We start from the raw sequence: 57671 nt of genomic DNA, 5'->3' as shown, positions 1-57671 counted from the left end.
AAGCCGCCAGCTCCTGCACGTTCAGTCGAAGGTCGACCCGCTTATGGCAGATCGATGGGACCGACATGGCAGCGCGGCATTTAGCTGCGCAGGATGTTCCCTAAGCTCCCCTGCCCTCCCTTTGACCGATCACGCAGCGCCACGCCGCAAGACGTTCGGTCGGATGCTGATTCATCCACGCAGCGAGCTGCGGCGCGCCCATTAGACAGGACTGCATGGAGACATCAGCGAAGTCAGAAGTGGTGACGGTCTGCTCGTGGCAACTTGCCGGAGCAGCAAGACTGCAGAGCACGGCGATGATCTTGATCACGAGAAAATCCCTTCGGATATTCGGAGACAGCCTTCGATTAGTTCGGTCGAGTCAGCATGCCAGGGCGCTACCTTCCACGGCGCGATCGGAGCGATCGGCGTGGATGTAGAGCGGACGCGCCGTGCCTTCCACGACCTCGCGGGAGATCACGACCTCTTCCACACCTTCCAGGCCCGGCAGATCGAACATGGTCTCGAGCAGGATCGCCTCGAGGATCGAGCGCAGTCCGCGCGCGCCGGTCTTGCGCTCGATCGCCTTGCGGGCAACCGCGCCAAGCGCCTCATCGGCGAAGGTCAGCTCGATGTTCTCCATCTCGAACAGGCGCTGATACTGCTTGACCAGCGCGTTCTTCGGGTCGGTCAGAATCTTCTTCAGCGAGGTCTCGTCAAGGTCCTCGAGCGTCGCAACGACCGGCAGACGGCCGACGAACTCAGGGATGAGGCCGTACTTGACGAGATCGTCAGGCTCGACGTGGCGGAAGATCTCGCCGGTGCGGCGATCTTCCGGTGCGATCACCGAGGCACCGAAGCCGATCGAGGTCGACCGGCCGCGCGCCGAGATGATCTTCTCGAGGCCGGCGAACGCACCGCCGCAGATGAACAGGATGTTGGTGGTGTCCACTTGCAGGAACTCCTGCTGCGGATGCTTGCGGCCGCCCTGCGGCGGGACCGAAGCCACCGTGCCTTCCATGATCTTCAGCAGCGCCTGCTGCACGCCCTCACCCGACACGTCTCGGGTGATCGACGGGTTGTCGGACTTGCGGCTGATCTTGTCGATCTCGTCGATGTAGACGATGCCGCGCTGCGCGCGCTCGACATCGTAGTCGGCGGCCTGGAGCAGCTTCAGGATGATGTTCTCGACGTCCTCACCGACGTAGCCGGCTTCGGTCAGCGTCGTCGCGTCGGCCATCGTGAAGGGCACGTCCAGGATGCGGGCGAGCGTCTGCGCGAGCAGCGTCTTGCCCGCGCCGGTCGGACCGATCAGCAGGATGTTCGACTTCGCGAGCTCGACGTCGTTGTGCTTGGTCTGGTGGTTGAGGCGCTTGTAGTGGTTGTGCACCGCGACCGAGAGAACCTTCTTCGCATGGCTCTGGCCGATCACGTAGTCGTCCAGCACCTTGCAGATTTCCTTCGGCGTCGGAATACCGTCGCGCGACTTCACCAGCGAGGACTTGTTCTCCTCACGGATGATATCCATGCAGAGCTCGACGCACTCGTCACAAATGAAGACCGTGGGACCCGCGATCAGCTTGCTGACTTCGTGCTGGCTCTTGCCGCAGAACGAGCAATACAGCGCGCTATTGGAGAGTGACTGAACTGTCATGAGGACCTCAGTGCGGCTTGCCGAGCACGAACGTGAAGGGGACAACAAAGAGCTCGTCACCCTGGTCGTCACTGACGTGCAAGATCCAGTCTCGCCAGTCTTCGAGACTGCTCTCATTGGTAAAGCATTGCACGACGCGGGTCGCATGATCGCGCGCCTCGGCAAGATCATCCACCATGGCGCCTCGGCGATCGACGAATACCTTCTTCGTGTTGGAGCAGTGGAAATAGACCTGGGTCATGTTCAGTCTCCATTGAATGGTATGGGGATCAGCGAGAGGCTCGCGTCGCTCGAGTCCTCAAGGAGAGGGCACGAAGATGAAGGGGGTGACGCTGCCGCGATCTGGAACCACATCCAGGTAGCCAAGAAAGGAAACAGGATCATTTGAGCACCTCGCCGATCACGACTTTCCGAGGAATAGTGAGGCTCAACCGCCGCACTTCGTCGCCAACAGGTCGTTGAACGCGTTGATCACTGAATCGATTGCAGCCAACACTTGCGCGCCGTCGACGCGATTGGCAGCGGCATGTCTCAACATCACCGACTCATAAAATGAGGCGGCGTAAGCGCGACAGCGCTTCTCTTTGTCGGTGGCGTTGTCGAGTTGGCTTTGTACCGTCGCCAAGCGAGCGCAAGAGTCGTCGTTGTTTGAAGCGCAGCCCGCCGCGACCGCAGGAATCGTAGATGCGTTAATCGCGGCTGAAACTATGAGAACAGCGATTCTCCTCATCGGCGCACTCCATAAAGCGAGTTGTTGCGAGGAGACTCACATTCTTCAGGTCTACGTTCTATTGCACGCGGGTCGTTTCAAGTACGGCTGTGGTTGTCCCACATAAACCTTGGCTTAAAGAAAACGAGAGTGACGATTTCAGAATCGGCAGAGGTGCCACCTCTCTTAGCGAGAGAGGCAGCACCACACTCGGCGGAGAGCTGACACGGTCACGTGCGCTGCAATAGCCGCTTTCTGGACTACGGAGATGAAGGGCTCGGAATGCAGCCCGGCCGCACCGAAGCTTCGCCGATCAATCCGAAGAAGCTGGTCTCGAGTTCCGCGCGGATTCTTTGCAAACGCGTCCCGCTCCCGCCGTCCTGGCCGTCCCGGATCGTGACCGTTGCGGTCAAACCCGACACCAAAGGCACACCGGCAGGCACGTAATCGATCGCGATCCGGACCGGCACTCGCTGGGCCAGCCGTACCCAGGTGTAGACCGGATCGACGTTGGGCAGCCCCTGTGTCGCAGCCGCTGCATTGGAAACGCTGACGCCACGCGTCACCGTTGCGACGTGACCTATGACGGGCTCAGAGTAGCCCATCAGCTTGGCCTCAGCACGGTCACCCACGCACAGCCGGGCCAGCTTTGTTTCCTCGAAATAGCCGTCGACCCAATAGCTGTCCCTATCGATGATCGAAATATTGGCGGCGCCTTGATGCGCGTAGTCTCCCTCTCGAAGCAGGAGGTTCGTGACAATCCCATTCACCGGGCTGCGCACTTCGGTACGCTGCAGATTGATCTCCGCCTGCCGGACTTGCTCCTGAGCCGACTCGACGGCCGCCTTCGCCTGTAGCGCATTTCCCTCGTAGACCTGCTTCTCTTCGGTGCTGCTCGCCAGATCCGACAAACGTCGCCGACGTTCGGACTGCAAATCCTTCACGTTGCGGTCCGCCATCCTTTGCTGCAAGACCGCCTTGTTGGTGCGGAGCGCAACGTCGAAATCGAAGGGGTCGATGACGTATAAAAGGTCGCCTTTGTGAACGAACTGATTGTCCACGATTCCCAGCTCCTTGATTCTTCCGGAAATCTCCGGCGCGACGCTCGCGACCTGCACCCGCACGCGCCCGTCGCGCGTCCATGGTCCGGCATTGTACTGGTCCCAAGTCACGAGAGCGGCGATCGCTGCAACGGCGGCGATCCCGACCGTCGCCAGCTTGCGCAACAGATGCCGCACGGTTCGCGAGCCATGACTTCGCCGCGGTGGCTTTGATTTACGTGGAGGCAGGACGATCTGTTCGTCATCCGGGTACCCTTCCGATACCCTTAGGGCGATCCCGTCGAACTGGTTCGTTTGATGAACCGGTTCCTCGGCCTCAACCGACGACGAGCGCGCCAGGCTTTCCTGCATCGGGACTTCCCGAACAGCCTCATCATAAACGACAGAATCCATGGCGCCCTCCTCTAGAATAACAGAATCAATAGGCCGAGAACCGTCACATATAGGCTCAGCTCAGCGATTGCGGCGTGACTGAACACCTTCGCAAAGCCGACGACATGCAGAAGCGGTCGGAGTGCGAGGATGACGACAAGAGCTACCACCAGGTAGGTTACAAACGGCGCTAACAAGACGCCTCCGACCACCAGCTCTGCAAAGGTGTGCGCCATCAGGTTGCCTCCGACAAATCGCGATTTTGGCTCCGATCGAAGATGTTGCTTGTCAGGGAAAGGCACGCCGCAATTTCTGCCTGGATCGAGTCGTTGTGCGTAGCCCGTTCACGAAGCCTGTGCGCGATAGCGCGCAGGGTGGCCGCATCTCGCTTGGCGATCGCCCCGCGTACTTCGTCTGCAAGTGGCCCATCGGCGAATTGCATCAGCTTCGCATCGCAAAGCCGGAATATTGCTGATTGATCGAAACAAGAGAGCATTTCTGCGAGGGCGCGACTGTCCTGTTCTCCCCCAGCGGCGAGAAATTGCCCTATCCGCGAAGCGTCCCGGAACGTTGCTTCTTCCAACGCCTCTCCATTCCGCAAGAACGGCTCCTGCAGCTCGCGGCGGACCTCCGCCAGAAGCTGCTTCCTGCGTTTGTCATCGGGTACGGGAGGAATCAGTGTTTGCGTTGCGAACAGGAACACGGCTGCCGCGACAATGAACACAGAGGTGAAGAGGAACGCCTGCGGATTGTAGGTCTGTGGATTACTCGGCGCCAGGATGAGCATGGTGAAAGGTAGAATGGCGCGACCAAGTGATGACCACAGAAGATTTTTAGAGGTGATGAGGAGTGCTGCGCCGACCACGAGGGGAGCAAGACCGATAGCCAGCAGGGGGAAGGCGTCGGCGCCATCGAGGATGATGAACTCGAGTATACCGGTCAGAACAATTGCGATCGGCGCAGCAACAAGCGCAACCGCGGTGAAGCCGCGCGGGTTCGGAGTTGTGGCCCCCAATCCGACCATCAGCGCCACGAAGGACAGAGAAACGCTCGCCGCAGGCCACCCGACCCAAACGTAGAAGGCCGAGGCGATTGCAAACCATAGAGAGGCACGGAGACCGCTTTCGGCGGCAATTCGATAGGAGCGATACAAGGGTGCACGCCACAATCGCAGCGGCCACTTGACTGATCTCAGAGCGATCAGTTCTTGTCGAACATCTTCGTCCCGTCGAACAAACTCGTTCCGTGCCGAAACTTCCGTTCGAGCGTTCTCGCGAGCAGAACCGCTGCTCAAGGTCCGCGCAGCCTGTAATTCGGCGATTAGCGAGACCGCGGCGCTGCGGGCGGCAGCGCTCCTGACCGAGCCGCTGCTCGACTCCGGCGCCAGGCTTGCGATCTCCGGCCGCAGCGCCACAATTTCTCGCAGTAGCGTCAGGAATGTCATCGAGTTGTCTGGTTCGCCGCGGAAGGCAGCGCTTGCATAGACGCGGATGCGGCGATGGATCGCCGCCAACTGCGCGACCATGCGCGGTTGACGGTCTGGAGCAAACATGAACGTGTTCATCACGGCGATCGAAAAAATGCCGACCACGATTGCGGCGCCACGCGCCATACCGGATTCAAACACGTGCTGCGGATTGTCGATCTGCTGTGTCGCAATAAATGCGACAGTATATCCGGACAGCACCGCTGCATAAGCCCGATAGCCGTCCAAGAGCTTTGCCACAAAGACGCAAATGCCAAGCCACGCCGCGAACGCCAGGAGTATCAGATCTCGCGCCTGCGAGAAGAGGCCTGTGATTGCGATTGACACCGTTACGCCCACCACAGTGGCGAGCAATCGAAAACCTGCCTTGTCCAACGCCTGGCCGCGGGTTGGTTCGGCGAGAACAGCAATCGTAAGCGCGGCAGTCGTCGGCGATTCGAGCTGCAGCCAAAAGCTCACGAACAAGGCGATGATCGTAGCCAGCCAAACGCGAATGGCGAAGCTCCAGGAGCTGACCGGAATTTTCGCTACTGTGTGCGGCTGCTCTGACATTGTCGCGATCACGGTCGTGCCTCTGCAGATGCTTCACCACTCGCGCTCAGTTCTCGTGTCCCGACACATCGACAGAGGCGACGAAACAGTAGCCGCGGCCGGGGATGTTGACGATGAACCGATGCCCGTCCCGACCGTCACGCAGCGCGCGACGCAGCGCGGACATATGGACCGTGAGGTTCGCAGGCTCGACAAAGACGTTGGGCCAGACCCGGGCCATCAAGTCCTGCTTGCTGACCAGCTCACCGCGGCGTTCAAGCAGAGCAATCAGGATCTCCAGAGCACGACTTCCGAGGCACACGGGTTTGTCTTCTTCGAGCAGAAGAAACTGCGTCGGAAGCAGGCGGAATGGTCCGAAGGAAACGTCGGCTAGGGCGGCGCCGACCGATCCACTTCGTTTCTGGGAGAGTGGTGCAACCACCTCAAAAGGCTGAGCGGTGCGTCCGGCGTCAAATTCCGGTTCGGGATGAAATTGCTCCAGGCGTCCGAAAGCTGCAGTCGAAGCTGATGCGCGCATTATGACCTCGCGTGCTTTGGCAGGCTAATCCCGCAAAGATGCCACTGACCGTAATCTGACGATTTGGAGCGCCGCGAGCTATTCCACGCGGGTGGTGAGCACTGACAGATTTGGTTGCGTTGCCTAAACCTAGATTTACAAGCCGAGTGGAGGAGTTGGGGCCGCGCATTGTGATGCTCGGGCCGGATCAACAAAATACGCGAGAGCCATTACTTGAGCAGCGAACTACTTCGTTAGCCCAATTTCGGAAACGCGCAGGCGCGCCGTCTCGTGGCAAGCAACCTGGTCTATCCTAGGCCGCGCGTCGATAAACGACACGACGAGGCCGCGTCTGCTTCTCCGTTCGCGACCAAATTGGCGCGCCGCGCGATATGTTGCGAAGAGTCACCAGCGGACATCGCCTCGTAGTTCGTCTTACGTCTCGACCTGCTTCAACCGGTGGATGGTCGGCTTTCCGTCCATGAATTCAGCCATCGCCCCCGTGAGTGTCCTGAAATATTCTGTGCTCAGATGGGCATCGACTGCTGCCTGATCGGCGTAGCGCTCCATGAACACATAGGTATTCGGCATTTCACCGTGGTAGAGCCGATATAGCAGACAACCCTGCTCGTTTTCATTGACCTTCTTGACGAGCTCAGTCGCGAGCTCCTCGAATTCTGCGCTTTTGTCTTCCTTGATCTTGGTCGTTGCGACAGTTCCAAACATTCGCATCACCATCGAGTTTGAGCGCGTCGTTCTATTGCACGGCGTATTGGGCTACTTTACCGGCATGCGCCGAGGCGCCGGGAGTGAAGCGCAGCAAATCGCAGCAAATTGTTGCTAGACAATCGGTTGATCATGACGGTCGGGCAGGGATCGCAAACTGAAACAGAGCCCGGCGTGGCTGGCTCGGGTTGACCAACAGGCATCCGCCATGGATTCGACGATTGAACGGCAGATTGTTAGTCCCCCAATGTACAGATCGTTCCACAGCTCAGGAGCGTTGCGGCCTATCAGGTACGAGCTTGAGCTTATCGGCCATACGGCCGAGCTCGGGAAGCGAACCGGCCTGCATCTTCTGCATCGCCCTGCTGCGATGCACCTTCACGGTGGCTTCGGCGATGCCGATATCATGGGCAATCTGTTTGCTCAGACGGCCGCGGGCGACCTGAATCATGATCTCGCGCTCCCTGGGGCTCAGCGATCCGAAGCGCTCCCTGAGAGCGACCAAGTCCTTCTCATTTTCCCGCCGTGCACGATCACGAGAGAGACCGAGCTCAATCGCGTCGAGGAGATCTTGGTCGCGGAACGGCTTAGTCAGGAACTCGATAGCGCCCCTTTTCATCGCCTGCACGGACATCGGTATGTCGCCGTGTCCTGTGACGAAGATGATCGGAATTTCCCTATTTGCCGTGACGAGCTCGCGCTGAAGATCGAGACCGCTTTGACCGGGCATTCTGATGTCGAGCACAAGGCAGGTGGGGCAATCCGGGAGATCGGACTTGAGGAACTCGGAAATGGACGCAAATAGCTGAACATCGATGCCGAGCGATCGCAGTAGCCGCCCGACAGACGCGCGGAGGTCCGGGTCGTCGTCGACGACCAACACGGTGGAGGTGGAATCAGGCATCGCTGCTGCTCGAAGGGACCGCGAAAATGAGCCTGTGTCCTGGTTTTCGGCCAGACCGCGCATTTCTAGTCCTAATCGCGGAACCTGAACAGTCCCATTGTTCCCAAAGCATGCGTGCGGGGTACACCAAAGTTTACGACCTGACCCAGCTCGCTCCCGAACGCGCTGATCGACTTTAGGATCTGTGGCTCGCCCGATCGCGGCTGAGCGACGCCCATCACCTCATGCAAGCCACTCACCTTCAGCGCTGACAGCCGATCGAGCGAGTGCCTTGTCCGCATCATCGCGGGAAGCCTTCTCAGCTCGCCGTTCATAATCGTCGGCAAGAGCCCTTAGCTGACCTGCAATCGCCATGTCAGTCATGGTTTTGGCGGTACGGAGCAAAGTCTGCGCGGTCTTCAGATATTGTTTGCCTCGTGGTGAGATCTGAAGCGTCATGACGCCCTCGCGCGGTGCTCGGTCGACTGGTCGAAGGGCATTTGGAGCCAGCCCAACCAATTACGGTCACTTTGGCGGCGAGTTGCGAAGCGATCGACGCACTCCCTGGAACAAAGCGGGGTTCGCCACGAATAATGCCGGACGAGACCGAACTTGCCGTCGCACATTGCGCATCGAGTGGCCCTGTCAGACCTGTGAGTTTCCAAGCGATAAGCCATTGTTTTCTCCTTTTCGCCCCTGCGCATTTCGGACGCATGCAGACTATTAGGATCGTTACCAGCACCTCAATTGAGCGCAGGTCGAAGTCGGGCATCCAAAGGGGCGGGACGGCGATACGAAGGCTTACAATGCCCGGACGTGGTCCTGAGGTCGCCGGGTATGATCCCGGCGATCACGTCGTCCAGCGGGGAATTCTCCATCCCGACCGATGATTGCCAGGACTCGCAATCGCCGTCGGCATAAGCCAAAGTTTAGGCGCATCGGCATTGCATCGATGGCATTCTTGACGCAAGTCAAGCCATCCCACGCGGATCTACGGCACCGTTAGCTGCCCGCACGAAGGGGCCTGCGAATGGCATAAGCGCATGATGAAAAAGGTACTAGTTTCGGTCGTCGACGATGATCGGTTCTTTCGTGAGTCAATGTGCAGGCTCATGAGATCCCTGGGCCATACGGTCGACGTTTTCTCGTCTGCAACCGAATTTCTCGCCTCCCCGCGCCTCTCCGAAACAGCATGCCTGATCACCGACATTCATATGCCCGCCATGACCGGGCTCGAACTCTGTCGGCGCCTTATCGATGCGGGCCACGCAATTCCGACGATCCTTGTGACGGCATTTCCCAATGACGTCGACCGGGCTCGCGCGCTAGGCGACGGCGTCTTGTGTTACCTGCGCAAGCCAGTGGACGAGGACCAACTGATGCGATGTGTTAGCGCGGCTTTCAACTCCGGTGGCTCGCCTGAAGGATAGTCGGGAGCTCTCTTTCGGTATCTGGCAAGGTGAACTGGAATACGGCGCCGCCGGGCTCGTTCGCTCCCGCCCACAGCTTGCCCCCGTGAGCTTGGATGATAGAGCGGCATATCGACAGCCCCATGCCTGTCCCACTCGACTTCGTGGTATAGAAGGCATTGAAGATCCTATCGAGATGCGCAGGATCGATGCCCGGCCCTGAATCGCGCACGGCCACGAGGGCGCCTACCTGGTCCTGATCGGTGCTGATCAACATCCCTCTTGCTCCCTCTTCTACCGAGCTCATTGCTTCAGCCGCGTTGAGAATCAAATTCAGCAAGACTTGTTGCAGCTGAATGCGGTCCCCCAGAACCGGAAGCAACCCCTCCGCAAGCCGGGTCTGGACCGAAACGCCATTCCTGACGATCGCGCTTTGCGCCAACGCGATCACTTCGTTGATCGCCGCGTTGAGATCAAACCGCTCTTTTCGCGGCGGCGCTTTTTTGATTTGCTCTCGGATGCGATCGATGATTTCTCCGGCTCGATCTGTGTCCCCGACGACACAGGAGAGTGCCTCGCCGATCTCCCCTAGGTCCGGCGGCTGCATCTTCAGAAAATTCAGGGCCGCCCGGGCGTTGTTGCGCGCGCTGGCGATTGGCTGCGCAATCTCGTGAGAGAGCGAGGCTGCCAATTCTCCCATCATGCTCACGCGGTTCACATGGGCGAAATCCGACTGCATCTGCTGCAATCGCGCCAACGCCTGCGTTCGTTCCTCTATATCCGTCAATAGTGCATACCAGCGAGAAATGGCACCGAAGGTGTCGCGAACCGGAATGCCGCGGATGTCAAACCATCGATATTCACCGTCAAAGCGTCGTATGCGTGCTTCGGTCTGGTATGGAACGCCGGCGACTATCGACCTTGTGACGATTTCAGCGAGATGGGGAAGGTCTTCATGATGAATCGTTCCGTTTGTGCCCCAGTTCTTCATTTCCTCCAGTGACGCACCACAATACTCAAGGATTTGGCGATTGACGGCTTCGACGTCGCCATTCGGGGCCAAGCTCGCAACGAGACCGGGTATCCCGTCAATCGCCGAGCGTAAACTCCGCTCGCTTTCGCGCAGCGCCTCCTCAGCCCGTTTACGCTCGGTCAAATCGAGCACGAACGCGACGCCCTCGTCGCCGCCTTCCTTGACGAGCGCGGCACCAATAAGCACGGGAACGCGGCTACCGTCCTTCCGAAGATATTCCTTCTCAAAAGGCTGAACTATCCCGATTGAGTTTAGCTGTTCCAGCGTGATTGCGTCACGCTCGTGCCATCCCGGAGCACTCAGCTCGTTCCAGCGCACCCGGCCCCACGCGAGGTCATCACGGTCATATCCCAGCATACGGAGGAACGCGTCATTGGCTTCAATAACCTGCCCCTGGCGGTTGGCAACGAAGATCCCGATGATATTGGCGTCAACCAAACGCCGTATCTTCGTCTCCCGATCCTCGAGATCGCGATACAGCCGTGAATTCTCAAGCGAGATGGCTGCTTGCGACGCAAGCACCTCCAGCAGCGCCGCGCGATCGGGTGTGAAGATGTTCGGCGCAAGGCTGTTCTCAAGGTAGAGAATGCCGATGAATTTTCTCTGACTAATCAACGGCAAACAAAGAATAGAGCGAACACGACTCCGAACAAAGTAGGCATCGGTAGAAAATGGGTGTCGAGATGACGCATCGTCGATGATTACCGTCTCATGAGTACGCGCTCCATAACGGGCCAGCGACTCCGGCAGCGCCGGTGCGATATCGGCCCGTTGCCGCAGATGCACGGTTACGTTCTCGCCACTAGAGATCGCCTCCGCCTCTATCTGCAGCTCTTCATCTCGTGGAACAATCAGAAGACATCGTTCCGCGCCAGCGTGCTTGAGTGCAGCGCGCAAGAGCTTGTCGATGAGCTCTTCGAGAACCATCTCGCCAGAAAGTGCCTGCGAGGCTTCAATCATCGTCGCGAGATCGAGATGTTCGACCGGTGCTTCGATCGTGCCCGCTGGACCCGGCGCACGCTCGTCCTGTCTCAGCCGCGGATGGAGCTGGTCGAGTTGCCGCACCTTTCCATCTGCTCCCCATCGCAAGTAGCAATGCCGCGCATTTTTGAGGTAGAGATGTGCAACCTCCTCGAGGCCGCGCGCCGCGTAAAAGCGGGCAGCCAGCTCGTAGGCCAGCGCCTCGTTTTGGACAAAGGCGTTTGCGCGGGCCGAGGCAATGGCGCGCTCGTAAAGGTCCATGGCCTCGACCGGGCGTCCCTCAATCCGGGCGATCTCGGCAGCGACCAGCGCTGCACGATCCTCGAAATTTTCAGGACAATTCGCCGCCCAGGCCTGCAGCTCCCGCTCGTGGCCGCCAAGCGCGTCTCGATGCTCGGCGTACGGCTCGGGGCCGAAGGGCTCACACCGAGCGGCTCGGCACAGGCCGGCATAGAAATGCCATTCGGCTTTTTCGGCCGGAAAGAGCGACAGCGCCCGGGAAGTTGCGTACCATGTCCCCGCCTTCTCCGCTGCCTCGAGCGCCGAAACATAGTCGCCGGCAAAGAAGCGCGCCTGGAGCTTTCGGATCCAGTAGTAACATTCCAAAAAGGCACGAGCGGGTTGACCCGTGATGCGGTCTTCGAAGGAGCGCTCCGTGAATTCACCATCGTCGAGGGAACCGAACTTCGCAATTTTCCCGCGCAGGGTCCGGGCAAGCGCGATCGGCGCGGAAAGCCTGTCGAGGAAGAACCCATACTTCTGCACGAATGCCAACGCGTCCTGAGCTTCGCGCTCGAATTGATCGAGTGGATGGCCCGATGCAAGAAGGATGCTACTGAGACCCCGGGAGGCAAGTGAGGCATATGTCGGATCGCCGTGATCCTTCGCCAACTGGAAGGCGCGACGTGACGGTTCGATGCCCTCCCTTAGCGGTCGTGTCCACGGGACCACAATCGCGAAGGCGACATAGGTCTTCGCCCCGAAGTCTGTCAATCCGCGACGTTCCAGCAGATCGCAGGCCGACTTTCCAAACCGATAACCTTCAATGTACTGGCCGAAGCGGGGGCCGGCGAGCATCGCCACTGCCACGTAGTTAAACGGCGCCGCCTCGCTGATGCCGTGCTCGAGGCTGAGATTTGTGGCAGCGCAGACGCTAAGTGCGTGCAAGTTCTTGTCGGTGTACATGGCCGGCAGAGCCAGGCTGCTGAGCAGGTCGAGCGTCGCCCTTGCCTTCTGGTCTTGGATCAGCGGCAGGTCAACGATATCCTCGATCGAGCGATCTCCGAGCAATGACCAAATGCGCTCGTACTCGTGACGTGCGTCCGCCTCGGTGGGATGCGCTGACCAATCGATGCCTACATGCCGCAAACACTCCAGGGCAATTGTCACCGCCCTTTCGCCCGCCCCTAGCATTGCGCATAGATCCACCCGCCGGTAGGCCACGAGGCATTTTTGGACTGCGCTGAGCGCGCGCTGTGCCAGCGCCGCCAGACGTTGGTCGGCAAGCTGCGCTGCACCAGCATAGACTTCACAGTCGGCCGAATGCAGCTCCAGGTCAAAGGCGAGGTCGGGCCGGCGCTCCCATGTGTCCCCCGGCAACAGCGCCGCACCGGTGGTCAGATAGGTCAGCGCGGAGGCATAGGCCGACGACGCCTTGGCGCGCTTGCCAGCGGCCAGGTTCAGCTCCGCAAGCCGTTCGCGTTCCTCGTGGGATATGATTAGAGTTGCCCCGCGATTGAGCTGGTTGACGATCTCGAAGATCGCCTCGTCGCGCTTTTCCGGTGAAGCCTGCGCCAGCAGTAACCGGCCGATAGTCAAATGCGACTCCGCGCGCGACTTTTCCGGAATCAGCGCATAGGCCGCTTCCTGCACCCGATCGTGAATGAACTTGTATGAGCGCACGGCGCGATCGATCAGTTGTTGACGCATGGCTTCCGAGAGAGCCGCGTGCACCTGCTCTTCGGCCGTTCCGAGAACGACCGAAAGGATATTGAAATCGGCAACGTTGCCGAGGCACGCCAGCCGTCGCAACGCGTCTTGCGTGTCGAGCGGTAGCCGCGTCAGCTTCCCGGCCAGAAGCTCCACCACATTATCCGTGTACCCCTTGGCATGGATGCCGCCGACATCCCAAGACCATTGCCCCCGCGCTTGATCAAGGGCCAGCAGCCCCTCGTCGGCGAGCACGTGAAGAAACTGGACGACGAAGAACGGATTGCCGTCGGTCTTCGCGTGCACGAGATTTGCAAGCGAACCGGCCTGCTCAGCGTCGCAGCGGAGCGTGTCCGCGACGAGTTCGTCCAGATGTTCGGTTGTGAGCGGAGCAAGTTTGATCTCCTGCACTCTTCCGGTTGCCCGGATCGCCTCCAGCTTGCGCATGAGCGGATGCGCCGCCGTGACTTCGTTATCGCGAAAAGCACCGACGAGGAAAAGATTACGGAGTTCGGACCGGTTCAACAGGTCTTCCAAAAGGTCGAGCGTCGCTGCGTCGAGCCACTGCAAGTCATCGAGGAACAGTGCCAGGGGATGTTCCGGCCGAGCAAAGATACCGATCAATTGCCGAAGCACCATCTGAAAGCGCCGCTGCGCGTCCTGAGGCGGAAGCTCGGGGACCGGCGGCGGCTCGCCGACGAGAACCCTCAGCTCAGGAACGAGCTCCACCATCAGTCCCGCATTGGACCCCAGTGCTTCCTGCAAGGCGTAACGCCATGGCGCAAGGTCGGCGTCACTCTTGCCGAGCAGCGGCCGGATCAGGCTCTGAAGCGCCTGTGCCAACGTCGCGTAGGGAACGTCACGCTTGAGCTGATCGAACTTGCCGGAAGCGAACTGGCCACGCGGCGGCACCAGCACCGGCTGCAGCTCGTTGACGACCGACGATTTACCGATGCCGGAATAGCCGGAGACCAGGACCAGTTCCGGGGCGCCACCGTTGACGACACGATCGAACGAGGCGAGCAAGGTGTCGACCTCATGTCGCCGCCCGTAGAGTTTCTCAGGGATCACGAGCCGGTCGGACGTGTCGTGTTCGCCGAGTGGAAAGTCGTCAATCTGACGCCGTTCGTCCCATTCTGTTTGGCAGCTGCGAAGGTCGCTTTCGAGGCCGGCTGCCGTTTGATAGCGGTCTTCGGCTCGCTTCGCGAGCAATTTCATGACGATCGCCGAAATGACGCCGGGGATTTCCTTCCGCTCGATCGGGGGCGCCGGGCGCCTGGCGAGATGGCAGTGCACCCATTCCATCGGATCCGTGGCGGTAAACGGCAATGCACCGGTGAGCATCTGGTAGAAGGTTACGCCAAGCGCGTAGAGGTCGCTCCGGGAATCGATTGAACGATTCATCCGTCCGGTCTGTTCCGGAGCCATATAGGCGAGCGTGCCGGCGATGGTCTCTGGAGGGCGAGGTGACTGACGTTCGCGCACGAGGCGCGAAGCGATGCCGAAACCGGTCAGCCGCACTTCGCCGGACGCCTCGTTCAGCAGGATGTTGCCCGGCTTGATGTCCTTGTGGACGAGCCCGCGCTGGTGAAGCTTGCCTAAGGCCGCCGCGACGGGAATGGCGAGACGCAAGAAGCGTCCCGCCTCGATGGGCGCGCCGAGCACGCCATCCAGCGGCTCGCCGCCCGCATCATCGAGCAGCAGTATGGTCCGGTCGGCATCGTGCACAAGCTCCAGCGGCCGTACTGCCCACGTACCATCGAGTTCGTCCTTCAGTTCGTATTCGTGCGTGAGGCGCTCGAGGCTTGAACGAGACGGGTGGTCGGCGACAGGAGCAACTATCAGCACGGCGCGCTGCTCGCCATCATCGCCTAATCGCCAGCCACGCCGAAAGACGCGTTCGTCGTCCTTCCACACGATCTGAGAGCCATCATCCGAGTACGCGACATTCACCGAATGCGGCACCATTTATGAGCCTCCGGCGTTCGGCCTCCCGATTGAATTCACCAAGCCAAGCTTTTCGTCATTCGCGCGGCCTTTCTCCGGCCCCGGCAAATCGTATCCGATCGGCTGAGAAATGCCAGCCGTCCATTGATCGTCCGTGCTTGAAATGCGCGGAGCCACGCCTTCTGGCTAGCAGCAATTTGGCGAGATTTGCCGCGCTTTACTCGCGACGGAAGCACATGCGCCTTAACGAGGAGTGTCACGGTGACATCGCGCGAGAATGTCGACCGCATCAAGTCGAAGTATGTTTTGCTGTCAACGCAACACGAGCCGTTTTCGAAAGCGCGGTTGGTCGCAATCTGTCACGGAGGTGCTGTTATGAAAAGGCTTTGGCCTCGTGTGGCCGTCATCATGGCAAGCCTTGTCGCGTTTGCTTCGGCAGCGCAAGCGCGCACGGCTTACGACGGATCATGGGATCTTACCTTTGTAACTCAAAGAGGCACCTGCGATCCGACCTATAGCTTTTCGGTCAACATCACCAACGCAGTTGTAACCCATCCCAATCTCATAAGGTTCAGGGGCTACGTGGCGCAGTCTGGTGCGGTTCGCGCGTCGGTGGCTGTTCAGGATAGGTATGCGTCGGGCTCAGGACGGCTGTCGGGAGCATCCGGCCGGGGAAACTGGACTGGCCAATCGGCCGGCGCACGCTGCTCCGGCTATTGGACCGCACGGTGAAACTAGCGTCCTCACTCAGAAGCGATGCGACACAGCTAGATCGCGCCTGCGAAGCGGCCGCCGCGCGCTGCTCCTGTTTGACGGTAAGCACGACACATAGATCGAGGAGATTACGCCCATAGCGAGAAGGGAAAGAGACCTCGCGAGTGAGGTGCGTCCATTTTGCCGGCTCGATCGCGCCGCACTGCGTGTTCAGGATTTCTTCTTTTAACAATTCGAACTCCGCCGCCGCGACGGTAGCCCCAATATCCCGCGCTCCTCGCCTAATCCGCAGGCCCAGACAATCGGCCCAGAACATGCTATAATCAGCCAAATGCCCAAAGCCGCACGTGCATACGCGTCGGAGTAGAGGAACGTGGCGTATTGGGATAACGAATTTCAGCGAGTCCGGTCGCCGCCGCTGCGGTATGGATTCGCGGTCGTTTGTGTGGGGATCGCGATTGCCGCTGCGCTCGCGATCCAACAATATCAGTTCCGTGATGTAGCGCTGCCGGTTCTTGTACTCGTCATCGGCATTGTCACCTGGTACGCAGGGACCGGGCCTGCCGTCGTGGCCGTCCTGTTGGGCACGGCAGCCTTCAACTACATGTTTGTAGAGCCGGTCCACACCTTCTACGTTTCAGCGCAAGACCTGCCCTACTTTCTTGTTTTTGTTCTCTCGGCGATCATAGTTGCCTCCTTCAGCGCTGTTCGGCTTCGAATCGAGGAGAACCTTCGCCACGCACGCGACCGGCTTCAGGCCGAGCTCGAACAAGGCCAGCGGCGCGAGGCCGCAATTAGCAAGCTCAATCAGGAGCTCAATCTGCGCGCGGCGGAGCTGGCAGCGGCTAACAAGGAACTCGAGGCGTTTGCCTATTCAGTGTCGCACGACTTGCGGGCGCCACTGCGTCATATCGTCGGCTACTCCGAACTTCTGCAAAAACACACACCGAACTCGCTGGACGACAAGGGTCAAAGATACGTACAGACGATTCGCGAATCAGGAAAAAGAATGGGCAACCTGATCGATGATTTACTGGCGTTTTCCCGGATCGGCCGCACTGAAAGCAGGACGACGGCAGTGGACCTCCAGAAGTTGGTCAAGGAGGCAGTTTCCGAGATAGAGCTGCAAACGAAGGGACAGGATATCTCTTGGACGATTGATGCACTTCCGGTCTGTTATGGAGATCGTTCGCTACTAAAGCTTGTTTTGATGAACCTGCTCTCCAATGCGGTCAAGTTCTCAGGCACACGGCGTCCTGCCAAAATCGAGATTGGCTCTGTGGTTGCCAATGGAGACAGGATCGAAATCTTCGTGAGGGATAACGGTGTCGGGTTCGACATGCAGTACGTCAACAAGCTGTTCGGGGTATTTCAACGGCTGCATCGTGCTGACGAATTTGAGGGCACTGGAATAGGACTGGCAACCGTGCAGCGTGTCATTCACCGGCACGGCGGGACAGTGCGAGCCGAGGGAGCGGTCGATCAAGGCGCCACTTTCTATTTTTCACTGCCGAAAGCCGAACATTCAGCGAAGAGGACAGCGAATCCGCCATGAGCGAACTGGGACGAATTCTGATCGTCGAGGACGATCCGAGGGATGTTGAGCTTACTCTCACAGCTCTTGATGAGCACAAGCTCGCGAACGAAGTGGTCATTACTCGCGACGGCAAAGAGGCACTCGATTATCTGCATTGTCGAGAGCAATTCGCGTCGCGCGCCGATGAAAACCCCGCGGTTATTCTGTTGGACCTAAAGCTGCCGAAAGTGGATGGATTGGAGGTCTTACAGAAAATCAGATCAGATCCGAAGCTGAAGATGATACCCGTAGTCGTACTGACATCATCACACGAAGAAAGGGACATGCTGGCAACCTACCAGCTCGGGGTGAACGCTTACGTCGTGAAGCCCGTGGACTTTCACGAGTTTGTCAACGCCGTCAAAGAGCTGGGCATGTTCTGGGCGATCATAAATCAACCGCCCCCAGGAAGCGCGAAGAAGGTGTCATGAGCTCGCCAATCGGAATCCTCTTGCTGGAGGATGACCGCAATGACGCGGGCCTTATAGAAGTGCTCCTTGAAGCCGATCATTTGATCTGTCGCATCACCTGCGTGCAAAGTCGCACTGAGTTTCTGGCAGCTCTTGAGAGCGCCGAATTTGACCTGATCCTCTCGGACTACAAACTACCTTCGTTCGACGGGCTCTCCGCGTTGAATCTGGCGCAGAGTATCCGCCCCGATCTGCCATTCATCTTTGTTTCTGGCACTCTCGGCGAAGAGGCAGCTATCGAGGCTCTTAAGATCGGGGCCACCGACTACGTTCTGAAGACCCGGATGTCGCGGCTCGTGCCCGCCGTGCGGCGCGCGCTGAGCGAGGCAGGCGATCGAGCCTCGCGCCAACGGGCCGAAGATGCACTGCGTCGAAGGGAAAAAGAGCTTCGGGATACCGTTGAGGCGATACCTGCGATAGCGTTTACGACGCAACCCGACGGTAGCAGCATTTGGACAAACCGACAGTGGGTGGAATTTTCCGGGTTGTCCGTGGAAGAGACGTCGGGACCGGGTTGGCAATCCACGATTCATCCTGACGACCTCATCCAACACGTCGCCAAGTGGCATCACTCGATGACAAGTGGTGAGGCTTTCGAAAACGAGGCCCGGCATCGCAGTGCCAACGGAGAATACCGCTGGTTCTTGGTACGGGCAGTGCCCCTACGTGATGAACAGGGCACGGTTCTCAAATGGTACGGCATCCTGACGGACATCACCGAACGCAAGCGCGCAGAGGAGCGCCTCCGCGTGCAGCACACTGTTGCGCAGGTCCTGGCGGAAGCAGCCACGATCGAAGAGGTCGCTCCGAGAATACTGCGGGCCATAGGCGAGTGCCTGGGATGGGACGTTGGTGCACTCTGGCGCGTGGACCGGGAGACCAAGGCGCTGCGCTGTGTCGAGCTTTGGCATAAAACGTCGATAGAGGTCCCGGAATTTGAAAGAATCGGCTCGGAGTTCACTTTCGTTCCGGGGGCGGGACTACCAGGGCGAGTGTGGTCCAGCCGTAAGCCCGAATACATTCCCGACGTCATTTCTGCTGAAAACTTTCCGCGCAGGCGCGTCGCCCAACTCGAAGGACTGCGCGCGGCCTTCGGCTTTCCTATCCTGCTCGGGGGGGACGTCTTGGGCGTGATCGAGTTTTTCAGCCGCGAGCTCAGACAGCCCGATCAGGAGCTGCTCAACGTGCTTGCCACCATCGGCAGCCAGATCGGTCAGTTCATCGAGCGCAAGCGCACCGAGGCGGAATTACGCGAATCGGAACAGAATTACCGCACGTTGTTCGAGTCGATTGACGAGGGCTTTTGTACCATTGAAGTCTTGTTTGACCACAACGAAAAGCCAATCGATTATCGTTTCTTGCAAATCAGCCCATCGTTTGAACGGCAGACGGGAATCAAGAATGCCGCCGGAAGACGGATGCGCGAAATCGCGCCAGAGCACGAAGAACATTGGTTCGAGACTTACGGCAGGATCGCCTTGACGGGCGAACCGATGCGGTTTGAAAATGAAGCCAAGCAACTCGGACGCTGGTATGACGTTTACGCCTTCCGGGTCGAAGACCCCAGGCGCAGGCGCGTCGGAATCCTTTTCAACGACATCACCGAACGGAAGCGGGCGGAAGCCAAAGCACGAGACAGCGAGCACCGCTATCGCGAAGTGCAGGCAGAGCTGGCCCACGCGGGCCGGGTCGCGACGATGGGGCAGCTCATGGCCTCGATTGCCCACGAAATCAAACAACCTATCGCCGCGGTTGTTAACGGCGCACATGCCGGTTTGAACTGGCTCGATGCTCAACCGCCAGATCTGGAGGAGGTCCGGCAGACGCTCGGTTTTATCGTCAGCGCCGGCAAGCATGCGGGCGACGTGATTGACCGTATCCGCGCCCTTATGAAGAAGGCGCCTCCTCGAAAGGAGGACTTGGATATCAACGAGGCGACGCTTGAGGTGATAGCCCTGACCCGCGGCGAACTTTTGAAGAACAGCGTCTCGGTGCGGACGCAACTCGTGGAGGGCTTGCCGGTCATTCGAGCAGATCGGGTCCAACTGCAACAAGTGATTATCAACTTGATCATCAACGCCGTCGAAGCGATGCGCGATGTGGTCGAAGAGGATCGGCAGTTGCTCATCAGCACCCGTAACGAACCCGATGGCGTTTGCGTCGAGGTGCGGGATTCAGGGCCAGGCTTCGCTCCTGCGGATCTTGAGCGCTTGTTCGATGCTTTCTACACCACGAAATCGGGCGGTTTGGGCCTTGGGCTGTCGATCTGCCGCTCGATTATTGAAGCGCACAACGGAAGATTGTGGGCAAGCCATAACCTGCCACATGGCGCTATCTTCGGCTTCATTGCACCTGCTAATCCGGCTGTCGAATCCTGAGTGTACAGACCTGAGAGCAACCGTCCGAATACGCTATGTCTAACCAATGCTGAACAATCCATCAGACTTCGGCATTCCGCGCGCTCGTCAAATCCTTTTCGGCCCCGGGCAGAGTGAACTGAATTACGGCGCCGCGAGGCTCGTTCGCTCCCGCCCACAGCTTGCCCCCATGCGCTCGGATGATGGAGCGGCATATCGAAAGTCCCATGCCGGTTCCACTGGACTTCGTGGTATAGAAAGCGTCGAAGATCCGATCGAGATGCGCAGGATCAATACCCGGCCCAGAATCGCGGACGGCCACGAGAGCTCCCGCTTGGTCTTGCTCGGTGCTGATCGACAACTCTCGTGCTCCCTCTTCAACCAAGCTCATTGCTTCAGATGCGTTGAGAATCAGATTCAGCAGGACTTGTTGCAGCTGAATCCGATCCCCCGGAACCAACGGCAATCCCTGCGCCAGCCGAGTTTGAACCGAAACGCCATTCCTGAGGGTCACGCTTTGCGCCAATACGATTACTTCGCTGATTGCCGTGTTGAGATCAAAACGCTCCTTTCGGGGCGGCGCTTTCTTGATCTGCTCTCTGATGCGTTCGATGATGTCTCCAGATCGGTCTGCGTCCGCAACGATACAGGCTAGTGCTTCCTTGACCTCGCCCAGGTTCGGCGGCTGAATGTTCAGAAAATTCTGGGCCGCCCGGGCGTTATTGCGCGCGCTGGCGATCGGCTGCGCAATCTCGTGAGAGAGCGAGGCTGCCAGCTCTCCCATCATGCTCACACGGTTCATGTGCGCGAAATCGGATTGCATCTGCTGCAATCGCGCCAATGCCTGCGTGCGATCTTCGATGTCGGTCAGGAGAACATACCATCGCGTGATACGCCCGGTGTCATCGCGAATTGGGACGCCGCGGTTGTCAAACCATCGATACTCCCCGTCGAAGCGTCGCAGGCGTTGTTCGAGATGGTACGGAACTCCAGATGCGATCGACTTTGTGAACACTTCGGCGACGTAGGGAAGATCGTCGGGATGGACTGTTCCGTTTGCTCCCCAATTTCTCAACTCCTCCAGCGGCTGGCCGCAATATTCAATGATTTGGCGATTGACGGCCTCGACCTCACCATTCGGAGCCAGAACTCCGACGAGACCTGGTAGACCGTCAATTGCCGAGCGCAAACTTCGCTCGCTTTCACGCATTGCCTCCTCGGCCCGCTTGCGCTCAGTCAGATCGAGCACGAACGCGATGCCGTTGCCTCGTTCGCCGAACAACGAATAGCCGATCAGCACGGGCACGCGGCTGCCATCCTTGCGAAAGTATTCTGTCTCGAGGGGTTGCGCCACGCCGGTTCTCCTTAACTCTTCGTGGACGCGCTCAGTGCGGGCGCGCCATTCCGGCGGAGTCAGTTCGGTCCAGCGCACGTCGCCTAAAGCCAAGTCATCACGGTCATATCCCACGATGCGAAGAAACGCGTCATTGGCTTCAAAAACCCGGCCTTCGGAGTCGGCAGTGATGATCCCGATGATGTTTGCGTCCACCAAGCGCCGGATCTTGCCTTCGCGATCTGCGAGATCGCGATAAAGCCGCGAGTTTTCGAGCGAGATTGCCGCCTGCGACGCCAGCACCTTCAATAAGGCAACGCGGTCAGGAGTGAACACGTTAGGCGCCAGATTATTCTCGAGGTAGAGAATCGCTGTGAGCTTACCCTGATTGATCAACGGCAAGCTGAGAATAGAACGGACACGACTCTGAAGAATATAGGGTTCGGCAGAAAATGCATGCTGAGATGAAGCGTCATCGAGAATCACAGTCTCATGGGTGCGCGTTCCATACCGAACCAACGACTCCGGCAACTCCGCTGTGCCGTAAGACGACCCGACCTGCGGATGCACGATTATATCGTCTCCACCGGCGATCGCTTCCGCCTCGATCTGCAGCTCATCTCCTCGCGGGACAATCAGCAGACCTCGTTCGGCGCCGGCATGCTCGAGGGCCGCGCGCATGAGTTTGTCGATGAGTTTTTCCAGCACCATCTCGCCAGAAAGCGCTTGCGAGGCTTCAATCATTGTTGCGAGATCGAGCTGTTCGACCGACGCTTCGATCGTAGCCGCTGGGGCTGGCGCGCGCGCCCCCTGCCTCAGCCGCGGATGGAGCTGGTCGAGTTGTCGCACTTTGCCATCTGCCCCCCATCGCAAGTAGCAGTGACGAGCATTTTCCAGGTAGAGATGTGCGATTTCCTCAAAGCCGCGCACCGCGTAAAAGCGGGCAGCCAGCTCATAGGCGATCGCTTCATTGTGGACGAAGCTGTTCGTTTGGGCCGAGTGGATCGCACGCTCGTAAAGACGCTCGGCATCCAGATCGCGACCTTCCAATCGGGCAATCTCGGCATCGACAAGGGCGGCGCGGTTCTCGAAATTTTCCGGGCAGTTCTCCGCCCAGATTCCGATCTGTTCGCGATGGGCTGCCAGAGCCTCCAAATGCTGTCGGCGCTGATCGGCTGAAGCGGAGTCGCAGGATGAGGCGCGCGCGAGCGCGCTGTAAAAGTGATACTCCGCGAATTCGATGGCCGGCAGCGACGTCCAGAGCAGCGGCTTCGCCCTAAGGGACGCGTCGACAGCCGCAGAAAAGTCGCTGGCCAGGATGTCCCCCTGCAGCTTGCGAATCCAATACCAGCACTCGGCAAATGCCAGGTTCCGATTGCCGGACAAACGGCTTGCGATCAGGCCTTCATCGAATTTCTGGTCGTCGAAAGAGCCGAACCGGCGTGTCGACCCGCGCAACATTCGGACCAGCGCAAGCTGCGTCGCGATCACGTCGATGACGAGTCCGAACTGCATCTGCTCCGCCAACGCCAGTCCCAGCTCGACCTCGCGCTGAACCTCGTCGAGCGGATCGCCCACCATGAGCAGATTGGAGTTCAGATGGGCGCGGCTGTACACCGCATAAGTGAGATCGCCCGTCTTGTTCGCAACATCGAACGCCCGATGCAAGAGATCACGACCACTCCGCGCATGCCTCGTCCACGGCATCACCTGGTTGCCGAAATTCATGAATATTCTGGCCAGGAAATGCTTCAGATCGTGCCGCTCGACCAGTTCGTAGCCGACCCGTCCAAACCGATATCCGGCCTTGTAGTCCCCAAAAAACGGGCCCGCGACCATGCCTACCCGAACATACGCATTGGACGAGCCATCGCTGTTGCCGCGCTCGAGGCTGAGATTGACCGCACGGCAACTGCCCAACGCCAGCAGGTTTGCATCCGTGAACACCGCCGGCGGCCCGAGCTTGGTCAGAACATCAAGAAGGGCGAGGGATGCCGGATCGATCATCAGCGGCAGGTCAACCAGTTCCTCGATCGCGCGGCCGCCGAGCTTCGACCATATCAGCTGATATTCGCGGCGCACCTCGTCGTCCGCAGGATGTGCGGTCCACACCACGCCCACATGTTCGAGACATTCCAGACCGATAGCGACCGCTTCGCTCATCCGGCCGCGGGTCGTACACACGTCAATTCGCAGGCATGCTACGGCCGCCCGTTCTACGGTATTGGCGGCGCGGGCTGATAGCAGGGTCAGCCGATCCTCGGCTGCAGCCAGCTCGCCGGTGAAGAATTCGCATTCGGCCCGGTGCAGCTCCAGTTCGAACATGAGCTCGCGCCGGCGCTCCCACGAATCCTCCGGCAGCTGTGCCGCGCCAGCCGCCAGATACTTGAGCGCCGCGCCATAGGCCGTCGACGTCTTGGCGCGCTTGCCCGCGATCAGATTCAGTCGGGCGAACTGCTCGCGCTCATCGGTTGAGGCGATCAACGGCGCGCCGCGGTTGAGTTGGTTGACGATCTCGAAGATCGCTTCGTCGCGTTCTTCCGGAGGTGTCTGTGCCAGGAGCAGGCGGCCGATCCTCAAATGCAATTCAGCGCGCGACGCTTCGGGAATCAGCGCATAGGCGGCTTCCTGCACCCGATCGTGAATGAACTTGTAAAAGCGTTCGAGGCGGTCGATCAGCTGTTGATGCAGGGCCTCCGAGAGAGCCGCGTGCACCTGTTCCTCCGACGTTTCCAGAACGACCGAGAGGGTAGTGACGTGTGCGACATTGCCGAGGCAAGCGAGCTGTCGCAACGCGTCCTGCGTGTCGAGGGGCAGCCGCGTCAACTTTCCAGCCAAAAGCTCCACGACGTTATCCGTGAATCTTTTGGCGTGGATGCCTCCCATGTCCCAGGTCCATAGCCCCCCGTCGTGATCGAAGGCCAGGAGATGCTCGCCGGCGAGCACGTGAAGAAACTGGATGACAAAGAACGGATTGCCGCCCGTCTTCGCGTGCACCAGCTCTGCGAGCGGATCGGCCTGCTTCTCATCGCATCGGAGCGAGTCCGCGACAAGGCTTCCCAGATCGCCGGTCGTCAGCGGGGCCAGCTTGATATCCTGTACCCTTCCGGTTGCACGGATCGTCTCCAGCTTGCGCATGAGCGGATGCGCAGCCGTGACTTCGTTATCGCGGAAAGCACCGATGATGAGGAGATTGCGGAGATCGGACCGGATCAACAGGTCTTCCAAAAGGTCAAGCGTCGCCGCATCGAGCCATTGCAAGTCATCGAGAAATAGCGCCAGGGGATGTTCCGGCCGAGCAAAGATGCCGATCAATTGCCGAAGCACCATTTGGAAACGCCGCTGCGCGTCCTTCGGCGGAAGCTCGGGGACGGCCAATGGTCCCCCGATAAGGAGTTTCAGTTCCGGAACGAGATCCACCATCAGTCCGGCGTTGGATCCCAGCGCCTTCTGCAAGGCGTCGCGCCATGGCGCAAGCTCGGCGTCGCTCTTGCCAAGCAACGGCCGGATCAGGCTCTGAAGCGCTTGTGCCAGCGTTGCGTAGGGAATATCGCGTTTGAGCTGATCGAACTTGCCGGAAGCGAACAGGCCACGCGATGGCACCAACACCGGCTGCAGCTCGTTGACGACCGACGATTTGCCAACGCCGGAATAGCCGTAAACCAGGATCAGTTCCGGGGTGCCGCCGTTGACGATGCGATCAAAGGCGGCGAGCAAAGTCTCAACCTCACGCCTCCGCCCGTAGAGTTTCTCGGGAATTACGAGCCGGTCAGGCGTGTCACGTTCACCGAGCGGAAAGTCGTCAATCCGGCCTTGCGCTACCCATTCGCGCTGGCAGCGGCGAAGATCGTTCTCGAGGCCGGCCGCCGTTCGATAGCGGTCTTCGGCTCTCTTCGCGAGCAGCTTCATCACGATCGCCGAAATGGTGCCGGGAATTTCCCTCAGCCGCTCGGCGGGCGGCACCGGTCGCCTGGCGAGATGGCAGTGCACCCATTCCATCGGCTCCATGGCGGCAAACGGCAAAGCACCGGTGAGCATTTGATAGAAGGTGATGCCAAGTGCGTAAAGGTCGCTGCGATAATCGATTGATCGATTCATTCGTCCGGTCTGTTCGGGCGCCATGTACGCGAGTGTGCCGGCGATCGTCTCGGGAGGGTGAGGCGATTGGCGTTCGCGCGCGAACCGCGATGCTATGCCGAATCCCGTCAGCCTCACATCGCCGGTCCCGTCGTTGAGCAGGATGTTGACTGGCTTGATATCTTTGTGAACGAGCCCGCGCTGGTGGAGCTTGCCCAGCGCTGCAGCGATGGGGATGGCCAAATCCAAGAAGCGCCCCAGTTCCAGGGGTACGCCAAGCAACCGCTCGAGCGGCTCGCCGCCCGCATCCTCGAGCACCAGCACGGTTCGACCGCCATCGCGAATGAGGTCCATCGGCCGCACTGCCCATGCCCTGTCGAGCTGATCCCTAAGTTCGAATTCGTGCGCAAGGCGGTCGAGGCTTGATCGGGAAGGAGGGTCGGCGGCTGGAGCGATGAACAACACAGCAGAGCGCTGCCCCGCGTCGTCCAGTCGCCAGCCACGGCTGAAGATGCGTTCGCCGTCCTCCCACAAGATCTGTGAGCTACCGTCCGGGTACGCACTGTTCAGCGAATGCGGCACCACCTGACAGACTCCGGGGTCTGGCTTCCGAGTCGAGTTCAGCCGACCGGGCTTTGCTTGTGCCTTTCAGCAGAAATCGTACCGCATCGCCTGAGAAATGCCAGCCACCTGTTTATCTTTCCTGGTCCCAACGCAAGGCGGATCTACCTTCTCGTTATCAGTAATTTGGCGCGATTTGTGGGGCTTTACTCGTAGTGGCAGCTCAAGCGGCCTAGCTGGAGACCAACGTTGGCATTGTGAAACAATGACGAAAGCGCGCGACAACATTTTGACTTCACTCAAAGCTGTCGCCACCGCCGCACTTGTATGGGCCGCGACGGCGATCCCGGCTCTCGCTCAGCCACCCTTTGGAGATCCAGACGCTTTCCAAGGCATGTATCCATATCGAGACGTGTTGAATGACGGCGCAACAACACCGGCGGCCAAGCTGGCTTTTGAGCCACCTTCAGTGCTCCAGGCCCTTCAGGAGAGGGAGAGTGGGATTCGGTCCGAACACTTGCAACATGCCGCAACGACCGCAACGGGGCCGCTCACGCATATTCGGTCGTTGGCGCACTCGAAGTCATTCGCATGTTCAGCTGATCTCCCAGCGTCGTGTGTTCGCATCGGGCGGATCGCAGTCCGGTCTAAAGACAGTGGATGGAATCGATCGGTGCCGAGACATGCCGACCGTTCATTGATCTTCCTGACCCAGCGTACGCCGATCCGCCCTTCTCCCTAGCAACAATTTGGCGCGATTTGCGGCGCTTCACTCGCGCCCCCGGCGCATGCAGATCAAATGGAAACCGACGCACCCGTGCGTGAAACAAGGAGATCCAAATGACCATCGCAGCGGCCAAACCATCAGTGCCGACGCTGCTTCCGCTATCGACTCAGAAGGAAGCGCCCATGAAGTGGACCAGCCCGCGCATCGTCGAGTTCGCCGTCGGCCTTGAGATCAACTCTTACGCCCGCGCCGAGCTGAACTAGGCACCGGCGATCAACTAGCTGAGCCTCGAGCGCTCGGAGCATGCAAACCCTCGACGGCGTGAGCGGCTCGGCTCGTCGCTCTTGAAATCTAAATTCTCAAAAAGGAGAAAGAGATGTCCTCGACAGTAGATGTAGTCCCGGCAGCACAGCCTAGACACCGGGCATCAGAGTTGCAGAGATACCTCGCGTGGACGCCCACAGTTTTGGGCGGGATCGTCGCATTGCTCGGTTTGATCCTCGCCGGCGGTGGCGCTTACCTAGCCTCGCTGGGAGGCAGCCTCTATTACGTTGTGGTAGGCGCGATGCTTCTCGCTGCTGGCGTTCTCATGACTAGGGGAAGCATCGCGGGCATCTATACCTATCTCGGCGCATTCGCGTTCACGGCCGTTTGGAGCTTTTGGGAAGTCGGCCTATCGGGCTGGGAGTTGATCCCGCGTCTTGTCGGCCCCTTCATCCTCTTCGTCCTTGCTATTCTGGTTGCTCCCGCAATTGACAAGACGATCGGCCGGCATGTCCGAAAGCTGGGATCGATCGGCGCCGGGCTCTTCGTTGCCGCACTCGGCGTCCTCATCCCGATCTTCAATCAGCAGGCGGCACCGAATCCACTCCCTCAGGCGCACGCAAACGCCGTCTTCGAAGACTCCGCATATGCGCCCAACAAGGGTGAGTGGAACGCCTATGGCGCCGGCCAGAGCGGGCAGCGCTATTCGGATCTCGCCCAGATCACGCCCGCAAACGTCAAGGACCTCAAGCGTGTCTGGACCTTCCACACCGGCGACATTCCGAAGAAGTACGGATCGGAGCTGACCCCTCTCAAGGTCGGCAATGCCATCTACGGCTGCACGCCGATGAACAAGTTGTTCAAGCTGAACGCGGCGACCGGCGAGAAGCTGTGGATGTACGATCCAGAGGTGCCGACGTCATGGGTCCCCTACACGGCAGCCTGTCGCGGTGTAGCGTACTATGAGAACCCGAAAGCCACAGCCGGCCAGGCCTGCGCGGCACGCATCATCGAGGGAACGCTCGACATGCGCCTGATCGCCGTGGACGCCAAGACGGGTCAGCCATGCCAGGATTTCGGCAAGAACGGCGCCGCCGACCTCAAGGTCGGACTCGCGCAGAAAGATAGCGCCACGGGCGCCATCACACCCGTCATTCCGGGGACGGCGGCCATCACTTCGGCACCGGTCATCGTGCAAGGGATCGTCGTCTCCGGGCATCAGGTGCTCGATGGTCAACGCCGTTGGGCGGCATCGGGCGTCATCCGCGGGTACGACGCGGTAACCGGCGAGCTCCGCTTTGCCTGGGACATCAACCAGCCTGAGGTCACGAAGCTGCCGCCGGACGGAAAGCCCTACTCCCTGGGCACGCCCAACATGTGGACGACGGGCATCGGTGACGAGAAGCTCGGCCTCGTCTACTTGCCGATGGGAAACTCGGCCGGCGATTATTACACGTCGTTGCGTTCAGATGAGGAGAAGAAGTACAGCTCCGCACTCGTCGCGCTGGACGTGAATACGGGCAAGCCACGCTGGGTGTTCCAGACCGTGCACAACGACGTATGGGACTATGATCTCGGTTCTCAACCGACCCTGGTCGAATTCCCCACTGCGAGCGGCAAGGTGCCGGCGGTCCTGCTGCCGACCAAGAGCGGCGACATGTTCGTGCTCGACCGCGCCACCGGAAGACCGCTGCACCAGGTCGACGAAGTGGCCGTCCCGCAGGGCGGCGCGGAGCCCGGCCAGCGCTCTCCGACGCAGCCGTTCTCGCGTTATCATACGTTGCGCAAAGCCGACCTTGTCGAGCACGACATGTGGGGCATCTCGCCCATCGACCAGATGATTTGCCGGATCAACTTCAAGCGCGCTCGCTATGAAGGGCCGTTCACTCCGCCAGAGCTCGGTCGCCACAACCTCGAATATCCTGGCTACAACGGCGGGTCGGACTGGGGCAGCGTTGCCGTTGATCCGCACCGCGGGATCATCATTGCGAACTATAACGACATGCCGAACTACGACACGCTCGTAACCCGCAAGGACGCGGACGCGATGGGCCTGTTCCCCGCCGGCGATCCCCGTGCGGCCGGAAGCGCATCGAGTGCTGAAGGCGCAGGCGCCCAGACGGGAACACCCTACGGCATCCTCGTCAACGCGGGATGGCAAATGCCGACGGGCGTGCTCTGCACGCGGCCTCCTTACGGCGGCATCCGCGCGATCGATCTCGCCACGGGCAAGACGCTGTGGGATCGGCCGTTCGGTTCGGCCCGGCGGAATGGTCCGTTCGGAATGCCGACCTTCATTCCGCTCGAGATCGGCACGCCAAACAATGGCGGATCCGTCGTGACGGCAGGCGGTCTGATCTTCATCTCGGCGGCAACCGACGATCTGATCAAGGCGATCGACATCAAGACCGGCGAGATCGTGTGGAGTGACGTGCTACCCGCGGGCGGCCAGGCCACGCCGATCGTCTATGAGCAGAATGGCAAGGAATATGTGGCCATCATGGCTGGCGGCCATCACTTCATGATGACGCCCCCGGGCGACTCTCTGATCGCCTACGCTCTGCCGGACAACAAGTAAGAGTACGAGACCTCCGCAACGCGCGGCATCACCCGATGCCGCGCGTTGTGCTGTCTGGAGCACAGAAACAGCGGCCAAGCCGACCGATTCACGAGCACGCTCCCTTGCAGCAATTTGGCGCGATTTGCCGGCCTTTACTCGCAACGACGGAGCAAATGGGTCAAATATTTTCATGACGGTCATCATCTCTAGACCAACCAAGTCAATTCGAGACAAGGCAACTGTGACAGCGAAGGAACGATCATGACGGTACTTCAAGCAACTGACCCGAAGAACTCATCGAGCGTCACCCGCTCCAGTCGACTTTTCGTGCTCGAACTGAGTGGGAACCGCATTCATTCGATGAATCCCGATGGCTCCGACCGCAAGATCATCGTCACGGATGGCCGCCTCCCCGACGGCATCGCCGTGGATGTGGAGGCGGGCCATATCTACTGGACCAACATGGGTGTTCCCCCTCTCAACGATGGTTCGATCGAACGCGTCGACCTCGATGGCGGAAATCGCAAGGTCATCATACCGCAAGGCGTCACGTACACGCCGAAGCAGATGCACCTCGATAAGGAGGGAAAGAAGCTTTACTGGTGCGACCGTGAGGGCATGCGCGTGATGCGCGCCAACCTCGATGGTTCGCAGGTCGAAACGCTGGTCGAGACCGGCCGCGGCGACGACGACCGGCAAGATCAAAGCCGCTGGTGCGTCGGAATCACCGTCGATCGCAAACGGCGGCACATCTACTGGACGCAAAAGGGTCCCGACAATGGCGAACAGGGCCGCATCTTCCGCGCCAGCATCGACATCCCGAAGGGCGAAACTCCGACGAACCGCTCCGACATCGAGGTGCTGTTCGATCGTCTTCCGGAACCGATCGACCTCGAGCTCGATCTGACGAACCGCATCCTCTACTGGACCGACCGCGGCGACCCGCCGCGCGGCAACACCGTCAATCGCGCGCCGATCGACACAAAGGCCGCCCCTGAAATCGTGGTCACGCATCTGATGGAGGGCATCGGCATTGCGCTCAACGTGCCGGGCAACCGGATGTTCGTCACCGACTTCGCGGGCTCGATCTATTCCGCCGATCTCGACGGCAAGAACGAGCGCAACTTCCTCTACGCCCAGGGCAATCTCACCGGCATCGCTTACGCTGAAATCTGATCGGAGAACATGACATGACCAACGCCAGACCTATTCGCCGCATCGCTATCATCGGTACCGGCGTGATCGGCGCGAGCTGGGCCTCGCTGTTTCTCGCCAAGGGACTGCAGGTTGTCGCGACCGACCCCGCGCCGAACGCAGAAGCCTCGCTCCGCAAGTTCGTGGAGACGGCCTGGCCGGCGCTAAAGCGCTTGGGCCTGTCGGCGGGAGCGTCGCAGTCGAATCTCACGTTCACCGCAGATCTTGCGCAGGCACTTGTCGACGTCGACCTCGTCCAGGAGAACGGGCCCGAGCGGATCGATTTCAAACAAAAGCTCTACGGGCAGCTCGATGAGCTGCTGCCGCCCGAGGTGATCGTCGCATCGAGCTCGTCGGGGCTCACCATGAGCGAAATCCAGAAGGGAGCCGCCGCGCATCCCGAGCGCTGCGTCATCGGCCATCCGTTCAATCCGCCGCACCTGATCCCGCTGACCGAGATTGTCGGCGGAGCCAAGACTTCCGAGGAAACGATCCAGCGCGCAGCGGAATTTTACTCGTCGATAGGGCAAAAGACAGTGCGGATCAACAAGGAGATGCCCGGCCACGTCGCCAACCGTCTGCAGGCCGCATTGGGGCGTGAGGTTTACTACCTCGTCGCCGAAGGGATCGTGAGCGCCGCCGACGTCGACACCGCCCTCTCCTGGGGACCGGGCCTGCGCTGGGGCGTCATGGGCAACATGATGCTCAACCACCTCGGCGGCGGCCCGGGTGGTATCGAGCACTTCTTCCAGCAGTTCAGCGGCCCAATGACGGCCTGGTGGAAGACCCTCGGCTCACCCGTGCTGACGCCGGAAGTGCAGAAAAGGCTCATCGACAGCGTCCATGCCGAAGTCGGATCACGCTCCGTCCAGGAGCTGGAGCATGCGCGCGACGAGATTTTGCTCGGCCTCATCGAACTGCGCAAGCGGTCAGAGACGGTTGCTCGGCGCGAAGTCGCAGCCGAGTAACGATCCGCTGCAGGCGCAGGTTACCGGCTTTCAAACCACAACAAGTGGAGATCCAAAATGCTCACCAAGGCCCCGAAACAGCTTCCGCTGCCGAATAGCGACTTCTTTCAATTCGCTGAAACGCTGGGCGACGAGGAACGGGGGATCGTAAAAAAGATGCGCGCCTACATGGAGACGAAAGTCGCACCCATCATCAACAAACACTGGGTCGAGGACTCGTTCCCGTTCGAGCTGCTGCCGTCGTACAAGGACCTAAACATCGCCGGTCTCGGCATTAATGGTTACGGCTGCCCGGGCGGAAGCCCCTTGCTGTTCGGCCTGGTCGCCCTCGAGATTGCGCGGACCGACGTTTCGTTCTGCACCTTCCATGGTGTCCACACCGGTCTCGCGATGAATTCCATTTACCTCGCGGGCACCGAGGAGCAGAAGCAGAAGTGGCTTCCGCCGATGGCGCGCATGGAAAAGGTCGGTTGCTTCGCGCTGACCGAACCGCTGGTGGGCTCAGGGACAGGTGCTGGTCTCATGACCACGGCGAAACGTGAAGGCGACAGCTGGATCCTCAACGGCCAGAAGCGCTGGATCGGCAACGCGCCGTGGTGCGACATCTCGATCGTCTGGGCGCGCGATGTGGCCGACAACCAGGTCAAGGGCTTCATCGTCGAGAACAAGATGACGCCGGGGTTCAGCGTCGACAAGATGCAGAACAAGATCGCGCTGAAGGTCGTGCAGAACGGCCAGATCACGATGACCGACTGCCGCGTGCCAGATGCGAATCGTCTCCAGGGAGGCAAAGGAACGTTTCGCGATCCTGCGCTGGTGCTGCGCGGTACCCGGCATGGCGTCGGCTGGGAAATTACCGGTGCCCAGATGGGCGCCTACGAAAATGCCCTGAAGTACTCCCAGGAGCGCTTGCAGTTTGGCAAGCCGATCGGGTCGTTCCAGCTCATTCAGGAGCTGCTGGCAAAGATGCTGGCCAACATCGTGGCCTGTCAATCTATGTTGGTTCGCTCGGTGCAGCTGGAGACCGAAGGCAAGCTGACTGATGCGCAGGCAGCGATTGTCAAGGCGTTCTGCACGTCTAAGGCACGGGAAACGGTCGCGTGGGCCCGCGAGGTGCTGGGCGGCAACGGGATCCTGGTCGACTACAACGTCGCGCGCTTCTTTGCCGATACCGAAGCGATCTACTCCTATGAAGGCACCTACCAGATGCAGAACCTGATCGTCGGCAAGGTGATCACCGGCTTCAGCGCCTTCGTGTGAGATTTGCAGGTGCGCCGGCGCCCCAAGCTTTCAAACACAGCAACTGGAGTCCAAAATGCTTACCAAAACCCCGAAGCCGCTTCCGACACCGGATAGCGATTTCTATAACTACGCCGACCTCCTGAACCCCGAGGAGCGTGCGATCCATCAGAGGGTGCGCACGTTCATGGAGTCGAAAGTCGCGCCGATCATCAACAAGTACTGGGTCGAGGACGCGTTCCCGTTCGAGCTGGTGCCCTTGGTAAAGGAGCTGAACCTCGGCGGCCTCGGCATCAAGGGGTACGGCTGCGCCGGTGGCAATCAATTGCTGGTCGGCCTCATCGGAGTGGAAATGGCGCGGGTCGATGCTTCATTCGCGACCTTCTTCGGCGTCCACAACTTCCTGGCAATGGGTTCGATCCAGGTCGCTGGATCGGAGGAGCAGAAACAAAAGTGGCTGCCGCCGATGGCCCGCATGGAAAAGATCGGCTGCTTTGGCCTGACCGAGCCGCTGGTCGGCTCGGGAGCGGCTGGCGGCCTCACCACGACGGCGAAGCGCGAAGGGGACACCTGGGTCCTCAACGGCCAGAAGCGGTGGATCGGCAACGCACCCTGGTGCGATATCTCGATCATCTGGGCACGTGACGTCGACGACAACCAGGTCAAGGGCTTCATCGTCGAGAACAAGTCGACGCCCGGCTTCAGCGTCGAGAAGATGCAGAACAAGATCGCGCTCAAGGTGGTCCAGAACGGTCAGATCACGATGAAGGACTGCCGGGTGCCGGAAGCAAACCGACTCGCATCGGGTGAGCAGTCCTTCCGTGACACCGCGCGCGTGCTGCGTGGGACGCGGTACTACGTGGGATGGGAAGCGACGGGATGCGCGATGGGCGCCTACGAGCACGCGCTCAAATATACCCAGGAGCGATTGCAGTTCGGAAAGCCGATTGCCTCGTTCCAACTCATTCAGGACCTCCTTGCGAAGATGCTCGCCAACATCACCGCCTGCCAAGGCATGGTGGTTCGCACGGCCCAGCTCGCCGACCAAGGCAAGCTGACGGACCAGCAAGCGGCGCTTTCGAAGGCGTTCACGACGGCCAAGGCGCGTGAGACGGTCTCCTGGGCGCGAGAGGTGCTCGGCGGCAACGGCATTCTCACCGATTACAACGTCGCACGCTTCTTCGCGGATGCCGAGGCCCTCTATTCCTACGAGGGCACGTATCAGATGCAGAACCTGATCGTCGGCAAGGCGATCACCGGCTTCAGCGCCTTCATCTGAGACTCACAAGCGCGCCGGCGCGCTTTGCGCCGGCTCGTAACCTTAAAAAGAGAGATCAACATGTCATCGACAACAACGACGCTCGCATCTTCGCCCACGACGGCGCCTGCCGATTCATCGACGGAAGTCCTAACGCTCGCAAACGTCCTGTACGAGAAGCGCGGCGCGATCGCCTATGTGACCGTCAACCGGCCGAAGGTGCTCAACGCCCTGAACACGCCGACCTGGAAGGATCTGCGAACTGCTTTCGAGCATGCGCGGAACGATGCTGCCGTGCGCGGCGTCATTCTTACCGGCGCAGGCGACAAGGCCTTCATCGCCGGAGCCGACATCAGCGAACTCGCGCATGCGAGTTCAATCGACGCCGAACGGTCCAGCCGCTACGGCCAGGAGGTGCTCGATCTCATCGAGAATCTCGGCAAGCCGGTGATCGCGGCAATCAACGGTTTTGCACTTGGCGGCGGTTGCGAGACGGCAATGGCATGCACCATCCGAATCGCCGTCGAGCACGCGAAGTTTGGCCAGCCCGAGGTCAAGCTGGGATTGCTTCCCGGCGGCGGCGGCACGCAGCGGTTGCCGCGCCTGGTTGGGAAGGGCCGTGCGCTCCAGCTCATCCTGTCCGGAGAGACCATCAGCGCGCAGGAGGCCTGGCGCGTCGGGCTCGTCAACGAGGTCGTTACGGCAGCCGATCTCATGACGCGTGCGGAAGCCATCCTGAAGCTGATCGCCTCCAACGCGCCGATCGCCGTCAGGCAATCGCTCGAAGCGGTGAACAAGGGATTGGACACGAGCCAGAACGAAGGCTTTGCCCTCGAAGCTTCATACTTCGGCCTATGCGCCGGGACTGAGGACAAGAAGGAAGGCACGTCCGCCTTCCTCGAAAAGCGCGCCCCGCAGTTCGCGGGGCGGTGAAGCAAACACGGTGATTTAGGAGATATCCAATGGCAAGCGACAACATTTTTTCTGGACTGAAGGTGGTTGACTTCTCAAGCTTCGTCGCGGCACCCGGCGCCGCCGTCATCCTGTCGGACTTCGGCGCCGACGTCATTAAGGTCGAACCGCCGAACGGCGACCCTTGGAGACATGTGCACAAGATCCCACCGCAGCCGGCGGCAGATGAGCCCTATCAGTGGCATCTCGTCAACCGCAACAAGCGCAGTATCACGCTCGATCTGAAGTCGCCCAGCGCCCCTCAAGTCCTCGAGCAGCTTGTCAAATGGGCCGATGTATTCATCGTCAATACGCCACATCCGGCACGCAAGAAGTTGAAGCTCGAATATGACGATGTGGTGCGCTGGAATCCGCGCCTGATCTACGCGGACCTTACGGGGTTCGGCGAAAAGGGACCGGATGCTAATCTGCCGGGCTTCGACATCACGGCATACTGGGCGCGTAGTGGTTTGCTGTCGATGACGCGCGATGCCGGCGCGCCGCCGACCTGGCCGGTGGCCGGCAGCGGCGACAACGCGACAGGTGTCGGAATCTATTCGGCGATCGTCACCGCGCTTTACCGCCGCGAGCGAACCGGCAAGGGAGCGTATGTCACGACCTCACTGCTCGCCGAGGGTGTCTGGTCGGCGAGCGTTTCGATACAGGCTGCGCTGGCCGGTGCAAAGTTCTTTGGGCTGCATGATCGCATGCATCCGGCCAATGCGGCGCTCAACGTGTATCGCGCAGCCGACGGCACCTGGTTCGTTCTTATCGTCACGCCCGACAAGTTGGCCGCTGTGGCGAAGGCAATCGGCCGACCGGATCTGTTGACCGATCAGCGATTCGCCGATCCAGCCAAGCTGATGGCGAACATGTCGGAACTCACGGCCATCCTCGACGAGGTTTTCTCCGCGCAGCCGATGGCGCATTGGTATGACGTCTTCAGCGGCGCGCACGTCACGTTCGGCGCCGTGCGCGGGCCGCAAGAGGTGATTAACGATCCCCAGCTGGCGGCAAACGACATCGTCGTTCCGCTCGAAGGCGCCGGCGGCAACCTCAACACGACGATCAGCAGCCCAATACAGGTGCACGGTGTCGCCAAGGTCCCGGCCCGGCGCGGGCCCGACCTCGGCGAGCACACCGAAGAGATCCTCCGTGACCTGGGATTTGACGCGAAGGGCATCGACGGCCTGCGCGCGAGCGGCGCGGTGCCGAAAGTCAAGGAACACGCCTAGAAGATGGCGACGAAGTGTAGCGAACAAAGGAGCAAACAATGAGCGATATTGTCACCGAGCGTACCGGCGCAATCCTGCGGATCCAGCTTAATCGCCCGGCACAGAAGAACGCGATGACGTCCAGCATGTACACGAACCTGGCCGACATCCTCAACGAAGCCGACAAGGACGACGCGATCCGCGTCGTGCTCTGGCACAGCGCAGGAGATGCGTTCTGCGCCGGTAACGATCTTGGGGATTTTCTCAAGAATCCGCCCAGGCCGGGTGCCTTTCCGCAGGGCCTCCTGATGGAGGCGTTCGTCAGATTCGAAAAGCCGATCGTGGTGGCCGTGCAAGGCGCGGCGATCGGCGGCGGAACCACGATGCTGACCCATTGCGATTTCGTCTACGCGGGCGAGAGCGCGAAATTCCAGCTGCCGTTCATCAACCTGGCGCTGGTGCCGGAATTCGGATCGAGCTTTTCGATACCGGCGCGCGTGGGTCATCTCCGGGCAACGGAATTGTACCTGCTGGGAGAGCCCTTCACGGCCCCGCGAGCGGTGGAGCTGGGCCTCGTGACTCGCGTGGTGCCCGATAGCGATCTGCTCGCAACCGCGACCGCAACTGCGGAGAAGTTGGCGGCAAAACCGAGCGGCGCGTTGCTGGCAAGCAAGCGGCTCCTCAAGCAGGCTTCGATTGGCCAGCTCAAAGAGGCCATCAAGAGCGAAAGCCAAGAGTTCATGGAGCGGGTGAGCTCGGCAGAAGCCAAGGAAGCGATCTCGGCCATCCGCGAGAAGCGCCCGCCGAATTTTGCGAAGAGCCCGACGCACGTGGCGGCCGAATAGTCCACGCTCGCAGCAATTGATTGGCGTCGCGTCGGGTCACCGCGGCGCCAGGCGGAGACACGTGGAGCTTATATGAAACACGTCTTAAGCATGGTCACGTTCGCCCTGGGAGCCCTGGGCTTCGTGGTGTTCCTGATCACCTTGAAGCCGGAGCCGCTCAGTGCAGTCACGGCACTGAGCAAGTCCGCAAATTGCAAAATGGCGGCCTCTCGTGCAACGGGATGCCGCAAACCCGAATGGCTGGCGCGTTGAGAGCATCGCTTCCGAAAAAAGCTTGCCGACGCCGTCGACGACAAAGAACACGAACGAGGTTAACCAATGGGTGCGATACTGGCTGAGACCCGGCCCGACGAAGCAACCGCAGCTATCGAGGCTCCACACCGAGGGCGCAAGCAGGTCGTCGTCATCGGGGGCGGCTTTGCCGGGATCGCCGCAACACGGGCGCTGCGGCGCGCTGATGTCGATGTCATACTGATCGACCGCCGTAACCACCATATCTTTCAACCGCTGCTCTACCAGGTGGCGACGGCAGTCCTCTCGCCGGCCGAGATCGCAGCGCCAATCCGCCAGCTCGAGGTCAGGCAGCGAAACCTCAGCGTGCTCCTGGCGGAGGTCACCGGCGTCGATGTTGCTTCCCGCACCATCGAGGCGTCCTCCCCCGGTGTGGGCGTCCGTAAGATCGCCTACGACTACCTAGTGGTCGCGACCGGCATGCGCCCGAGCTACTTCGGGCACGATGAGTTCGCGCGATTTGCCCCGGCGCTCAAGAGTCTCAACGACGCAGAGACGATCCGAACCAAGATCCTGGGCGCGTTCGAAGTTGCCGCAACGACCGAGGACGCAAGCGAACGCGCGCGCCAGATGACATTCGTGCTGGTCGGAGCAGGCCCCACCGGCGTGGAACTCGCGGCATCGCTCGCGCAAATGGTGAAGGTCACGCTGCGCGGAAACTTTCGCCATATCGACCCAGCGCAGGCCAGCATCATTCTGCTCGACGCGGGACAGCGCGTTCTGCCGACCTTCGCTGAGCCACTGTCGCGCAGGGTGACCCGACGACTCACGAAGCTCGGCGTGAGGGTCTTGACTGGAGCGAAGGTCGAGACCGTCGACGCGGAGGGCGTGGTCGCCGGCGGCAACCGAATTCCCAGCGCCACCGTGCTGTGGACAGCTGGGGTTGCGGCGTCGCCTATTCCAAAGATGCTCGGCACCAAGACCGACCGCGCGGGACGCGCACTCGTTGATTCCTTCCTGAAGGTCGTAGACGTGCCGGGCGTGTTCGTCGTGGGCGATGCGGCGTCGGTCATGCAAAACGAACATCCGGTGCCGGGCGTGGCGCAGGCCGCGATCCAGGAAGGACGCTACGTCGGGCGCTTGATCGCGAAGGAGCTGAAGGGCCAAAAAGAGAAACGTCCGTTCCATTATTTCGACAAAGGCAACATGGCGGTCGTCGGCAAGAATTACGCCGTGCTGGAGCGGGGCTGGTTGCGGACAAGTGGGTCCTTGACCTGGCTGATCTGGGCGTGCGTTCACATCCTCGCCCTGCCGCAGCTACAGAACCGCCTGCGCGTGCAGCGGCAGTGGCTTTGGTCGTATTTCACCGGCCAACGCAGCTCGCGCCTGATTCCCGAGGCCCCGAGGGTTGCGACTCGGGGATCGGACCGCTGAACGGTCAGTTGCGCCATGAATACGGTCTACCTCCCCGCATTGGCAGCGTTGGCGGGGTCGACGATCGGCGGCCTTACGTCGTTCGCGTCAGCCTGGCTCACGCTGCACCATCAGGATCGCGCCAAGCGGCTGTCGGGGGAAAAGACCAGACGGCAAAAGCTGTACAAGCAATTCATCGATGAGGCCTCGAAGCTCTACGCCGACGCGCTCGTCCACGATCAGGCGGAGGTCTCCGCATTGGTCAGCGTCTACGCGCTGATCAACCGGATGCGCGTCGTATCAAGCACCGCCGTGATCGAGAAGGCGGATGCGGTCATTCATTTGATCATCGACACATATTTCATGCCCAACAAGACCCTCTCTGAAGTTCGCGAGCTGATGAACGGCCATGCCGTCAATCCGCTGCGGGCGTTCAGCGAGGAATGCCGTGCCGAATTGCAGGCCCTCAATGACCGTTGAGCGTGAGCTCAACGTCGTTGCTTCCTCCACTTTGAAGAATTTGCCGCGATTTGGCAGCGTTTACTCATGCAGCTGAACTGCGCGGTCTATTTTCAACGAGCCTGCATGCTTGCAGGCGGCTTTGAGGGCTCCTTCGGTCGCTCTCTCTATAGCCCCACAACACAAGAGGTCCAGCGATGCATTTTGATCCAGTCCTGCTATCACGCATCCAGTTCGCCTGGGTCGTCGCCTGGCACATTCTGCTTCCAGCATTCACCGTCGGATGTGCGTCCTTCATCGCTGTCCTCGAGGGCTTGAGCCTTGCGACAGGACGCGAAGTCTATGTCCGCAACTCGATATTCTGGACCAAGATCTTCGCCATCGCATTCGGCATGGGTGTCGTGACGGGCCTTGTCATGCCATTCCAGTTCGGCACCAACTGGAGCCGCTACGCGTCCGCAGCCGGGGACGTCCTCTCGCCACTCTTTGCGTATGAAGGCCTCACGGCCTTCTTCCTGGAAGCCGGCTTCCTCGGTGTCCTGCTGTTCGGCCGCAAGCTGGTGCCGCCTTGGGCGCACTTCTTCGCGGCCCTCATGGTGGCGATCGGTACTTTGTTTTCCACGTTCTGGATCTTGTCCGCCAACAGTTGGATGCAGACGCCGGCAGGCTACGAGATCGTGAACGGTCAGTTCATTCCGACAGATTGGATCAAGGCGATCTTCAATCCGTCGTTTCCTTATCGGCTCGCGCACACGGCGTTCGCATTCTTCACGACCACCGGATTCGTCGTCCTCGGTGTCGGCGCATACCTGCTCAGGCGCAATCGATCCATCCTGGAAGCACGCACCATGATGTCGATGGCGCTTTGGGCGCTGACCGTGCTGGTGCCGCTGCAGATGGTGATCGGCGATATGCACGGCCTCAACACCCGCAAATATCAGCCTGCGAAGCTGGCGGCCATTGAGGCTCGTTGGGAAACCGCGAAGAGCGTGCCGCTGACTGTCTTCGCAATTCCGGACGACAAGGCCGAGCACAACAAGTTCGCCGTCGAAATTCCCTGGCTCGGAAGCCTGATCTTGACCCACGATATCAATGGCGAGGTGAAGGGTCTGAAGGACTTCCCCGCTGATCAGCGTCCGCCCGTCGCGATTCCCTTCTTTGCCTTCCGTGCGATGGTCGGATGCGCGGGCCTGATGCTGGGGCTCGTGCTTCTGGGCGGCTGGTTGCGGTGGCGCGGGCAACTCTATGACACGCGACTGTACCTCTTGGCTTGTCAGTGTGCGATTCCACTCGGCTTCATCGCGGTCGTTGCTGGATGGTTCGTGACCGAGGTCGGCCGCCAGCCGTGGACGGTCTATGGGCTCTTGCGCACGGCAGCCTCGGTGACGCCGTCTGTGACAGGCCATGACGTTACGCTGTCACTCCTAGCTTACATGGCGGTCTATCTGCTGATTTATCCCTCGGGCCTCATCCTGCTGCTTCGGCTCGTTCGCAAAGGTCCGCTTGAGACCGGTGAATCGGCTCCGGCGATCGAGGCTGGCATTCCTGCCGCACCGGTCTTGGTTCCCGCAATCAACGTCGTGAAAGGAGAAGTGTGATGACCCAGGCGCTCGATTTGGTTCCGATCTGGACGGTGATCCTTGCGCTGGCCGTCTTCTTCTATGTTCTGCTCGACGGCTTCGATCTTGGAGTGGGAATGCTCTTTGGCTTGGCGTCCGATACGCGCTCCCGTAACACCATCATGAACTCGATTGCCCCGATCTGGGATGGTAACGAGACCTGGCTGGTCCTTGGCGGCCTTGGCCTTCTCGCGGCATTCCCGACTGCGTTCGCCGTGATCATTCCAGCGGTGTATTTTCCCATCCTGGTCATGTTGCTCGCACTGGTGTTCCGCGGCGTTGCATTCGAATTTCGGTTTCGCGACGCTGAAAACAAGACGTTCTGGGACCACGCATTCTGCCTCGGATCCGCCATGGCCACGTTTGCGCAAGGCGTCGTGCTTGGCGCATTCGTCCAGGGTTTCCCGGTTTGCGACGGCCAATTTGCGGGAACGTCCCTTGCGTTTCTCACCCCGTTCTCCGTTCTGACCGGCGTCGCCTTGATGTTCGGCTACGGCCTTCTCGGCGCCGGCTGGCTTATTCTGAAAACCGACGGTGACATTCAGGCTGCGGCACGTCGCCAAGGCCGCGTCTGCCTCGTCGGTGTCGTCGCCGCGATCGCGATCGTGAGCATCTGGACCCCAATCATGAGCCCCGCGGTGGCGGCGCGCTGGTTCACCTGGCCCAACATCGCGCTGTTCGCGCCGGTACCCGTACTGTCCGGCGTGATCGCGCTCGCGACATGGCGGTCTCTCGACGGCAAGGCCGAGGCGGCGCCATTTTTTGGTGCGATCGCACTCTTCGTCCTTGCCTACATTGGCATGGCCATCAGCCTGTTTCCAATGATCGTGCCCTACCAGCTGACACTGTGGGAGGCTGCCTCCTCGCCGCGCACCCAGGCCTTCCTTCTGGTCGGAACGCTGTTCCTGATTCCTGTCATCCTGACCTATTCGAGCTGGTCATATTGGGTGTTTCGCGGAAAGGTTCGCGCCGATGTGGGGTATCACTGATCGCCCCCACCAATCTTCTAGATCAAGCGCTGAAACGACCCATCATTGGACTACGACGTAGATCGCTATTTGTCTGGGGCAGTTATGGGTCGGCAGCGGATTAGATCCGCTCGCACGATAACGGAATGCCAGAAAGCGCACTCAGAATGATCATCTGCTCATGCAATGTCCTCAGCGATCGCGACATCAAAGAGGCTGTCGCCTCCGCTGAGGCCGACCTAAATTCGACTGCGCAGGTCTACAATTGCCTCGGCTGCTTGGTGCATTGCGGGCTTTGCTCCCGCTCGGTCAGAAGACTCCTGCGGCACAAGCCTCTGCACCATCTTTCGTCGATCTAGATGCGGCCGCCTTCCCATATACTCTGACGGAGCATCGCCACCTTTCTTTCGGATCGAACCTCCGTATCTCAACGCTTCGACTGCATGCCCTGCAAAAAGCGAAGCGGATTGAGCGGGCCTATGGGATCAGTTCGAAGCTCATCATATGTGCTTTTCCCAAAGGCAGCTTTTCAAGCATTTCGTGAGCGACTGCCGGATCGGTGACGTTGATGATGAACGCCACGCCTGGCTTTCCCTGTAGCGAATACCACTGCTCGATCTTGCCATCGAGCTTGAGGTCGACAGTTTCCCGAACTTCCTCCGGCAGGACAGCAAAGACCTGCGACCGCTCAAAACCGGGATTGATTGTCCCGATGGCGAGAATTTTGGTCGTCGGCGTCGTTCTCATGGCGGCTCCTTGTGCGCTTGCGAATTTGAAGCCGACAAGGCAGCCAATAAGTGCCAATGCGGCTGCAGAAACGAATTTCATGTCATCTCCTCTGTATGTCGGTCAGGCACCGGGAGAACCTGTTGGGAGAGCAACGATATTCGCTTCTTCCTGGATCGAAAGGACAGTTGACTTGCAGACATCGAGCGAGCGAGTCAAAAATGACCCGATTGACCCAAAGCTCACGTGAGCAACTTCATCCACGAGAAGTACAGCAAGCAGCGAAAGGATATGCGTCATGTCACAACCAGTGAACGACGACGCGATCGACTTCGTTGAGATCAATAAAGATATCACGCTCAGGCGAATGGTTCTGCGCAATGCGAACCCGACGGGGACCGTTCTCTTCCTGCATGGATTTCCGGAGACCCTGTATGCCTGGAAGGATATAGCCAAGGCTCTGGCTGATGACCACGAGGTCCACGCGTTCGACTGGCCCGGTTACGGGCTCTCATCTAGGCCAACGGTCGACAAGTTTTCATATGCGCCCAAGGACTACGCGCGTATTCTGGATGGATATATCGAGAAGGCGGCCATCGATAAATCGAAGCTCACGATCTACGCAACCGATATCGGAGCGCTCCCCACGCTCCTGCTGGCCGTGGAAAAACCCGATATCGCAAGGACGATCATCGTGGGCGATTTCGCCCCGTTCAACAGGCCCCAGTTCATGTATGCGAGCCTGCAAAGCCTGAAGGCGGGACCTGCGATGGACCAGGTCCGCGCCAGCTTGAACAGCAATCGCGACGAGATCCTGGAGAACACCTTCACGCGAGGTTTGCCCAAGGAAGGGCATTTTGAAGTCGCGCCTGAGTTCAAGGACGACATGTGCCGAGGATGGACTCAAGGAGCGATGACGACGGCTGACGCGTTCTCCCACTACTACTCGCACTTTACGCGAGACCAGGATGACTTCGAATCGCGACTGGCCCAGCTCAAGGCACGCGTGAAGGTGATCTGGGGAGAGAAAGATCTCTATATCAACAAGGAGATGGGAGTAGAGTTCGCCGAAAGGCTGCATGCGGAGCTGACCCTTCTTCCAGGCATGGGGCATTTCCCCCACCTGCAGAACCCAAGGCTGGCCATCGATGAGGTTCGTGCCGCATTCCGATGAGTCGCCAGTTCCTGCACGTTCAGTCGAAGTTCGACACGTCGGTCTGTTGTGCTCGTGGCAGATCGATTGGACCGACCTGGCAACGTCCAATGTTTCCATTTATAGCCCTTCGTGAACCTCACGGGATGCTTCTTGCGAGTCTGAGAGCGTCGGGGCCCCGAGGCCGAGCAGGGGCCAACGAGAAATGTCGATCGTCATGAGTTTCCTCCTTCTCTTCCGCGAAGACACGGGCAGCGCGCTCACTCTGCCGCAAGCGCGTGGTGTCGCAGGAGCAAGCCAAGGCGCCCCCAAGAGTCGGGCAGTTGTATGAGCACGGCATGACGGATCCCATGTCTTGAGCAGGCGCCATCTTCGGCACCGTTGCGATGGCCCGCCTCGTTTACGCTGGAGCCTAGTTCTGCGCTCGCAGGTCGGCAATATCGCGTGCCGTGAGCGCCGAGCCCTTGGCTCCAAAGCGCGCGGTGACGTAGTTGACAACCGCGGCAATCTCATCGTCGGAGAACGCCTGACCGAAAGAAGGCATCGACAGCGCGCTATCCGGGGTCAGGCGTCTCGTGCCGCTGATCACGATCTGCGCGACATTCATCGCGCTCGGATCGTTGACGGCGGCGCTCCCTGTCAGAGTCGCAAACTTCGAGACCGCGCTCTCGCCGCTCCAGCCGTGACAGCTCACGCAAGCACCCTCGAAGACCTTCTTGCCGAGCAGGCTGGCGGTCACGCCGTCCTTGTGGGACACCGGCGCTGGCGCTGACTTTGACGCAACATCGGATGACATCGTGGGCGGAACGCTTCGCAGGAACGTAACCATCGCCTCGATATCGGCCTTCGTCATCCTGCTGAAGGAGTGATCGACGGCTTCGCCCATCGGTCCCGATGCAGTGCCGCGGCCTGACACATGTCCGGTCGAAAGATAAGAGGCGATGTCATCGTCGGTCCAGCCGCCGAGGCCGGTAGTCTTGTCGGAAGAGATGTCGGTGGCATGCCACCCTGCCACCGGCGCCCCGGCAAATTTCTTCCGGTTGTCGAGCGCAAAGCCGATGTTGCGTGGCGTATGGCATTCGCCGCAATGTGCCAGCGCTTCGGCCAGGTAGGCACCGCGATTCCACTTCAGGCTCTGCGACGCATCAGGCCGAAAGCGCGTATCGGGATTGAACACCAACGACCAGAACGTCATGGCCCAGCGCTGATTGAAAGGAAACAACAGCGTGTTTGCCGGCGGCACGGCGCGTACCGGCGCCAGACTGAAAAGGTAGGCCTTGATCGCGAGAGCATCGGCATCAGTGACAAACGTGTAGGACGTGTAGGGCATTGCCGGATAGAGCCGCGCGCCATCGCGGCGGACGCCCCGATGCATCGCATCCAGGAATTCCTGGTCGGTGTACTTGCCGATGCCCGTCTCCGGATCCGGCGTGATGTTGGTCGAGTACATGGTCCCGAACGGAAGCTTGAACGCAAAGCCACCCGCATATTTCTTGCCGCCCGGCGCCGTATGGCAGACCACGCAGTCCGCCGCCTCCGTAAGATATTTGCCGCGCTCGAGAAGGCTGTCCTGTCTCATCTCGGCAGGCACACCCGTGGGATCCCCGTCCTTGTAGTCCGCCACGGCAACATTCTTGCCGCCGGTGAACGCCAACGGACCCGGCCCTCGAACGTACCAAACTGCGCCCAGCGCAACGACCGCGCCGAGAACAGCGGCCCCGATCACGGACTTCACAACAATGGCTCTCATAACCACGGCTTCTTCTCCGCGATCAATTGCCGGTCGATCGGAAGCCGGCGCAATGCAATGCCCGTCGCCGCATAGATGGCGTTACGCAACGCAGGAGGACCTCCGACCACGCTCGCCTCACCGATCCCGCCCGGCGCCTCCCCGCTTTTCACGAGGTGGACATCAATCTTCGGGACCTGGTCGATACGCAGCATGCGATAGTCATGGAAATTTGACTGCTGGACGCGGCCCTTCTCCAACGTGATTTCACCATACAATGCAGCGGTCAGACCGAAGATCATACCACCCTGGACCTGCGCGACGACGGTGTCCGGATTGACGGTGAGGCCGCAATCCACGGCGAGCGTCACCCTCCGAATGTAGACGTCGCCGCCGGTGTCAACTTCCGCCTCGACGACGGTAGCGATCGAACTATTGAAGGTCGGCTGCACGCTGACGCCGCGGCCCACACGCGGCGGCAACGGCTGGCCCCAGTTCGACTTTTCCGCCGCCAGATCCAGCACGTGACGGATCCGTGGCGTCTTCCCGAGCATGTCACGTCGAAATGCAACCGGATCCTTGTTCACCTTGCGCGCCAGTTCGTCCATGAAGCATTCGATCGCGAACACATTGTTGTTTGGACCGACGCCGCGCCAAAAGCCGGTCGGAACGGCGGGCGGTTCGACGCGGACATAATCCACCTGGAAATTCGGAATGTCGTAGGGCATGTCGACGGCGCTATCGACAGCGTCGATATCGATGCCCTCCTTGAAGGCGGGCGGCAACCAACGCGCGATCACGGATGAGCCGGCGACGCGGTACTTGAAGGCGATCACCTTGTCGCCGGTCAGCCTCGCCGAAATGCTGTCATGATAGATCGGACGGTAGAGGTCATGCTGGATGTCCTCTTCGCGCGTCCAGATGATCTTGACAGGCCCATCAACCTTGCTGCCGATCCGCACGGCGGCGGCGATCATGTCGACCTCGAGCCTGCGTCCGAACCCTCCGCCCAGAAGATGCTGGTGGATCGCCACCTTGTCTTCAGAAAGACCGGCGGCTTTTGCGGCGACCGACTGCGCGCGCGCAATGATCTGCGTTCCCACCCAGACATCACACGAATTCGGCGTAACATGGACGGTACAGTTCAGGGGCTCCATCGTCGCGTGCGCAAGAAATGGCATTTCGTAGGACGCATCATACGACTCGCCAAAATTGAGCACCTTGGCGACATCCCCGACGGATTTTGCGACGACGCCCGCACCCTCGCTCGCCGTGCGAAGATGCTCCCAGATGTCCTTGGAACTGAGGTTGGCGTTCTTGCCTTCGTCCCAGGTGATGTCGAGTGCTTCGAGCCCGCACTTGGCGGCCCACATATGATCCCCGACGACGGCGACCAGGTCGTCCAACGCTATGATCTGCCGCACACCCGAGATTTTCCTTGCAGCCTCGTCGTCGATCTTCGTAACCTTGCCGCCAAAAACCGGGCATTGCGCCAGCGTCGCAAATTTCAGGCCGGCCATCATGGTGTCGATGCCGTAGATCACCTTGCCGTTGACCTTGTCCGGCGTATCGAGCCTCTTCAGCGGCTTTCCGATCAGGACGAAATCCTTGGGATCCTTCAGCGCAACGTCGCCCGGCGGTGATAACTTGCCGGCGGCCTCCACGAGCTCGCCATAGCGAAGCTTGCGGCCGCTTTCATTGTGAACCACCGTGCCCTGGATCGTGCTGCAACTCTCCGGCGTGACTTGCCACCGCTCCGCGGCGGCCTTGACGAGGATGGCCCGGGTGGTGGCGCCCGCTTTCCGCAACGGAGTCCAGAATGCACGAACCGAGGTCGATCCGCCGGTGGCCTGAACGCCCAGCAATGAGTTGGCATAGAGCTTCTCGTCCGGTGGCGCATGCTCGAGCGCGACCTGGGTCAGGTCTGCATCGAGTTCTTCGGCGAGGATCGTGGCAACGCCCGTGTAGATGCCTTGCCCCATTTCCACCTGCGGCATCACCAGCGTGACGAGACCGGCTCCGTCGATCCGGATATACGCGTTTGGCGCAAACGTCCCTCCGGCTGAATCCTTCACGGGCCCGGCGGCATCGACCGGGAGATGGAAGGCGAACACAAAACCAGTTGCCAATGCGCCGCCGAGAACCCGACGACGCGAGACATTCGGCGATTTGGACATGACGTCACCTACGCCTTCTGAGCGGCGGCCGCCCGTTTGATGGCGGCCCGGATACGTACATAAGTGCCGCAGCGGCAGATGTTGCCCGCCATGGCTGCGTCGATATCGGAATCGTCGGGATCCGGCGTCGATGCCAATAGCGCCGCCGCCGACATGATCTGACCGGACTGGCAATAGCCGCACTGCACGACCTCGAGGTCAAGCCAGGCCTTCTGCACCCGGGCCCCCACCGGGGTCGCGGCGATGCCTTCGATGGTGGTTATCGTGCGGCTTTGAAGATTGCCGACGGGGAGCACGCACGAGCGGACCGGCTTGCCATCGACATGCACCGTGCAGGCACCGCACTGCGCCATGCCACAGCCGAACTTCGTACCGGTGAATCCAAGAATATCGCGCAGCACCCATAGCAAAGGCATTTCGGAAGGCGCTTCGAACGATCTTTCCTGACCGTTGATATTCAGCGTCGTTGCCATATGGACTCCTGCTATCTGCTCGGCTCGGCTCAGCGCGATATAGATGCGGCGCACGGCTGTCCGACAGCCTTATGAGACCACGTCCAAAGGATGCGAAGTCACAGCTGTCCTGGTCGCGAGGTCGTTGATCCTGGATGCGTAGTTCTGGAAGTGCGGTGTTGCCCGATGGGCTTGTACCGATTCGATATCCTTGTAGAGCTCGTCGACGATGAAATTTGTCTCGTCGTTCTGATCTTGCCAAAGGTCCCAGCGAAGGTTGCCCGGCTCGGAGCGGCTATGGCCTGCCAAACCACGCAACAGAGCGATCAATTCGCCCGCCTTTCCGGGCTGGGCCTTGAGCAGCGCCGTCGTTTTCATGTGAGTTGCCACTGATCTCTCCTTGTGGTCGGCTCATCGTCGCGCGAGCTCCACCGGCCGTTCCGCCGGTCAGGCGGAAGCGGCTGCACCAGGCTGACGTTGAGTGACTGCCTTATCGAGCGCCTTGACCAGCGCCTCACCGACCGAATGATCCGAGCGCGGGTTCTGGCCAGTGATGAGCTCACGATCAACGATCACGTGGGGCTCGAAATCGACCTGCGTCGTCGCCACGTCGCCTCCCGCTGCGCTGAGCGCCTGCGGCATGGTGAAGTACATCTTCCCATGCAGGATCTCCTTTTCGACCCACTTCTCTTCCGAGGCGGAAAAGATCGTCATCCGATAACCGGCATACGGCCACCCCTTGGCTAACTGCTTCGCCTTCGACTCATCGCCGGCCATCAAGGCCGCGCGGAATTCACGCGCAGGCGACATCGCCGAGACAAGCGCAATCGGACCATGGCAGAGCAGCGCCGTCGGCTTTGCATGGTCATGGAAGTGGCGAAGCACTTCGCCCATCTGCCGGTCCTGCATCAGATCGACGACCGGCGCCTGGCCGCCCGGCACGAACACCCCGGCGTAGCCGTCCAATCCCCTTTCGATCACCGCACCGAGGGACTGAATCTGGTTCATCGCGGGATCATCGCTCCAGAACGCCCTGGCGCGGGCATAGGCGGCGGTGTCACCGCCAAAGTGCGCAGCCGAGTCCGAGGCCTTGTCCATGTGAGGCTTGGTGCCGTCCGGCGTGGCGAGCTGAACGTCGTAGGCGGCTCCGATCAGCGCCATGATCGGAACGACGGTCTCGTTGAGATAATTTCCGGTTGGCCCCCATTTGCCACCCTGCACTTCGATCTGGGTGGCATTGGATCCAACGACAAGCACCTTTGCCTTGCTCATGGTGTCAGCCTTCCGTTCGTTTCTGAATGGGTCGCAGCAGCTCCACGTCGACGTACTGGATCTGCCGGCAGCCAATGCCCTGTTGCGAGATCAGCACGCGGGCACCATTGTCGCCGTCACAGATAATCGGAAGCGGGCACGGACGCCCGTAAAGAGATGTAAAACGTCGAACAGCGGGAGAGTCCCTTAGGCTCTGAGCTCCAAGGTCTCGCATTGGTCTCGCGGCGAGCGATTTTCCTCAATTTACAAATCGCTATTCGTCAGCTGCAAATCCGCAACATAGACTCGCGGAAGTGGCGCTCTTGCCGACTGGAGATGGACGCAATCAACTCCGCGCGACATCGGCAACGCCAACTTCATCGTCACCGGAGGTTCAAATGAGAATCAGGGAAGCACTGTTGGCCGCGCCGCTCGGGTTCGGCACAGCACCGCTCGGCAACATGTATCGGGATATCCCCGAGAATGAGGCACTTGCGACGGTCGATGCGGCCTGGGACGCGGGCACGCGATTTTTCGATACCGCTCCATTCTACGGAGCCGGGCTCGCAGAGATTCGCCTCGGCAAAGCGCTCTCAAGGCGAACTCGCAGCGAATACGTTCTTAGTTCAAAGGTCGGCCGGCTGATCCTCGACGAAGTCGAAGATCCGAGCGCCCGGGACCACGGCGAGAAGGGCGACATCTTCAAACACGGCCGCCCCAACAAGATCGTCCCCGATTACTCGGCCGATGGCACCATGAAATCGATCGAGGACAGCCTCAAGCGCATGAAGGTCGACCATATCGACTTCGTGTGGGTTCACGATATCGCCCAGGATTTTTACGGCGATCGCTGGCTTGCAATGTTTGAAACCGCTCGCACGGGGGCCTTCCGAGCTCTGTCGAAACTACGCAACGAGGGCGTGATCAAGGGATGGGGCCTCGGCGTGAACAGGGTCGAACCCGTGGAGCTTCTGCTCGGGCTCACCGAGGCGGACCCGGATGCGACCTTGCTCGCCGGCCGGTATACTCTCCTCGATCATGAGGTGGCGCTGCAGAGGCTGATGCCCGCCGCACAGCGCAAGAAAGTCGATATCGTGATCGGCGGCCCGTATAGCTCCGGAGTGCTTGCAGGCGGGCGTCACTTCGAATACGGGGCGGTGCCGCCGGCGATTGCCGCCAAGGTCGAGAAGATCTCGGTCCTGTGTGCGGAATACAACATACCCATCAAGGCAGCGGCACTGCACTTCTCTCTGGCGCACCCGGCGTCGGCCGCAGTCATTCCCGGGGCCAGCAAACCCGGACGCATCCGCGAAGATCACGCAGCGCTCAAGACCAAAATTCCCGCTGAGTTTTGGCTAGCCTTGCGAAAGAAAGGGCTTGTGGCGGCAGAGGCGCCTCTGCCGATCGATAGATAAGGCGTCAATTCACTAGCGTCCCACGCCAGATAAATTCTGTACCGTGCAAGATTTTACGGGCCGTTACGCCGATTTAATTGAGCCGGGTATCGTGTGGTTCTACTCTTGCGACAGGTTTAGAAACGTCTGACGACTTTGGCTTTCGGAAAGTCTGGCCCATCAGCGCACGTCTCTCCAATGCCAAGTGCCATACGGATGGCAGCGTGCCATGCGTAGGTCGGGGCGCAATCCGCCCGAGTCCCTCCCCCGGGGCGCCCCGATCGTCCTTTTTCATCGCATTCCATCGCGGCTCGCCGCATGAACGTCAGGAGATGATAATGATTCCAGCTCGCATACCAACACCTGATTCCACATCAGCCTTGGCGCTGCGGAACACCACCACTGCGACCAACGCACTCAACACGATCCTGGCGGATATGCTCGCCCTCTATTTCAAGACCAAGAATTTTCATTGGCACATGGCCGGGCCACATTTTCGCGACTACCATTTGTTGCTGGACGACCAGGCGACGGAAATCTTCTCGGTCGTCGACGACATCGCCGAGCGAGTTCGCAAGACTGGCAATACAACCCTGCGATCCATCGGAGACATCGCTCGCCGGCAGACAATCAAGGATAATGATGCCGAATTCGTGCCGGCGGACGACATGCTCGCCGAACTCCGCGAGGACAATTTCGCGCTGGTTCGTGCGCTCCGCGAAGCGAAAGTGCTCGTTGATGAAGCCAGGGACAACGGCACTTCGGGACTGCTCGACGGCTGGACCGACCAGGCAGAGCGGCGGGCCTGGTTCCTCTTCGAAGCCACACGATCTGCCTGATTCCCCGCCTGCCTGATTCCCCGCCGCAATGATCGTACACGGAAAGATCCCGTCCCTGGAACGAGTGTGGACGACGCCGTCGGCGGCGTTCGCACTCTGAGAGATAGCCGAAAGCGAATGGCGATCGGTCCCGCCGCGACGACGCCTTAGCGATTCTGAACCTGGCCGACTTGTGCGCGTCGACGCGGTCGAAGCCAAACAATCCCAAAAGCTTGAGATCTGCGGCCCGAAGAGGCGGCGTGAGCCCTCAACCCGTGCCACTGACCCAGGAGCCGCGCCAGACGAGCGCGGCCCAGGGATTTGTCCAGTTGGGAACGGCGTTGCGTTACTCCGCCGCCTTGATGATCAGTTCGGAGACTTCCTTCGGGAACGCGAGCATCGCGACGTGACTCGACGGCACCTCGATCGCCGTCGCCTTGGCCGCCTTCACCTGGTCCTTCTCCATTTGTGGCGGAATGATCGCATCCTTGGTCGCAACGACCATGAAGGTCGGCTTCTCCCGCCACGCGGCCTGGCTGATCGTAGCGCCGAGCGTCCTGATGTGGAAAGGTCCCTGCGTCGCAGCTACGACCGCCTGCTCCTTGGGCGGAAGGTCGGCCGCGAAATATTTCTTGATACCTTCCTCGCTGATCGTGAGATAACCGTCGGGGTCCTTGACGAACGTTTTCAAGCTCTCCGGATCTGGATATTTCGAAGTCGCGCTCTTTACGGACTCGCCTTTGTCGGGTGCGTAGGCCGCCACATAGACGAGCGATTTGACCTTGTCGTCGTTACCCGCCTCGGTGATGACGGCACCGGCCCATGAATGGCCGACGAGGACGACGGGACCTTCCGCGTTCCGGATTGCCCGTTTGGTCGCCGCGACGTCGTTGTCCAGCGAGTCGAGTGGGTTCTGGACGGCAACGACCTTGAGCCCGGCCTTCTCGAGATACGGAATGACCTTCTCCCAGCTCGAACCATCCGCGAATGCGCCATGGACAAGGACGGCGGTCTTGGCTTTCGGCTCGGTAGCCCAAACTGGCTGGGCGATCGCAACCATCGCGGTCAGGAGGCTCAAGCCCATAGCGCTCTTGTACGATTTCATAGCTACGTTCCTTCATTTGATGGGAGGATTGATTTTGCCGTATTCACAGTCGACACGAGACGATCGAATGTTGCAGGGAGCGGCCTGATCATCGCCTTGCTTTGAAAGGTTGGCTGCGACGGAAGCGATCGTCGTGATCTTCCTCTCAGGCCGGTGCTTTGCGCAGCTAGTAGAAGCGTCTGGTCGGAATAAAACCAGTTTAAAGATGTAAAGCGCTCGGCGTGGACGTGCTCGGAGACTTCGGCGATTGGCATGGCATTTCCTCAGGCAAGTCAGCCCAAACTGGCCGGAGCTGGTCATGCCTCGGCCTGCCTCGCCGTCGAATGCGACGCGTTGTCGGAAACTGGGATAATCCCGGCGCGGGCCACGGCATAAGACCCGGCCCATTTCGCCAGCATGCCGACACCAATCCCAACGACCGTGTCGAGCAGACGGAGCGACGGTTGCGCCAGCGCATGCTTCGGGTCGATGGCAGCGACCACCAGCACAACAGTTGTCGTGATCCCGGTGGTCACAATGTCCTCGCGCCGTCCCAGGAACAGCATCACGATGGTCCCCACGCCAATAACGAGACCGATACCGGCCGCATTGACAGGAAGAAAAGCGATGTAGATGAAACTCAGGACGAAGCTCACAAAGGTCGCGGTCAGCCGCGATATCCCCGCCGAAACGCTCCCTTCTCGGGTCTCGCGGAACACGAACAGAGTCGCGACAGCAGCCCACATACCTCCGAGGAGAGTATCGCCGCGATCGATGAAGCCGCCGAGCAATTCGGTTGTCAGGAGGTAAGAGACCGCGCAAGCGATCGCCATCGCGAACGCGTAGATTAATTCCCAGGCTGTGAGTTTCTTCATGATAATCGATCTCTCATGGCCACTTCCGCCAAGCGATGAGTGCGATGAGCCGACAGCGTCTCTTTCAGCCGTCGATCTGCATTCTGACGGCGCGCTCTATGGGCATCGTACCTTCCGTCAATTCCAGGATTCTACGTCGTAGAGCTGGCGTGTGAACCAATTCCACGATTGTCGCCGCAACGTCATCACGACGAATGCTCGTGTGGAACTCCGCTGGCCCCAGGCTAACTGTGCCAACACCTCTTTCATTGTTGAGAGAGGAAGGACGCAAGATAATCCAGTCCAGGTCAGTCCGAGCTAACTCCACATCGGTACGCTTTTTCACTGCCATGTAATGCTCGAAGCTTTCACCCCATCCTTTCTGGCGCCCGGCTTCGGGAAATACCGAGACAAGGATGAAGCGCTTGACGCCAGCGCCTCGGGCAGCAACGATCGATTTGGTTACGCCGTCACCATCAACGGTGTCGATCATGGCATCGCTGTCGGCCTCGCCGGCGCCAGCTGCGAAGACTATGACATCGCTTCCTGAGAAGTGGGCCACCAGTTTCGTCTCATCGATCCGAACGAGATCGCCGAGAGTGCCGGCAACGCCAATCGACCGCAGTTTTTCGCCTTGCTGAGCCCGCCGATATAAACCATCGACCTCATCGCCGCGGCTTTTGAGCAGGGCCGCAAGCCTGAACCCGGTCTCTCCGGAAATGCCGACAATGAAGATCTTCATTTTTTCCTCGCCAGGGCAGTGCGCCTCATACTCGGCCCTTCAGCCAGGGGCCCGACACTCCTACAGCTTCTCGACGAAAACCGTCTTGATGTTGCAAAACTCCCGGATGCCGAACTCCGACACTTCCCTGCCGTAACCGCTGTTCTTGATCCCGCCGAACGGCAGCCGCGGATCGGACCTAACGTTCTGGTTGACGAACGCCGCGCCGGCGTCGAGCTCCTCCGCCGCGATGCGCTCGCCGCGTGCGGTGTCAGCGGTTATCACCGCTGATCCCAGGCCGAACTCGCTCGCATTCACGATACGAATCGCGTCCCGCTCGTCCTTGGCGGATATGACCGCAGCAATGGGCCCGAACAGTTCCTCGTCATGCGCCGCCTGGCCCGGCAGAACGTTCGACAGGATCGTTGCCGGAAACCAGGCGCCGGCGCGTTTCGGAGCCTCGCCACCCAGCAGAAGCCGAGCACCATTTTTGATGCTCTGACTGACCTGACTTGCGATCTGATCCCGCGAATGCACGCTTTCCATCGGCCCGAGAAGCGTCTTCGCATCGTTGGGGTCTCCCATTTCGAAACGCTTCATCTCCTCGACGAGCGCGCTCTCGAAAGCCGGCCCGACGCTCTCGACCACAACAAAGCGCTTCGCAGCGATGCAGCTCTGGCCACCGTTCACCATGCGCCCGCGCGCGCATATCCTGGCGGCGGCGACCGGATCCGCATCCTCGAGCACAATATAGCCGTCGGAGCCGCCGAGCTCGTAGACGCCCTTCTTCATGACTGCGCCGGCGATCGCGGCGACCGACTTCCCGGCGGCAACGCTGCCGGTCAGCGTGACCGCGGCGATGTGCGGGTCTTCGATCAGTGGCCGCAAATCCTTCGACGGCAGCAGCACCGCTCGAAACAGGTCGACGGGGAATCCCGCCAGCCTGAAAATCTCCTCCAGGGCTAACGCGCATCCCGGCACGTTGGACGCATGCTTCAAGACGCCGCCGTTGCCGGCCATCAGATGCGGCGCAGCGAACCGGATGACCTGCCAGAACGGAAAATTCCACGGCATGACGGCAAGGATGACGCCGAGGGGATTGAAGGTCGCAAACGCCTTGGGTGGCGCGCCGGGGCCGGAATAGCCGACGCTCATATCGAGAGGTTTCGGCTTGAGAAAGCCTTCCGAGGCCTCGGCAAAATAGTCACAACAGGAGGCACATTTGTCGAGCTCGGCAAGGCCATCGGTCACTGGCTTGCCCATCTCCTCCGTCATGAGCTTGGCATACCGCGAACTATTGTCGCGAATGACTTTGGCGGCATTCTTCATCAAAGGAGCGCGATCCTTGAAGCCGACCCGACGCCACGTGGTCTGCGCGCGATGAACGTTGGCGGCAATCGACAACGCGTGGTCGATGCTATGCCCGGGGTAGGCTGCTCCCTTCTCACCCGTCGCTGGATTGATCGTCTGAAAGAGATTGGGTGTGGCCGCTGCAAATGCTCTTGCTTCCGCCATCTCTCGCGCTCCTGCTCCTGGGTGGGCTTTCTCGACCTGCCAACGTTGCCTGCGCCGCATCGGCGAGCAAGTAAAGAGAGGTAAAAGTGTCACCTCGCGCCGCAATCCTCAGTGAAGGCCGCCAAGAGTTCCGCTGCTGGGCATCGAGATCAGCGTGATGGCGCCCCGGTCTCCAAAGCCACAATCGAACGTGCCTCCAACGCTTTGCACCAGGGATTTCACGAGCTTCAGACCCCGTCCCGCCGGCCGTTGACCTCGGTTACAACCATTGTCGCAGATGCAGCATGTCACCATTGGCCCGGCCTTCGACAACTCGATCCGGATAACGCCGTCGACCGGGCCAAATGCGTGCCGGCACGAATTGGTAATGAGCTCGGAGACGGCAAGCCCAAGCTTCCAGCAGCTTTCGGCCGCAAGAAATTGCGGTTCGGACTCGACGAGCAGCAGCCTTATGTTGCGATCCCTTAGCCGCACAGCACTCACCGCGCCGCACAGCCGCTGCAGATACGCACAGACCTCGACCGGCTGCCGACCAGGGGGAAACGTCAGCGCCCGATGGACATCCGACAACTGCATCAGGAGCGTCGCCACGTCGGTCAAGGCGGCCCTGACTGCCGTGCTCTGCGACTTGTGGGCGCGCAGCGAGATTGCATTGATGATGCCTGCATATTCGTTCTTGATCCGATGGGACATCTCCTTCAGCAGGACGTGGTCTTCGACATCCGCGACCGACGTGTCCTTGCTAAGCTCCGCAAACTCGAACATATCTCTCATGTTGCGCGCTCCTGGCTCTCACGACTCCATCCGCCAACCGTTCCCTGCGTGATGGATCCTAGCCATTCGGCGCCGCCTGCCTTGATCAGCACCGCCGAGACTTTCCCGTTCGTGCTGTAAAATCGAGGACAAATCCGGCGAGAGCCTCCTTCCTCTTTTTACAACCTTTAACTTTCACTTGGCGCAGCCGCCGCCCATGGTTCCAACGCCAATTTCCTACTGGGTGAATCATGGATGGCTCTACCACTCTGTCCCACGGCGCAGGGGCGACGCCGGCGCATGTTGTCAGCAAAATGAGCGGCGATACGCCGACCGAACCGTCTTCGCTCGCTTCTGCGCATACGATGATGGAACTGCTTCGGAGCGCGGACGACGCCGTCGTCTCGGATCAAGCGCGTGCCCGGCAGCTCATCGATTGCGTGATGGACATTTTGCGCGCAACGTTGGACGAAAATGCGCATGCTCCATCCGCGAGCGCAGGTCGGCTGGCTCCCTGGCAAGAGCGCCGTCTGAAAGCGCATATCGAAGCCAATCTGAGCGTCTCGCTGACGACAGCCGAACTAGCAGGCGTGGTCAATCTCAGCCCCAGCTACTTTTCGCGGGCATTCAAGAAGAGCTTTGGCCAGCCGCCTCACTCCTACCTGACAATGAGGCGAACCATACGCGCCCAGAAGCTGATGCTCACGACCAACGAGCCGTTGAGTCAAATTGCGGTCGCCTGCGGCCTGGTCGACCAGTCCGCTCTGTGCCGCCTGTTTCGGCGCACGGTGGGGCACAATCCACACGCATGGCGGCGGGCGTTCAAGGG

47 protein-coding genes are annotated in these 57671 nt (G+C 60.1%); 23 read left to right on the top strand and 24 right to left on the bottom strand.

Going from position 1 to position 57671, the window contains the following annotated elements; genetic code table 11:
• Positions 1-100 precede the first annotated feature (100 nt).
• The 11 genes from SO180_RS15375 to SO180_RS15325 form a co-directional block, all read right to left on the bottom strand.
• Complete coding sequence (locus tag SO180_RS15375) at positions 101-310, bottom strand: hypothetical protein (RefSeq protein ID WP_449379678.1); 210 nt, start codon at positions 308-310, stop codon at positions 101-103.
• 51 nt (positions 311-361) lie between these two features.
• Positions 362-1633: an ATP-dependent Clp protease ATP-binding subunit ClpX gene (gene clpX, locus SO180_RS15370; RefSeq protein WP_449379677.1), complete on the bottom strand. Its 1272-nt coding sequence runs from the start codon at positions 1631-1633 to the stop codon at positions 362-364.
• A 7-nt stretch (positions 1634-1640) separates the two neighbouring features.
• Positions 1641-1874, bottom strand: a complete 234-nt coding sequence (locus SO180_RS15365) for a DUF6894 family protein (RefSeq protein WP_449379676.1) — start codon at positions 1872-1874, stop codon at positions 1641-1643.
• 186 nt (positions 1875-2060) lie between these two features.
• On the bottom strand, positions 2061-2363 hold the full coding sequence (locus tag SO180_RS15360; protein WP_449379675.1) for a hypothetical protein: 303 nt from the start codon (positions 2361-2363) through the stop codon (positions 2061-2063).
• Positions 2364-2602: 239 nt separating this feature from the next.
• Complete coding sequence (locus SO180_RS15355) at positions 2603-3796, bottom strand: HlyD family secretion protein (protein ID WP_449379674.1); 1194 nt, start codon at positions 3794-3796, stop codon at positions 2603-2605.
• A gap of 11 nt (positions 3797-3807) precedes the next feature.
• Positions 3808-4011 carry a DUF1656 domain-containing protein gene (locus SO180_RS15350; RefSeq protein ID WP_449379673.1) on the bottom strand — a complete coding sequence of 68 codons (204 nt, stop codon included), beginning with the start codon at positions 4009-4011 and terminating at the stop codon, positions 3808-3810.
• A complete protein-coding gene (locus SO180_RS15345; protein WP_449379672.1) occupies positions 4011-5813 on the bottom strand; it encodes an FUSC family protein in 1803 nt (600 codons plus the stop codon). Before SO180_RS15345 ends, SO180_RS15350 begins: the two co-directional genes overlap by 1 nt.
• Positions 5814-5859: 46 nt before the next feature.
• Positions 5860-6330, bottom strand: coding sequence for a winged helix-turn-helix domain-containing protein (locus tag SO180_RS15340; RefSeq protein WP_449379671.1), 471 nt, complete (start codon positions 6328-6330; stop codon positions 5860-5862).
• A 414-nt stretch (positions 6331-6744) separates the two neighbouring features.
• Positions 6745-7035, bottom strand: a complete 291-nt coding sequence (locus tag SO180_RS15335; protein WP_449379670.1) for a putative quinol monooxygenase — start codon at positions 7033-7035, stop codon at positions 6745-6747.
• A 268-nt stretch (positions 7036-7303) separates the two neighbouring features.
• Positions 7304-7939 carry a response regulator transcription factor gene (locus SO180_RS15330; protein WP_027526655.1) on the bottom strand — a complete coding sequence of 212 codons (636 nt, stop codon included), beginning with the start codon at positions 7937-7939 and terminating at the stop codon, positions 7304-7306.
• A 222-nt stretch (positions 7940-8161) separates the two neighbouring features.
• Positions 8162-8377 (bottom strand): hypothetical protein, encoded by a 216-nt coding sequence (locus tag SO180_RS15325; protein WP_449379669.1) that lies wholly within the window; start codon positions 8375-8377, stop codon positions 8162-8164.
• 584 nt (positions 8378-8961) lie between these two features.
• Here SO180_RS15325 and SO180_RS15320 point away from each other — a divergent pair.
• On the top strand, positions 8962-9348 hold the full coding sequence (locus SO180_RS15320) for a response regulator transcription factor (protein WP_449379668.1): 387 nt from the start codon (positions 8962-8964) through the stop codon (positions 9346-9348).
• Here the strand turns inward: SO180_RS15320 and SO180_RS15315 are convergent.
• Complete coding sequence (locus tag SO180_RS15315) at positions 9320-15238, bottom strand: AAA family ATPase (RefSeq protein ID WP_449379667.1); 5919 nt, start codon at positions 15236-15238, stop codon at positions 9320-9322. The genes SO180_RS15320 and SO180_RS15315 overlap by 29 nt on opposite strands.
• 1066 nt (positions 15239-16304) lie before the next feature.
• On the opposite strand from SO180_RS15315, the gene SO180_RS15310 reads away from it, so the two are divergent.
• Genes SO180_RS15310 through SO180_RS15300 form a run of 3 tightly spaced genes read left to right on the top strand, consistent with a single transcriptional unit; the run spans position 16305 to position 20355 of the window.
• On the top strand, positions 16305-17486 hold the full coding sequence (locus SO180_RS15310) for a sensor histidine kinase (protein ID WP_449379666.1): 1182 nt from the start codon (positions 16305-16307) through the stop codon (positions 17484-17486).
• Positions 17483-17938: a response regulator gene (locus SO180_RS15305; protein ID WP_449379665.1), complete on the top strand. Its 456-nt coding sequence runs from the start codon at positions 17483-17485 to the stop codon at positions 17936-17938. Before SO180_RS15310 ends, SO180_RS15305 begins: the two co-directional genes overlap by 4 nt.
• On the top strand, positions 17935-20355 hold the full coding sequence (locus tag SO180_RS15300; RefSeq protein WP_449379664.1) for a PAS domain S-box protein: 2421 nt from the start codon (positions 17935-17937) through the stop codon (positions 20353-20355). The genes SO180_RS15305 and SO180_RS15300 overlap by 4 nt, the downstream gene beginning before the upstream one ends.
• 61 nt (positions 20356-20416) lie before the next feature.
• On the opposite strand, the gene SO180_RS15295 is transcribed toward SO180_RS15300, so the two are convergent.
• Entirely contained in the window at positions 20417-26329 is a 5913-nt protein-coding gene (locus tag SO180_RS15295) for an AAA family ATPase (RefSeq protein ID WP_449379663.1), read from the bottom strand.
• An 816-nt stretch (positions 26330-27145) separates the two neighbouring features.
• Here SO180_RS15295 and pqqA point away from each other — a divergent pair.
• The 15 genes from pqqA to SO180_RS15220 all read left to right on the top strand — a co-directional run bounded on the left by pqqA (position 27146) and on the right by SO180_RS15220 (position 42574).
• A complete protein-coding gene (gene pqqA, locus SO180_RS15290; protein WP_449379662.1) occupies positions 27146-27295 on the top strand; it encodes a pyrroloquinoline quinone precursor peptide PqqA in 150 nt (49 codons plus the stop codon).
• A 113-nt stretch (positions 27296-27408) separates the two neighbouring features.
• Complete coding sequence (locus tag SO180_RS15285) at positions 27409-29874, top strand: membrane-bound PQQ-dependent dehydrogenase, glucose/quinate/shikimate family (protein WP_449379661.1); 2466 nt, start codon at positions 27409-27411, stop codon at positions 29872-29874.
• Positions 29875-30117: 243 nt separating this feature from the next.
• Complete coding sequence (locus SO180_RS15280; RefSeq protein ID WP_449379660.1) at positions 30118-31032, top strand: DUF5050 domain-containing protein; 915 nt, start codon at positions 30118-30120, stop codon at positions 31030-31032.
• 14 nt (positions 31033-31046) lie between these two features.
• Positions 31047-32018, top strand: a complete 972-nt coding sequence (locus SO180_RS15275; RefSeq protein WP_449379659.1) for a 3-hydroxyacyl-CoA dehydrogenase NAD-binding domain-containing protein — start codon at positions 31047-31049, stop codon at positions 32016-32018.
• 57 nt (positions 32019-32075) lie between these two features.
• Positions 32076-33278, top strand: a complete 1203-nt coding sequence (locus SO180_RS15270) for an acyl-CoA dehydrogenase family protein (RefSeq protein ID WP_449379658.1) — start codon at positions 32076-32078, stop codon at positions 33276-33278.
• Between the two features lie 55 nt (positions 33279-33333).
• Entirely contained in the window at positions 33334-34536 is a 1203-nt protein-coding gene (locus SO180_RS15265; RefSeq protein ID WP_449379657.1) for an acyl-CoA dehydrogenase family protein, read from the top strand.
• 60 nt (positions 34537-34596) lie between these two features.
• A complete protein-coding gene (locus SO180_RS15260; protein WP_449379656.1) occupies positions 34597-35448 on the top strand; it encodes an enoyl-CoA hydratase-related protein in 852 nt (283 codons plus the stop codon).
• Between the two features lie 29 nt (positions 35449-35477).
• Positions 35478-36701, top strand: a complete 1224-nt coding sequence (locus SO180_RS15255) for a CaiB/BaiF CoA transferase family protein (RefSeq protein ID WP_449379655.1) — start codon at positions 35478-35480, stop codon at positions 36699-36701.
• Between the two features lie 38 nt (positions 36702-36739).
• Positions 36740-37525: an enoyl-CoA hydratase gene (locus SO180_RS15250; RefSeq protein ID WP_449379654.1), complete on the top strand. Its 786-nt coding sequence runs from the start codon at positions 36740-36742 to the stop codon at positions 37523-37525.
• Positions 37526-37597: 72 nt separating this feature from the next.
• Complete coding sequence (locus SO180_RS15245; RefSeq protein ID WP_449379653.1) at positions 37598-37777, top strand: hypothetical protein; 180 nt, start codon at positions 37598-37600, stop codon at positions 37775-37777.
• A gap of 66 nt (positions 37778-37843) precedes the next feature.
• Positions 37844-39190 carry an NAD(P)/FAD-dependent oxidoreductase gene (locus SO180_RS15240; RefSeq protein WP_449379652.1) on the top strand — a complete coding sequence of 449 codons (1347 nt, stop codon included), beginning with the start codon at positions 37844-37846 and terminating at the stop codon, positions 39188-39190.
• 15 nt (positions 39191-39205) lie between these two features.
• The gene (locus tag SO180_RS15235) at positions 39206-39649 is read left to right on the top strand and encodes a hypothetical protein (protein ID WP_449379651.1); all 444 of its coding nucleotides are present in this window, start codon (positions 39206-39208) and stop codon (positions 39647-39649) included.
• Positions 39650-39825: 176 nt separating this feature from the next.
• Positions 39826-41226 carry a cytochrome ubiquinol oxidase subunit I gene (locus SO180_RS15230; protein WP_449379650.1) on the top strand — a complete coding sequence of 467 codons (1401 nt, stop codon included), beginning with the start codon at positions 39826-39828 and terminating at the stop codon, positions 41224-41226.
• Positions 41226-42236, top strand: coding sequence for a cytochrome d ubiquinol oxidase subunit II (gene cydB / locus SO180_RS15225; protein WP_449379649.1), 1011 nt, complete (start codon positions 41226-41228; stop codon positions 42234-42236). Before SO180_RS15230 ends, cydB begins: the two co-directional genes overlap by 1 nt.
• Before the next feature lie 125 nt (positions 42237-42361).
• On the top strand, positions 42362-42574 hold the full coding sequence (locus SO180_RS15220) for a (2Fe-2S)-binding protein (RefSeq protein ID WP_449379648.1): 213 nt from the start codon (positions 42362-42364) through the stop codon (positions 42572-42574).
• Between the two features lie 118 nt (positions 42575-42692).
• Here the strand turns inward: SO180_RS15220 and SO180_RS15215 are convergent, their stop codons facing one another.
• Entirely contained in the window at positions 42693-43043 is a 351-nt protein-coding gene (locus tag SO180_RS15215) for a hypothetical protein (RefSeq protein ID WP_449379647.1), read from the bottom strand.
• A gap of 196 nt (positions 43044-43239) precedes the next feature.
• Between SO180_RS15215 and SO180_RS15210 the strand changes: the two genes are divergently transcribed.
• Entirely contained in the window at positions 43240-44115 is an 876-nt protein-coding gene (locus SO180_RS15210) for an alpha/beta fold hydrolase (protein ID WP_449379646.1), read from the top strand.
• A gap of 391 nt (positions 44116-44506) precedes the next feature.
• Here the strand turns inward: SO180_RS15210 and SO180_RS15205 are convergent, their stop codons facing one another.
• The 5 genes from SO180_RS15205 to SO180_RS15185 all read right to left on the bottom strand — a co-directional run bounded on the left by SO180_RS15205 (position 44507) and on the right by SO180_RS15185 (position 49724).
• Positions 44507-45844 (bottom strand): c-type cytochrome, encoded by a 1338-nt coding sequence (locus SO180_RS15205; protein WP_449379645.1) that lies wholly within the window; start codon positions 45842-45844, stop codon positions 44507-44509.
• Positions 45841-48000: a xanthine dehydrogenase family protein molybdopterin-binding subunit gene (locus tag SO180_RS15200; protein WP_449379644.1), complete on the bottom strand. Its 2160-nt coding sequence runs from the start codon at positions 47998-48000 to the stop codon at positions 45841-45843. The genes SO180_RS15205 and SO180_RS15200 overlap by 4 nt, the downstream gene beginning before the upstream one ends.
• Before the next feature lie 8 nt (positions 48001-48008).
• Positions 48009-48473 (bottom strand): (2Fe-2S)-binding protein, encoded by a 465-nt coding sequence (locus SO180_RS15195; RefSeq protein WP_449379643.1) that lies wholly within the window; start codon positions 48471-48473, stop codon positions 48009-48011.
• Positions 48474-48542: 69 nt separating this feature from the next.
• On the bottom strand, positions 48543-48842 hold the full coding sequence (locus SO180_RS15190; RefSeq protein ID WP_449379642.1) for a putative quinol monooxygenase: 300 nt from the start codon (positions 48840-48842) through the stop codon (positions 48543-48545).
• 57 nt (positions 48843-48899) lie between these two features.
• Positions 48900-49724 carry a type 1 glutamine amidotransferase domain-containing protein gene (locus SO180_RS15185; protein ID WP_449379641.1) on the bottom strand — a complete coding sequence of 275 codons (825 nt, stop codon included), beginning with the start codon at positions 49722-49724 and terminating at the stop codon, positions 48900-48902.
• A 377-nt stretch (positions 49725-50101) separates the two neighbouring features.
• On the opposite strand from SO180_RS15185, the gene SO180_RS15180 reads away from it, so the two are divergent.
• Positions 50102-51118: an aldo/keto reductase gene (locus tag SO180_RS15180; RefSeq protein ID WP_449379726.1), complete on the top strand. Its 1017-nt coding sequence runs from the start codon at positions 50102-50104 to the stop codon at positions 51116-51118.
• Positions 51119-51435: 317 nt separating this feature from the next.
• Positions 51436-51936 (top strand): Dps family protein, encoded by a 501-nt coding sequence (locus SO180_RS15175; protein ID WP_449379640.1) that lies wholly within the window; start codon positions 51436-51438, stop codon positions 51934-51936.
• 325 nt (positions 51937-52261) lie between these two features.
• Here SO180_RS15175 and SO180_RS15170 read toward each other — a convergent pair whose 3' ends face one another.
• From SO180_RS15170 to SO180_RS15150, 5 genes are all read right to left on the bottom strand, one after another.
• Positions 52262-53020, bottom strand: a complete 759-nt coding sequence (locus SO180_RS15170) for an alpha/beta fold hydrolase (protein WP_449379639.1) — start codon at positions 53018-53020, stop codon at positions 52262-52264.
• Between the two features lie 296 nt (positions 53021-53316).
• Positions 53317-53832: an FUSC family protein gene (locus tag SO180_RS15165; RefSeq protein ID WP_449379638.1), complete on the bottom strand. Its 516-nt coding sequence runs from the start codon at positions 53830-53832 to the stop codon at positions 53317-53319.
• A gap of 106 nt (positions 53833-53938) precedes the next feature.
• Complete coding sequence (locus tag SO180_RS15160; RefSeq protein WP_449379637.1) at positions 53939-54595, bottom strand: NAD(P)H-binding protein; 657 nt, start codon at positions 54593-54595, stop codon at positions 53939-53941.
• Between the two features lie 60 nt (positions 54596-54655).
• A complete protein-coding gene (locus SO180_RS15155; protein ID WP_449379636.1) occupies positions 54656-56089 on the bottom strand; it encodes an NAD-dependent succinate-semialdehyde dehydrogenase in 1434 nt (477 codons plus the stop codon).
• Between the two features lie 108 nt (positions 56090-56197).
• On the bottom strand, positions 56198-56863 hold the full coding sequence (locus tag SO180_RS15150; protein WP_449379635.1) for a sensor histidine kinase: 666 nt from the start codon (positions 56861-56863) through the stop codon (positions 56198-56200).
• A gap of 293 nt (positions 56864-57156) precedes the next feature.
• On the opposite strand from SO180_RS15150, the gene SO180_RS15145 reads away from it, so the two are divergent.
• The coding region (locus tag SO180_RS15145; RefSeq protein WP_449379634.1) for a helix-turn-helix domain-containing protein at positions 57157-57671 on the top strand (515 nt) is incomplete at its 3' end.

It is taken from the genome of Bradyrhizobium sp. UFLA05-112, assembly GCF_053572325.1.
The sequence above is the reverse complement of the archived record's forward strand: the minus strand, read 5'-3'. Positions and strand labels throughout refer to the sequence as shown.

Excerpts from the sequence above, each read along its gene's own strand:
- SO180_RS15275 (WP_449379659.1), top strand. The coding sequence starts at position 31,047 with ATGACCAACGCCAGACCTATTCGCCGCATCGCTATCATCGGTACCGGC.
- SO180_RS15235 (WP_449379651.1), top strand. The coding sequence starts at position 39,206 with ATGAATACGGTCTACCTCCCCGCATTGGCAGCGTTGGCGGGGTCGACG.
- SO180_RS15215 (WP_449379647.1), bottom strand. The coding sequence starts at position 43,043 with ATGAAATTCGTTTCTGCAGCCGCATTGGCACTTATTGGCTGCCTTGTC.
- SO180_RS15160 (WP_449379637.1), bottom strand. The coding sequence starts at position 54,595 with ATGAAGATCTTCATTGTCGGCATTTCCGGAGAGACCGGGTTCAGGCTT.
- SO180_RS15165 (WP_449379638.1), bottom strand. The coding sequence starts at position 53,832 with ATGGCGATCGCTTGCGCGGTCTCTTACCTCCTGACAACCGAATTGCTC.
- SO180_RS15250 (WP_449379654.1), top strand. The coding sequence starts at position 36,740 with ATGAGCGATATTGTCACCGAGCGTACCGGCGCAATCCTGCGGATCCAG.
- SO180_RS15355 (WP_449379674.1), bottom strand. The coding sequence starts at position 3,796 with ATGGATTCTGTCGTTTATGATGAGGCTGTTCGGGAAGTCCCGATGCAG.
- SO180_RS15350 (WP_449379673.1), bottom strand. The coding sequence starts at position 4,011 with ATGGCGCACACCTTTGCAGAGCTGGTGGTCGGAGGCGTCTTGTTAGCG.
- SO180_RS15245 (WP_449379653.1), top strand. The coding sequence starts at position 37,598 with ATGAAACACGTCTTAAGCATGGTCACGTTCGCCCTGGGAGCCCTGGGC.
- SO180_RS15230 (WP_449379650.1), top strand. The coding sequence starts at position 39,826 with ATGCATTTTGATCCAGTCCTGCTATCACGCATCCAGTTCGCCTGGGTC.
- SO180_RS15300 (WP_449379664.1), top strand. The coding sequence starts at position 17,935 with ATGAGCTCGCCAATCGGAATCCTCTTGCTGGAGGATGACCGCAATGAC.
- SO180_RS15210 (WP_449379646.1), top strand. The coding sequence starts at position 43,240 with ATGTCACAACCAGTGAACGACGACGCGATCGACTTCGTTGAGATCAAT.
- SO180_RS15180 (WP_449379726.1), top strand. The coding sequence starts at position 50,102 with ATGAGAATCAGGGAAGCACTGTTGGCCGCGCCGCTCGGGTTCGGCACA.
- SO180_RS15320 (WP_449379668.1), top strand. The coding sequence starts at position 8,962 with ATGATGAAAAAGGTACTAGTTTCGGTCGTCGACGATGATCGGTTCTTT.
- SO180_RS15255 (WP_449379655.1), top strand. The coding sequence starts at position 35,478 with ATGGCAAGCGACAACATTTTTTCTGGACTGAAGGTGGTTGACTTCTCA.
- SO180_RS15270 (WP_449379658.1), top strand. The coding sequence starts at position 32,076 with ATGCTCACCAAGGCCCCGAAACAGCTTCCGCTGCCGAATAGCGACTTC.
- SO180_RS15315 (WP_449379667.1), bottom strand. The coding sequence starts at position 15,238 with ATGGTGCCGCATTCGGTGAATGTCGCGTACTCGGATGATGGCTCTCAG.
- SO180_RS15280 (WP_449379660.1), top strand. The coding sequence starts at position 30,118 with ATGACGGTACTTCAAGCAACTGACCCGAAGAACTCATCGAGCGTCACC.
- SO180_RS15360 (WP_449379675.1), bottom strand. The coding sequence starts at position 2,363 with ATGAGGAGAATCGCTGTTCTCATAGTTTCAGCCGCGATTAACGCATCT.
- SO180_RS15345 (WP_449379672.1), bottom strand. The coding sequence starts at position 5,813 with ATGTCAGAGCAGCCGCACACAGTAGCGAAAATTCCGGTCAGCTCCTGG.
- SO180_RS15150 (WP_449379635.1), bottom strand. The coding sequence starts at position 56,863 with ATGAGAGATATGTTCGAGTTTGCGGAGCTTAGCAAGGACACGTCGGTC.
- SO180_RS15170 (WP_449379639.1), bottom strand. The coding sequence starts at position 53,020 with ATGAAATCGTACAAGAGCGCTATGGGCTTGAGCCTCCTGACCGCGATG.
- SO180_RS15305 (WP_449379665.1), top strand. The coding sequence starts at position 17,483 with ATGAGCGAACTGGGACGAATTCTGATCGTCGAGGACGATCCGAGGGAT.
- SO180_RS15335 (WP_449379670.1), bottom strand. The coding sequence starts at position 7,035 with ATGTTTGGAACTGTCGCAACGACCAAGATCAAGGAAGACAAAAGCGCA.
- SO180_RS15240 (WP_449379652.1), top strand. The coding sequence starts at position 37,844 with ATGGGTGCGATACTGGCTGAGACCCGGCCCGACGAAGCAACCGCAGCT.
- clpX (WP_449379677.1), bottom strand. The coding sequence starts at position 1,633 with ATGACAGTTCAGTCACTCTCCAATAGCGCGCTGTATTGCTCGTTCTGC.
- pqqA (WP_449379662.1), top strand. The coding sequence starts at position 27,146 with ATGACCATCGCAGCGGCCAAACCATCAGTGCCGACGCTGCTTCCGCTA.
- cydB (WP_449379649.1), top strand. The coding sequence starts at position 41,226 with ATGACCCAGGCGCTCGATTTGGTTCCGATCTGGACGGTGATCCTTGCG.
- SO180_RS15265 (WP_449379657.1), top strand. The coding sequence starts at position 33,334 with ATGCTTACCAAAACCCCGAAGCCGCTTCCGACACCGGATAGCGATTTC.
- SO180_RS15330 (WP_027526655.1), bottom strand. The coding sequence starts at position 7,939 with ATGCCTGATTCCACCTCCACCGTGTTGGTCGTCGACGACGACCCGGAC.
- SO180_RS15155 (WP_449379636.1), bottom strand. The coding sequence starts at position 56,089 with ATGGCGGAAGCAAGAGCATTTGCAGCGGCCACACCCAATCTCTTTCAG.
- SO180_RS15285 (WP_449379661.1), top strand. The coding sequence starts at position 27,409 with ATGTCCTCGACAGTAGATGTAGTCCCGGCAGCACAGCCTAGACACCGG.
- SO180_RS15175 (WP_449379640.1), top strand. The coding sequence starts at position 51,436 with ATGATTCCAGCTCGCATACCAACACCTGATTCCACATCAGCCTTGGCG.
- SO180_RS15220 (WP_449379648.1), top strand. The coding sequence starts at position 42,362 with ATGCCAGAAAGCGCACTCAGAATGATCATCTGCTCATGCAATGTCCTC.
- SO180_RS15195 (WP_449379643.1), bottom strand. The coding sequence starts at position 48,473 with ATGGCAACGACGCTGAATATCAACGGTCAGGAAAGATCGTTCGAAGCG.
- SO180_RS15340 (WP_449379671.1), bottom strand. The coding sequence starts at position 6,330 with ATGCGCGCATCAGCTTCGACTGCAGCTTTCGGACGCCTGGAGCAATTT.
- SO180_RS15365 (WP_449379676.1), bottom strand. The coding sequence starts at position 1,874 with ATGACCCAGGTCTATTTCCACTGCTCCAACACGAAGAAGGTATTCGTC.
- SO180_RS15325 (WP_449379669.1), bottom strand. The coding sequence starts at position 8,377 with ATGACGCTTCAGATCTCACCACGAGGCAAACAATATCTGAAGACCGCG.
- SO180_RS15205 (WP_449379645.1), bottom strand. The coding sequence starts at position 45,844 with ATGAGAGCCATTGTTGTGAAGTCCGTGATCGGGGCCGCTGTTCTCGGC.
- SO180_RS15185 (WP_449379641.1), bottom strand. The coding sequence starts at position 49,724 with ATGAGCAAGGCAAAGGTGCTTGTCGTTGGATCCAATGCCACCCAGATC.
- SO180_RS15200 (WP_449379644.1), bottom strand. The coding sequence starts at position 48,000 with ATGTCCAAATCGCCGAATGTCTCGCGTCGTCGGGTTCTCGGCGGCGCA.
- SO180_RS15260 (WP_449379656.1), top strand. The coding sequence starts at position 34,597 with ATGTCATCGACAACAACGACGCTCGCATCTTCGCCCACGACGGCGCCT.